The organism is Mycolicibacterium confluentis (assembly GCF_010729895.1).
Lineage (GTDB): Bacteria > Actinomycetota > Actinomycetes > Mycobacteriales > Mycobacteriaceae > Mycobacterium > Mycobacterium confluentis.
In genome coordinates, this window is record NZ_AP022612.1 from 2402492 (window position 1) to 2456797 (window position 54306).

General features: G+C 66.3%; 62 protein-coding genes and 1 pseudogene (1 of these 63 running past the window's edge). 27 read left to right on the forward strand and 36 right to left on the reverse strand.

What is annotated here, in order from left to right:
* Positions 1-576, forward strand: partial view of an FUSC family protein gene (locus G6N34_RS11095; RefSeq protein WP_085150983.1) — the 3' portion only. Its footprint begins 549 nt before the window's first position; only the last 576 of its 1125 coding nucleotides appear in the window; the start codon falls outside the window, past its left edge; it ends in the stop codon at positions 574-576.
* A gap of 170 nt (positions 577-746) precedes the next feature.
* Here G6N34_RS11095 and G6N34_RS28455 read toward each other — a convergent pair whose 3' ends face one another.
* The 3 genes from G6N34_RS28455 to G6N34_RS11110 all read right to left on the reverse strand — a co-directional run bounded on the left by G6N34_RS28455 (position 747) and on the right by G6N34_RS11110 (position 1775).
* On the reverse strand, positions 747-959 hold the full coding sequence (locus G6N34_RS28455; protein ID WP_085150984.1) for a class I SAM-dependent methyltransferase: 213 nt from the start codon (positions 957-959) through the stop codon (positions 747-749).
* A complete protein-coding gene (locus G6N34_RS11105; RefSeq protein WP_179965743.1) occupies positions 956-1576 on the reverse strand; it encodes an FKBP-type peptidyl-prolyl cis-trans isomerase in 621 nt (206 codons plus the stop codon). The genes G6N34_RS28455 and G6N34_RS11105 overlap by 4 nt, the downstream gene beginning before the upstream one ends.
* 61 nt (positions 1577-1637) lie before the next feature.
* On the reverse strand, positions 1638-1775 hold the full coding sequence (locus tag G6N34_RS11110; protein WP_234812824.1) for a hypothetical protein: 138 nt from the start codon (positions 1773-1775) through the stop codon (positions 1638-1640).
* Positions 1776-1857: 82 nt separating this feature from the next.
* On the opposite strand from G6N34_RS11110, the gene G6N34_RS11115 reads away from it, so the two are divergent.
* The gene (locus tag G6N34_RS11115) at positions 1858-2040 is read left to right on the forward strand and encodes a hypothetical protein (RefSeq protein ID WP_085150985.1); all 183 of its coding nucleotides are present in this window, start codon (positions 1858-1860) and stop codon (positions 2038-2040) included.
* A 75-nt stretch (positions 2041-2115) separates the two neighbouring features.
* Entirely contained in the window at positions 2116-2241 is a 126-nt protein-coding gene (locus tag G6N34_RS28275) for a hypothetical protein (protein WP_264016974.1), read from the forward strand.
* Positions 2242-2253: 12 nt separating this feature from the next.
* Here the strand turns inward: G6N34_RS28275 and G6N34_RS11120 are convergent, their stop codons facing one another.
* The 4 genes from G6N34_RS11120 to G6N34_RS11135 form a co-directional block, all read right to left on the reverse strand.
* Positions 2254-2856 (reverse strand): methyltransferase family protein, encoded by a 603-nt coding sequence (locus G6N34_RS11120; RefSeq protein WP_085150986.1) that lies wholly within the window; start codon positions 2854-2856, stop codon positions 2254-2256.
* Positions 2857-2905: 49 nt separating this feature from the next.
* Positions 2906-4606 (reverse strand): hydroxysqualene dehydroxylase, encoded by a 1701-nt coding sequence (locus G6N34_RS11125; RefSeq protein ID WP_085150987.1) that lies wholly within the window; start codon positions 4604-4606, stop codon positions 2906-2908.
* A gap of 2 nt (positions 4607-4608) precedes the next feature.
* Positions 4609-5106, reverse strand: coding sequence for an AbfB domain-containing protein (locus tag G6N34_RS11130; RefSeq protein ID WP_085150988.1), 498 nt, complete (start codon positions 5104-5106; stop codon positions 4609-4611).
* A 102-nt stretch (positions 5107-5208) separates the two neighbouring features.
* On the reverse strand, positions 5209-6159 hold the full coding sequence (locus G6N34_RS11135) for an alpha/beta fold hydrolase (protein ID WP_085150989.1): 951 nt from the start codon (positions 6157-6159) through the stop codon (positions 5209-5211).
* Positions 6160-6308: 149 nt separating this feature from the next.
* Here G6N34_RS11135 and G6N34_RS11140 point away from each other — a divergent pair, with 149 nt between their 5' ends.
* On the forward strand, positions 6309-7145 hold the full coding sequence (locus tag G6N34_RS11140; protein ID WP_085150990.1) for an enoyl-CoA hydratase/isomerase family protein: 837 nt from the start codon (positions 6309-6311) through the stop codon (positions 7143-7145).
* Positions 7146-7160: 15 nt separating this feature from the next.
* On the opposite strand, the gene G6N34_RS11145 is transcribed toward G6N34_RS11140, so the two are convergent.
* The 8 genes from G6N34_RS11145 to G6N34_RS11180 form a co-directional block, all read right to left on the reverse strand.
* Complete coding sequence (locus G6N34_RS11145; protein ID WP_085150991.1) at positions 7161-7598, reverse strand: hypothetical protein; 438 nt, start codon at positions 7596-7598, stop codon at positions 7161-7163.
* 31 nt (positions 7599-7629) lie between these two features.
* Positions 7630-8220, reverse strand: coding sequence for an ATPase (locus G6N34_RS11150; RefSeq protein ID WP_085150992.1), 591 nt, complete (start codon positions 8218-8220; stop codon positions 7630-7632).
* Positions 8221-8242: 22 nt separating this feature from the next.
* Positions 8243-8632, reverse strand: a complete 390-nt coding sequence (locus tag G6N34_RS11155; protein ID WP_085150993.1) for a TA system antitoxin ParD family protein — start codon at positions 8630-8632, stop codon at positions 8243-8245.
* Between the two features lie 75 nt (positions 8633-8707).
* Positions 8708-9487: a methanethiol S-methyltransferase gene (gene mddA / locus G6N34_RS11160; protein ID WP_085150994.1), complete on the reverse strand. Its 780-nt coding sequence runs from the start codon at positions 9485-9487 to the stop codon at positions 8708-8710.
* Between the two features lie 114 nt (positions 9488-9601).
* On the reverse strand, positions 9602-10072 hold the full coding sequence (locus G6N34_RS11165) for an SRPBCC domain-containing protein (protein WP_085150995.1): 471 nt from the start codon (positions 10070-10072) through the stop codon (positions 9602-9604).
* On the reverse strand, positions 10069-10410 hold the full coding sequence (locus G6N34_RS11170; RefSeq protein ID WP_085150996.1) for an ArsR/SmtB family transcription factor: 342 nt from the start codon (positions 10408-10410) through the stop codon (positions 10069-10071). Before G6N34_RS11170 ends, G6N34_RS11165 begins: the two co-directional genes overlap by 4 nt.
* A gap of 186 nt (positions 10411-10596) precedes the next feature.
* On the reverse strand, positions 10597-10896 hold the full coding sequence (locus G6N34_RS11175) for a thiamine-binding protein (RefSeq protein WP_085150997.1): 300 nt from the start codon (positions 10894-10896) through the stop codon (positions 10597-10599).
* Positions 10897-10902: 6 nt separating this feature from the next.
* The gene (locus G6N34_RS11180) at positions 10903-11292 is read right to left on the reverse strand and encodes a PPOX class F420-dependent oxidoreductase (RefSeq protein ID WP_085150998.1); all 390 of its coding nucleotides are present in this window, start codon (positions 11290-11292) and stop codon (positions 10903-10905) included.
* A 159-nt stretch (positions 11293-11451) separates the two neighbouring features.
* On the opposite strand from G6N34_RS11180, the gene G6N34_RS11185 reads away from it, so the two are divergent.
* The 3 genes from G6N34_RS11185 to G6N34_RS11195 all read left to right on the forward strand — a co-directional run bounded on the left by G6N34_RS11185 (position 11452) and on the right by G6N34_RS11195 (position 15646).
* Entirely contained in the window at positions 11452-13014 is a 1563-nt protein-coding gene (locus G6N34_RS11185) for an alpha/beta fold hydrolase (protein ID WP_085150999.1), read from the forward strand.
* Between the two features lie 78 nt (positions 13015-13092).
* On the forward strand, positions 13093-13236 hold the full coding sequence (locus tag G6N34_RS11190) for a hypothetical protein (RefSeq protein ID WP_163645368.1): 144 nt from the start codon (positions 13093-13095) through the stop codon (positions 13234-13236).
* 241 nt (positions 13237-13477) lie between these two features.
* Positions 13478-15646 carry a molybdopterin-containing oxidoreductase family protein gene (locus tag G6N34_RS11195; RefSeq protein ID WP_085151001.1) on the forward strand — a complete coding sequence of 723 codons (2169 nt, stop codon included), beginning with the start codon at positions 13478-13480 and terminating at the stop codon, positions 15644-15646.
* Between the two features lie 13 nt (positions 15647-15659).
* On the opposite strand, the gene G6N34_RS11200 is transcribed toward G6N34_RS11195, so the two are convergent.
* Entirely contained in the window at positions 15660-16097 is a 438-nt protein-coding gene (locus G6N34_RS11200; RefSeq protein ID WP_085151002.1) for an MOSC domain-containing protein, read from the reverse strand.
* Positions 16098-16203: 106 nt separating this feature from the next.
* On the opposite strand from G6N34_RS11200, the gene G6N34_RS11205 reads away from it, so the two are divergent.
* Positions 16204-17436 (forward strand): oxygenase MpaB family protein, encoded by a 1233-nt coding sequence (locus tag G6N34_RS11205; protein WP_085151003.1) that lies wholly within the window; start codon positions 16204-16206, stop codon positions 17434-17436.
* Positions 17433-18014, forward strand: a complete 582-nt coding sequence (locus tag G6N34_RS11210; RefSeq protein WP_085151004.1) for a TetR/AcrR family transcriptional regulator — start codon at positions 17433-17435, stop codon at positions 18012-18014. Before G6N34_RS11205 ends, G6N34_RS11210 begins: the two co-directional genes overlap by 4 nt.
* A 55-nt stretch (positions 18015-18069) precedes the next feature.
* Here the strand turns inward: G6N34_RS11210 and G6N34_RS11215 are convergent, their stop codons facing one another.
* The 4 genes from G6N34_RS11215 to G6N34_RS27605 form a co-directional block, all read right to left on the reverse strand.
* Positions 18070-18690 carry a TetR/AcrR family transcriptional regulator gene (locus G6N34_RS11215; protein WP_085151005.1) on the reverse strand — a complete coding sequence of 207 codons (621 nt, stop codon included), beginning with the start codon at positions 18688-18690 and terminating at the stop codon, positions 18070-18072.
* The gene (locus G6N34_RS11220; protein ID WP_085151006.1) at positions 18683-19936 is read right to left on the reverse strand and encodes a cytochrome P450; all 1254 of its coding nucleotides are present in this window, start codon (positions 19934-19936) and stop codon (positions 18683-18685) included. The genes G6N34_RS11215 and G6N34_RS11220 overlap by 8 nt, the downstream gene beginning before the upstream one ends.
* A gap of 187 nt (positions 19937-20123) precedes the next feature.
* Entirely contained in the window at positions 20124-20909 is a 786-nt protein-coding gene (locus G6N34_RS11225) for an SDR family NAD(P)-dependent oxidoreductase (RefSeq protein WP_085151007.1), read from the reverse strand.
* Between the two features lie 44 nt (positions 20910-20953).
* Positions 20954-21100, reverse strand: coding sequence for a hypothetical protein (locus G6N34_RS27605; RefSeq protein WP_109788391.1), 147 nt, complete (start codon positions 21098-21100; stop codon positions 20954-20956).
* 377 nt (positions 21101-21477) lie between these two features.
* Here G6N34_RS27605 and G6N34_RS11230 point away from each other — a divergent pair, with 377 nt between their 5' ends.
* Complete coding sequence (locus G6N34_RS11230) at positions 21478-22239, forward strand: magnesium transporter MgtE N-terminal domain-containing protein (protein WP_234812825.1); 762 nt, start codon at positions 21478-21480, stop codon at positions 22237-22239.
* On the forward strand, positions 22236-23480 hold the full coding sequence (locus G6N34_RS11235; protein ID WP_234812826.1) for an NRAMP family divalent metal transporter: 1245 nt from the start codon (positions 22236-22238) through the stop codon (positions 23478-23480). Before G6N34_RS11230 ends, G6N34_RS11235 begins: the two co-directional genes overlap by 4 nt.
* A gap of 29 nt (positions 23481-23509) precedes the next feature.
* Here G6N34_RS11235 and G6N34_RS11240 read toward each other — a convergent pair whose 3' ends face one another.
* From G6N34_RS11240 to G6N34_RS11260, 5 genes are all read right to left on the reverse strand, one after another.
* Positions 23510-24319, reverse strand: a complete 810-nt coding sequence (locus tag G6N34_RS11240; protein ID WP_085151009.1) for an LLM class F420-dependent oxidoreductase — start codon at positions 24317-24319, stop codon at positions 23510-23512.
* A gap of 159 nt (positions 24320-24478) precedes the next feature.
* The gene (locus tag G6N34_RS11245) at positions 24479-26149 is read right to left on the reverse strand and encodes a GMC family oxidoreductase (protein WP_109788392.1); all 1671 of its coding nucleotides are present in this window, start codon (positions 26147-26149) and stop codon (positions 24479-24481) included.
* Between the two features lie 138 nt (positions 26150-26287).
* Complete coding sequence (locus G6N34_RS11250) at positions 26288-27202, reverse strand: MBL fold metallo-hydrolase (RefSeq protein WP_085151011.1); 915 nt, start codon at positions 27200-27202, stop codon at positions 26288-26290.
* A gap of 252 nt (positions 27203-27454) precedes the next feature.
* Entirely contained in the window at positions 27455-28636 is a 1182-nt protein-coding gene (locus tag G6N34_RS11255; RefSeq protein WP_085151012.1) for a serine hydrolase domain-containing protein, read from the reverse strand.
* Positions 28633-30102, reverse strand: a complete 1470-nt coding sequence (locus G6N34_RS11260) for a biotin carboxylase (protein ID WP_085151013.1) — start codon at positions 30100-30102, stop codon at positions 28633-28635. Before G6N34_RS11260 ends, G6N34_RS11255 begins: the two co-directional genes overlap by 4 nt.
* A 498-nt stretch (positions 30103-30600) precedes the next feature.
* On the opposite strand from G6N34_RS11260, the gene G6N34_RS11265 reads away from it, so the two are divergent.
* Positions 30601-31341, forward strand: coding sequence for a hypothetical protein (locus tag G6N34_RS11265; protein ID WP_085151014.1), 741 nt, complete (start codon positions 30601-30603; stop codon positions 31339-31341).
* A 66-nt stretch (positions 31342-31407) separates the two neighbouring features.
* Here the strand turns inward: G6N34_RS11265 and G6N34_RS11270 are convergent, their stop codons facing one another.
* Genes G6N34_RS11270 through G6N34_RS11280 form a run of 3 tightly spaced genes read right to left on the reverse strand, consistent with a single transcriptional unit; the run spans position 31408 to position 33077 of the window.
* Complete coding sequence (locus tag G6N34_RS11270; protein WP_085151015.1) at positions 31408-31614, reverse strand: MBL fold metallo-hydrolase; 207 nt, start codon at positions 31612-31614, stop codon at positions 31408-31410.
* A 42-nt stretch (positions 31615-31656) separates the two neighbouring features.
* A complete protein-coding gene (locus tag G6N34_RS11275; RefSeq protein WP_085151016.1) occupies positions 31657-32292 on the reverse strand; it encodes a TetR/AcrR family transcriptional regulator in 636 nt (211 codons plus the stop codon).
* A 14-nt stretch (positions 32293-32306) separates the two neighbouring features.
* A complete protein-coding gene (locus tag G6N34_RS11280) occupies positions 32307-33077 on the reverse strand; it encodes an SDR family NAD(P)-dependent oxidoreductase (protein ID WP_085151017.1) in 771 nt (256 codons plus the stop codon).
* 90 nt (positions 33078-33167) lie between these two features.
* Here G6N34_RS11280 and G6N34_RS11285 point away from each other — a divergent pair, with 90 nt between their 5' ends.
* From G6N34_RS11285 to G6N34_RS11320, 8 genes are all read left to right on the forward strand, one after another.
* Positions 33168-34409 (forward strand): alkyl sulfatase dimerization domain-containing protein, encoded by a 1242-nt coding sequence (locus tag G6N34_RS11285; RefSeq protein ID WP_085151018.1) that lies wholly within the window; start codon positions 33168-33170, stop codon positions 34407-34409.
* The gene (locus tag G6N34_RS11290; protein WP_085151019.1) at positions 34410-35171 is read left to right on the forward strand and encodes an SDR family NAD(P)-dependent oxidoreductase; all 762 of its coding nucleotides are present in this window, start codon (positions 34410-34412) and stop codon (positions 35169-35171) included. It begins immediately after the preceding gene.
* A 13-nt stretch (positions 35172-35184) separates the two neighbouring features.
* Complete coding sequence (locus G6N34_RS11295; protein ID WP_085151020.1) at positions 35185-36369, forward strand: sulfotransferase family protein; 1185 nt, start codon at positions 35185-35187, stop codon at positions 36367-36369.
* A complete protein-coding gene (locus G6N34_RS11300; protein ID WP_085151021.1) occupies positions 36366-36818 on the forward strand; it encodes a VOC family protein in 453 nt (150 codons plus the stop codon). The genes G6N34_RS11295 and G6N34_RS11300 overlap by 4 nt, the downstream gene beginning before the upstream one ends.
* A 2-nt stretch (positions 36819-36820) precedes the next feature.
* Positions 36821-37573 (forward strand): SDR family NAD(P)-dependent oxidoreductase, encoded by a 753-nt coding sequence (locus G6N34_RS11305; RefSeq protein WP_085151022.1) that lies wholly within the window; start codon positions 36821-36823, stop codon positions 37571-37573.
* A 37-nt stretch (positions 37574-37610) separates the two neighbouring features.
* Positions 37611-38621 carry a zinc-dependent alcohol dehydrogenase gene (locus G6N34_RS11310; protein ID WP_085151023.1) on the forward strand — a complete coding sequence of 337 codons (1011 nt, stop codon included), beginning with the start codon at positions 37611-37613 and terminating at the stop codon, positions 38619-38621.
* A 76-nt stretch (positions 38622-38697) separates the two neighbouring features.
* Positions 38698-39351: a hypothetical protein gene (locus tag G6N34_RS11315; protein ID WP_085151024.1), complete on the forward strand. Its 654-nt coding sequence runs from the start codon at positions 38698-38700 to the stop codon at positions 39349-39351.
* The gene (locus tag G6N34_RS11320) at positions 39348-39950 is read left to right on the forward strand and encodes an RES family NAD+ phosphorylase (protein ID WP_085151025.1); all 603 of its coding nucleotides are present in this window, start codon (positions 39348-39350) and stop codon (positions 39948-39950) included. Before G6N34_RS11315 ends, G6N34_RS11320 begins: the two co-directional genes overlap by 4 nt.
* Before the next feature lie 103 nt (positions 39951-40053).
* Here G6N34_RS11320 and G6N34_RS11325 read toward each other — a convergent pair.
* Positions 40054-41046, reverse strand: a pseudogene (locus G6N34_RS11325) (alpha/beta hydrolase).
* A 231-nt stretch (positions 41047-41277) separates the two neighbouring features.
* Between G6N34_RS11325 and G6N34_RS11330 the strand changes: the two are divergent.
* Both G6N34_RS11330 and G6N34_RS11335 read left to right on the forward strand, forming a co-directional pair.
* Entirely contained in the window at positions 41278-41682 is a 405-nt protein-coding gene (locus G6N34_RS11330; RefSeq protein ID WP_085151026.1) for a nuclear transport factor 2 family protein, read from the forward strand.
* Between the two features lie 19 nt (positions 41683-41701).
* Positions 41702-42394 (forward strand): helix-turn-helix transcriptional regulator, encoded by a 693-nt coding sequence (locus G6N34_RS11335; protein WP_085151027.1) that lies wholly within the window; start codon positions 41702-41704, stop codon positions 42392-42394.
* 104 nt (positions 42395-42498) lie between these two features.
* On the opposite strand, the gene G6N34_RS11340 is transcribed toward G6N34_RS11335, so the two are convergent.
* The 3 genes from G6N34_RS11340 to G6N34_RS11350 form a co-directional block, all read right to left on the reverse strand.
* Positions 42499-42708: a hypothetical protein gene (locus G6N34_RS11340; RefSeq protein ID WP_085151028.1), complete on the reverse strand. Its 210-nt coding sequence runs from the start codon at positions 42706-42708 to the stop codon at positions 42499-42501.
* A 123-nt stretch (positions 42709-42831) separates the two neighbouring features.
* Complete coding sequence (locus tag G6N34_RS11345) at positions 42832-43383, reverse strand: YaeQ family protein (RefSeq protein ID WP_085151029.1); 552 nt, start codon at positions 43381-43383, stop codon at positions 42832-42834.
* A 1-nt stretch (position 43384) separates the two neighbouring features.
* On the reverse strand, positions 43385-44371 hold the full coding sequence (locus G6N34_RS11350; protein ID WP_085151030.1) for an SDR family NAD(P)-dependent oxidoreductase: 987 nt from the start codon (positions 44369-44371) through the stop codon (positions 43385-43387).
* Positions 44372-44422: 51 nt separating this feature from the next.
* On the opposite strand from G6N34_RS11350, the gene G6N34_RS11355 reads away from it, so the two are divergent.
* The 3 genes from G6N34_RS11355 (at position 44423) to G6N34_RS11365 (ending at position 45871) form a co-directional block, all read left to right on the forward strand.
* Positions 44423-45016, forward strand: a complete 594-nt coding sequence (locus G6N34_RS11355; RefSeq protein WP_085151031.1) for a TetR/AcrR family transcriptional regulator — start codon at positions 44423-44425, stop codon at positions 45014-45016.
* A gap of 199 nt (positions 45017-45215) precedes the next feature.
* Positions 45216-45452: a type II toxin-antitoxin system Phd/YefM family antitoxin gene (locus G6N34_RS11360; protein WP_085151032.1), complete on the forward strand. Its 237-nt coding sequence runs from the start codon at positions 45216-45218 to the stop codon at positions 45450-45452.
* A complete protein-coding gene (locus G6N34_RS11365; RefSeq protein ID WP_234812828.1) occupies positions 45449-45871 on the forward strand; it encodes a type II toxin-antitoxin system VapC family toxin in 423 nt (140 codons plus the stop codon). Before G6N34_RS11360 ends, G6N34_RS11365 begins: the two co-directional genes overlap by 4 nt.
* 759 nt (positions 45872-46630) lie before the next feature.
* Here the strand turns inward: G6N34_RS11365 and G6N34_RS11370 are convergent.
* From G6N34_RS11370 to G6N34_RS11385, 4 genes are all read right to left on the reverse strand, one after another.
* Positions 46631-47935 (reverse strand): TrpB-like pyridoxal phosphate-dependent enzyme, encoded by a 1305-nt coding sequence (locus G6N34_RS11370; protein WP_085151034.1) that lies wholly within the window; start codon positions 47933-47935, stop codon positions 46631-46633.
* A gap of 122 nt (positions 47936-48057) precedes the next feature.
* Positions 48058-48939, reverse strand: coding sequence for a metal ABC transporter permease (locus G6N34_RS11375; protein WP_085151035.1), 882 nt, complete (start codon positions 48937-48939; stop codon positions 48058-48060).
* Entirely contained in the window at positions 48936-49685 is a 750-nt protein-coding gene (locus G6N34_RS11380) for a metal ABC transporter ATP-binding protein (protein ID WP_179965744.1), read from the reverse strand. The genes G6N34_RS11375 and G6N34_RS11380 overlap by 4 nt, the downstream gene beginning before the upstream one ends.
* Complete coding sequence (locus tag G6N34_RS11385) at positions 49682-50575, reverse strand: metal ABC transporter substrate-binding protein (RefSeq protein ID WP_085151037.1); 894 nt, start codon at positions 50573-50575, stop codon at positions 49682-49684. The genes G6N34_RS11380 and G6N34_RS11385 overlap by 4 nt, the downstream gene beginning before the upstream one ends.
* Positions 50576-51277: 702 nt before the next feature.
* On the opposite strand from G6N34_RS11385, the gene G6N34_RS11390 reads away from it, so the two are divergent.
* Complete coding sequence (locus G6N34_RS11390; protein ID WP_163645370.1) at positions 51278-52990, forward strand: gluzincin family metallopeptidase; 1713 nt, start codon at positions 51278-51280, stop codon at positions 52988-52990.
* Positions 52987-54297, forward strand: a complete 1311-nt coding sequence (locus G6N34_RS11395) for a ComEC/Rec2 family competence protein (protein WP_133057732.1) — start codon at positions 52987-52989, stop codon at positions 54295-54297. Before G6N34_RS11390 ends, G6N34_RS11395 begins: the two co-directional genes overlap by 4 nt.
* The last annotated feature ends 9 nt before the right edge of the window (positions 54298-54306 follow it).

A 54306-nucleotide genomic window follows, 5' to 3' on the forward strand; every position in this document is an offset into this window, starting at 1 on the left:
TGGCGGGCAATCACCGGTGCGTCCGGATCAACGGAATCACCAGCGGTGCAACGTGAATCGATCTGGGTGACGCTTCGTCGAGCTCCTCATCGCAGCCTGGCGGCGCGGGCCGTGCGGGTCGGCCTCGCGGGTGCGGCGGGTGCCGCCATCGCGATCGGCCTCGGCTTGGACCATCCGATGTGGGCCGCCATGGGCGCCGTCGCCACGATGCAGGGAATCGGCTATCACGTCGCGATCCACCGAGGCATCCAGCGCCTGCTCGGCAATGTCGGCGGTGCGCTGCTGGCCGCCGCGCTGCTGGCGTTGCCGCTGGGTTACTGGGGCGCTGTGGTGGCGATCGTTGTCTTCCAGGTCGCGGCGGAGATCGCCTCGACGGTCAACTACGCGCTGACCTCAGTGGCGGTGACGCCGATGGCACTGCTGCTCACCGGGCTTGGGGCCGGACTGGCACCGCACGTCGCGCTCGACCGCGTCCTGGACACCGGCGTCGGGATCGTCACCGGCATCGTGACCGCCGCAGTCACGATCAGCGTGGCAGACGCCAAGCAGTTGCCGCAGGCGGCCCAGGCTCACTGAGGCCGGACCGCGCCGCGTGCGGCCCACGCAGTCGCGCGCAGAGTGGGCCTTCCTCCGACGGCGACAGGCAGTCCCGCAGCCGAGACTTGAGCGCTTCCCTCTGCGGGTCCGTCAGCGAAGCGGTGAAGGCCCCGGCAGGTCCCTGCCCGCCGAGGAATCCCTGCCAGTAGTCATCGAATGAGGTGAACGGCATCTCGATGTCCAGCGGCCGGGAAGGCCAGCGTCTGCGCGTCGGCGAGCACGAAGCGCACGCGTGCGTCATCGACGTGGTCACGCGCGTAGTCGATGTAGTGCGGCGCGGGGTCGACGCCGGTGACGCGGACGCCGGGAACATCGAGCGCCGCACGGGTCAGCGCACCGGTGCCCGAGCCGACGCGAGTCAGCTGGTGGCGTCGAGAATCTTGATCGCGAAGACCAGCGAGTCGCCCGGCTGGATTCCGGCACGCGGCTGACCCTCGGGGTAACCGTCGGCCGAGGTCATCGCGACCGCGACGGTCGACCCGACGTTCTGGCCGGCGATGGCCTTCTGGAAACCCGGCACAACGCCGGTGAGCGGGAAGTCGACCGGTGCGCCGCGGTCGTAACTGCTGTCGAACACCGACCCGTCACGGCCGTTGACACCCATGTAGCAGACCAGGACCGTGGCCGTATCGGCCACGACGGGACCGTCGCCGGGCTTGAGCGTCTGAACCTGGGTCTCGGTCACGCTGAACGGCCCGTCGACCGTGACCAGTGGTGCCGTGGTGTCGGTGGACCCGGTGACCGCGACGTTGCCGGTGGTGCCCGCCAGCGTCCACTCGGGTGTGCCGCCGCTCGCGGGCGCAGCCGTGGGGCAGGCGCTGGCGGCGGCGGGTGTCTCGGTGGAGACCAGCTCGGCGGCCGATGAGGACGTGGCCGATGCTGCGTTTTCCTTGTCGGATCCGCAGGCGGCGAGCGACATGGTCAATGCTGCGGCACAGGCCGCGAGCGCGACGGGCGAAGACACACGGGAGAAGTTCACGGCCGCCACGCTACAGGCGTGACGTCGCGCCGTTTCGGAGTCGCAGGGTTCGGCGTGTGTGTCAGGTACGCGAACTGGGGCTCGGCAGCCGTCGGTCGAGGTCGATCAGGCGCTGGGTGTCCTCGTAGAAGTCGCGCTGTTCGACGATCCTGCCCCAGCGGGTGCACACCCATAGCGCCTTCTGATTGGAGTAGACCACCTCGTCGGCACCCTGAGGGGCGGACGCTCCTAGCCGCCCGGCTATTGTTCGGAGTCGATCAACATCCCAGGGAGGGGCAGTAATGGCGCCAGAGCAGGAACTCACCGTCGGCCAGAAGATCAAAGTCGGCTTCCAGGCTGCAGGCGCCTTCGCCCGCAACCCGAAGGCTTTGGTCGCGCTGGTGAAGTATCAGCTCGCGCAGCGCAAGCAGGCCAAGGCCCAGCCCGAGGCCGGAACTCCGGAGGCCGGCGCCCCCGAGGTGTGATCGCCGCGCGTTGGCGCGGGTAGCCGATTACTCATGCGGAGTGCCGCAAGTCCCCACACTGATGGACTCGTCGAAGTGGTCTCGTCTGTGATGGGGGAGGGCTGGGATCAGCAGTCCGCCGGTCGCGTGGGCGGGTACTCGTTGGGCGCCTACTGTCCTGACCTGTTGGGCCAGTGGGCCAAGGCCGTCGACGAACTCTGACAGTCCCTGCCCTCAGTTGCGCCCCATGCCGGGAACGAAGCGCCCCACCGACGCGCGGTAGTCGCGGTAGGCCTGGCCGTGGGTGTGAAGCAGATACGGCTCTTCGACGACACGCACCTGAAGCTCGATCGTCGCCAGCAGCACGGCAAAACCAGTGAGCGCCAGTGGGTTTGGTGTCATCAGGGCGACGCCGGCGGCGAAGATCAGCATCGCCGTGAAGATCGGATTTCGTACCACGCCGAACACCCCGTGTCGGACCAATGTTGTGGTCTCGCCGGGATCGACGCCGATGCGCCAGGATTCACCCATATCCCGCTGGGCGTAGAGCGTCGCCGCGATTCCGGCAACGGCCAGTGCGGTACCGAAGCCCTGGAGCCACGGTGTGTGCAGGGCCGCGACGGGCGTGAGGACGCCGAGCAGCTGCAGCGCGGGGGCGGCGACTCCCACGACGATCGCGGCGATGAAGCCGGCGCCGGCGCACCACTCCAGCGATCCGGGTTTTCCGTAGATGCCGCGGAATCCCGTTGAGCCGGTGTGCCTGTACTGGGTCCAGCTGCGCCAGCCGAAGCCGAGTGCACCGAAGACCAGGTAGAGAATCAGGGCTGCGATGGCCATGAGGCCGACTATACATCGAAATATGTACTATTGGAACGGTGTGCGGCACTTAACGAATGCGCCGGGACGCCGCGAGCAGGCCGCGGGCAATCGGTCCACTCGGTTGCAGTTCGCCATCGGCGCTGACCCGCACTGGCGCCTTCGCCGCCCGCCGGCCCGCGCGCCACCGCAGCCGGTCCAGGGCGCGGAACGGTGCCAGCGCGGCCGGTTCCCGCAGCGTCCACAGCCGACACGGCGGCGAGTCCGAGCGGGTCGCGGCGAGGATGCCGTTGACTGCCCGCCGCGCCGCTTCGTTGGCACCCTCCATGGTCGCCAGATCCGTGTGTGTCCGAACGAAGTCGGCCGCCAGGAAGAAGTTCGGGATTCGCGTGACCGCCTCCGGGCGGTCCTGCCATGAGCCCGCGGTGTTGACGAGCAGCGGTTCGAGGTTGGTGGCCGCAGCCGGGTTCGGGAACTCGATCGCCGGATCCAGAAACCAGGTGACCACGTTGTCCTCGTCCAGCGAACCGTCATCGATGTGGTCGATCAGTTGGCCCCACACCTCGGCGCGGATCTCCTCTTTTGAACATGCCATCGCCACCTTTCCGGTCCGTCGGCCGGGCCGGTCCCACTCCGAGACATCCACCGAGAGAATGCCTTCCACACGTCCGTCGCCACGCTCGGTGAGGTCGACGTCGGGCCAGAACTGTGCCTGCGAGATCGCGGTCAGCGCCCACTCGGAGTCGATGAAGATCGCGTGCCCATGCTCAAGGGGTACATCTTGGTCGAGGTAGAACATCACGCCGTTCATCCAGCGCACGACCAGTCGCGGCAGCGCGGCCAGTCGAGGCTCAGCGCGGCGAAGGGCGGGGGAGAGCAGCAGCCGCAACCGCTCGACCGGCAGCGCCGCCACATAGTGATCGGCGATGATCCGTTCTGAGCCACCCGATCCCGAGATCGTCACGCCCGTGATCCGGCGGCCGTCGCAGTCGATTCCAGCCACCTCACGGTCGTTCCGGAAGACCACGCCGGAGCGTTTCAGATGGGCGATCCACGGGTCGATCCAGACCTCGCTCGTCGGGCCGTCCAGGACGCGGTCGACCCGCCCACCGACGCGCACGAGGTCGAAAAGCAGCTGGCAGAGGGTCAACCCACCCGTGCGGGCCGACATCTCACGGGCCCGCGCGGCGACGAGGGTACGCGTCAGGCCGTCGGCGAGGAACTTCTGGAACGCCGGCGAGCGCTGCTCGGCGCCGGTGTAGTCCCACCAACTCATCTTTTCCCACTGCTCGAGGCGCCGCTCGTCGCAGGAGGTGAGCAGCGTGAGGAGCCTTTCCGAGAACAGTGCCAATTCCGCTGGCGGAACGCCGACTTCAGCACCGAACTGGTGGAGGAATCGGATCATGACCGCGAGGTCGTCGAATGACGTGGGCGCCTGTGAGGCGCTGACCAGTTCGTTGCGGCCGTCCGCCTGCGCCAGCAGGATCCGCGTCGCGGACACCAGATGGTCAGCCACGTTCTGCGAACCATCCGGAATCCGTGACATCGTGTCGGGCAGATGCCGGTAGAAGCCGGGGAAGAAGCGGAATCCGTGTTCGGCGGGCAGATGCTCTCGGCCACCGGTGCCCGAGTCGGGCACCGGCATCGAGCGGGCCTTCCCGCCGAAATCCTCCCGCTTCTCGTACACGGTCACCGCGAAGCCGCGTTCGATGAGTTCGTGCGCGGCACTCAGTCCACCGACACCGCCGCCCAACACCGCCACCGATGTCATGTCTATTGATTCTGCGCGTTGAGCGGGTTGGTCATCCTGAAGGTCGCTGCCTGGAAGTCGTCGGGAGTCACCGCTCGCTGGGCGAACAGTTGGAAGTTCCTCTGCACGATGTAGATGTCGCTCGACTCCGCCCAACGGAAGGAGACCTGGTTCGGGTCGATGAGTCCCTTTTCGAGAATGAAGGTCGAATCTCGCAGAACTTCGGCTTTGCGCTCCGGGTCCACGATGCCGTCAAAGAACTTCTCGTGTATGCGGTTTCCGTCGAAGGTGGCGATCATCGTCAGGAACCCGGGAGGGGTGGAGCCGCGCCGCAGTTGGCCCTTCTGGCCGAATCCGCCGAACGTCCCGCCGGGGCCCAGCACCAGCCCTGAGCCCGTCCAGTTGATCGTCGCGTCCTCGCGGTCCTGATCGGTGGCGATAGTGGCGATGTCGGCGAAGCCGCCTCGCAGGACGACGAAGTGGTCTTGGAACTTGTTCGAGAACAGCGAGATCAATGTCATGGTGCACCTCCGTGCGTTGTGGTCAACCGCGTACCGGTCGAGTGTCAGTTCTGGACACTCTGCGACCGCGCGTAATCCACTACCCGAACGGATGGGGCGCGATCAGACGCCCGCGCGGAACTCCTCGACGACCCGCTCGATCGCGTCGACCACCAGGCTCGGGTTGTACAGGTAGATGTCGTGGCCGCTGTCGGTGGCGGTGATCAGTTCCACTCCAAGGGATGTCGCCAGGCGATCCTGGCCTGCCCGCCAGTCCTCGAAGGTGACCTGCTCGGAACTCAACGACTCCGGTGGCAGCAGGTCGGTGCGCCAGGGCTTGTCGACCGCCAGCGCCACAGCGGGTATCGCCGGCATCGCGGGCGCCGCGTCGATCTGCTGGAACGCATCGATGACCCGGACTCCTTCGGCGACCTGTGGTGAGGTCGCCGCATTGCTGGCGTCCCAGTTGTCGAGTTGGGCGGGGCTGATGACATCGGCCATGTGTTCGCTCAGCGCGTCCACCATCACCAGGCCTGCCACCTTCTCCGGTTGGGTTCGGGTGAACAGCGTGGCCACGACCCCCGAATAGGAGTGTGCGACGAGGACAGAGGGCCCCTCGGCCCCGACGGCGGTGAGCAGGGCATCGAGGTCTGCCACGTCCAGGTCCACGGAGTGCGGTTGGCTGCGGGGTGTGGTGAGGTCGGCGCCCTCGAAGCGGACGTCAGGCCGGTCGTAGGCGCAGACGCGGGTGAACCGCGCGGCCGACGGCAGCACGGCGTCCTGGCTGCGGATGAGTTCGCCGAATCCCCAGGGCAGGTCGTCGCCTGGGCTGTCGTGGGCGGGGTCGTCGGGGGCGAGCACCTGCAACCAGTCCTCGGCTCCGTTGCCTTTGCCGGACATCAGGATCACCGTCGGCGAGCCGGTCCCGCGGCACGCGACGAACATGCTGCGGCCCGCTCCGATGTCGACCGCCCCGGTGACGTCGCCGACGACAGCGTCAGCGGCGGGGGCCGGGTACAGACCTGCGACCACCAGCATTGCGCAGATCGCCGTCGTCAGGGATCGGCGGCTCATCCTGAATCGGCTCCCCGTCGTCGGCGGTCTCAGCGCGCAGCCTAGCCGCGATCCGCCCGCGCCGAACAGAATCCGCTCACACACTGTCAACCGTGTGAGGTGCGCGTACGTTCGAATCTGTCTCTGTCGTGGTCAGAGGGAGCGAGCGGATGAAAACGGATCAATGGAGCCATTTTTCAGTCACCGCGGACGATGAGCGACTCTGGCGGGTGACGTTCGACAACCCGCCGATCAACCTCGTGACCCCGGAGATGCTCGTCGAACTGCCCGAGCTGATCGATGAGATGACTGCGGCACGGGAGCTGCGGGTGGTGGTGTTCGACTCGGCCAATCCGCACTATTTCCTGAACCACTACGACACCTCGCGCGTCGCGGAGACCCCGAAGGATCTGGGGGTGACTGGTTATCCGCTGACGATCGACACCAGCACGCGACTGACGCACCTTCCTGTGGCGTCGATCGCCAAGATCCGGGGACGGGTGCGCGGAATCGGCAGCGAGCTGACCCTTGCGATGGACATGAGGTTCGCGAGCGAACGTGCGCTGTTCGGCCAACCCGAGACGGCCAGTGGAAACCTGCCCGGAGGTGGTGGGCTGGAGCATCTTCCGCGCCTGATGGGACGGGCTCGGGCGTTGGAGGTGGCGCTGTCGAGCGACGACTACCCGGGTCAACTGGCCGAGCGGTATGGGTGGGTGAACCGCGCCGTCGACGACAAGGACCTCGACACGTTCGTCGACACCCTCGCCCACCGGATCGCCTCCTATGACAAGGAATCCATCGCGGCGGTGAAGCAGCAGATCAACCGACACACCGCGCCGTCACCGGAGGACATGCTGTCCTCGCTGGAGATCTACATGTCGTCGTTCCAGTGGCCAGGCTCCAAGCGCCGAAGCGCAGCGGCACTGGCCGCCGGACGCAATCAACCCGGCGACTACGAGATGCGCATGGGCCACCACCTGGGTCGCCCGCTGGACACCGACACCTGAGCGCCGCCGCCGGTGCTACGCCGTGATCCGCATTTCGGCACCCGGGTGTGAACTCAGGGTGACGACGACCGTGCCACGGCCCGTATCGAAGGTGGAGTTGGCGTAGCCGATGAACCCGTAGTGCCCGTCGATCGTCGACACCGCGGTGATGTCCCCGCGTCCAGTGGCTCCCGTGTCCAGGTTCCGCCACTCGGCCGCGACGGTGAGCGAGCAGGAACCGTCGTAGACGCCGGCGTCGTAGTGGATCGCGACGCGGACACCGTCGTCGACCCGATTGCCGATCTGGACCGGCGTCGCCTGGGCCTCGGCGCTGACGGTGCCGCCGCACGTGGGGGAGGCGACCACCGGCACGGACTCGAGTTGCGCAAACGCGTCGGCCTGGGCTGTGGGCAGGGCCAACAAGGGCGCCGTCAGGGCGGCGGCGAGCACACCACCCACGCGGAACAAGGTCATGTTTCTGATATCGGTGGGCACCGTGGTGGCGTTAGCGGGCGCCGGCAGCAGGCCATCGACTGACCAGCTCCTCGGATGCCCACGTCGGCCACTTCGCAGCGCCGATGACCGCGCCCGCCGTGAACTGCGCGACGATGCGGGGCCCCTCGCGCCGGGAGTTGTCGTAGACAGTGGCGCTGTCCGCCATGGGAATCGCTTCGGCCACCAACTGCCACAGTCGGCGGTGTCGTTCGCGGATCTTGTCCTCGGGGACGTCGTGACCGCCGTGGAGGACTCGCCGCTTTACGCGCTCGACGGCGAGATCCTCCGGAATCAGCACCACATGCAGGGCGACGGTGTAGCCCGCATTGTGGGCCGAGCGGATCAGGTCCAGCTTTGACGGATGGGAGAAGACGGTCTCGGCGATGAACGACGCTCCGGCCTCGATGAGCTTGGCGCGGGTGTCTGCCGCGACGCGCGCCGCGTCGTAGGCGTGCCCGAGGGGGTCGTCGGGCCAACGCTGTTTTGCGATCTCGTCGGCGTTGACGAACACGCTGCGCGGCAACACCGGCGCCAAGGTGAACGCGATGAACGTCGACTTGCCAGCGCCGTTCGGGCCGACAACGAGGTCGAGCCGTTTCACCGGCGCCCCGCGAAGTCAGGAGTCATCGGTCGGAGTCGACCACCGCGGTGGTGCCGTCGGGACGGTACTCGACGATCTCGCCGTCGTCGTTGAGCGCCACCGTCGTGATGCCCCGCGCCGACAGGGTGTCCCCGTAGTTGGTGGTGGACAGGGACTCCTCGATGGCGGCCGAGATCTCCGCGTTGAACACCAGACCCTCGTCCTCGGACAGGTCGTTGGTGTCCAGGCGGCCGGCCAGCGCGGCCTCGACTCGATGGCGCGAAGCCGTCTGATGGCTTGACACTGCGCGGCCCACCCGGGCCCAATGATCGAGTTGCTGCTTGGCCGACCGGCTCTGGCGGGCCCCCTCGGCAGCGGCGCTGTCCATCAGGTCGGCGGCGACCCTGGTGACGCGATCGGCGACGTTCGTCATATCCGCACCTCCTGTTGTAGCAGTATGCTACGCCTTGTAGCAGGATGCTACAAGGCGTAGGCCAGCGACTGCCCGCTATCGGTGGCCGGCAGGGGTGATCGTGCCACCAGCCAGGGGCGCCTTCCGGCGACGCGCCGGTCGAGGAATGAGCATGGGCACCGTCTGCCGGTAGGCCGCATAGCGGGATCCCAACGACGCCAGCAGGTCACGCTCTTCAAGTTGCAACGCGATGAGGATGTAGCCCGTCGTGACCGAGGCGAACAGCAGGTGCCCGGCCGTCATGGTGGGGGCAGCCCAGAAGGCGATGAGAAATCCCAGCATCAGCGGGTGCCGCACCACGCGGTAGAACAGGGTGGCCTGGAATCCGGTCTCGGCCTCAGGCTGTGCCCGCCAGGCCGCCAGCACCTGACGCAGCCCAAAGAGCTCAAAGTGATTGATCATGAAGGTCGCGGCGAGCACGATCGCCCACCCGGCCCAGAACAGCACCCACACCGCGAGGCGGGCGGGTTGGTTCTGCACGTCCCAGACGACGTGGGGGATTGTCCGCCACTGCCAGAACAGCAGAGCGAGGACCAGGCTGGCCAGGAGCACGTAGGTGCTGCGTTCAATCGCCGGCGGTACGTAGCGCGTCCACCACCGTTTGAACGCCGGACGGGCCATCACGCTGTGCTGCACGGCGAACAGGGTCAGAAGGGCGAGGTTGACGAGCAGCGCCTGCAGAAGTGGCGCGTCGACGGCATTGTCGATGCTGCGCGGCACCGCCACATTGCCGACGAATCCAATGGCGTAGAGGAACACCACCAGGAAGAACAGGTAGCAGACGGCGCCGTAGCCGACGGCGAGAACGCGAGTCATAGTGGTCATGACTCATGGTTGAACGGTCCGGCGATCCGACACATGGGGCAAGTGCCTCAATTGTGTGCGCTCAGCGAGTGTGCAGCCGATGGCCGGGGGACTGCCGAGCCGGCCTCAATGCGAGTGTTCCGCGAATCGCGCGAGTTGGTCGGCGACGGTTCCCCAGCCCTCGGCGAAGCCGAGTTCTGCGTGTCTGGCTGCGGCGACGGGGTCCTTGTGGCGTGCGGTGATGCGGTAGTCGGTGCCGTCAGCGTGGTCACGCATGGTGATCTCGGCGGTCATCGCAATGGGAGCTGGGTTCGCCGGGCGCCACCTACTGTCGACGGCGTTGGTGAGCACCAAGCGTTGGAATTCCTCCACCAACAGGAAACACGCATCCATATGAGGGACGAACGCGATGCCGTCGTCACTCATCTGCGTCACAAAGGCGCCGCCCGGGCGGACCTCCAGACGATCGACGCGACACAGCGTGGGCGACGGTATCCACCACTGCGCCAGGTTGGCCGGTTCGGTCCACGCTTCCCATACGGCCTTGCGGGGCGCGCGGATGATCCGCTCGATGCTGAGGTCGAGTTCGGGGTTCACGGCTGTTCTCCTCCTTGGGTTTTGGTGACGAACTGCTCCAACCGGTCAGTGCGCTCCAGCCAGGTGCGACGCTGCTGCGACAGCCAGTCGTCGACGACCGTGAACCGGTCCCGGTTGAGGTTGCAGGTGCGTACCCGCCCGACCTTCGTCGTGTGAATCAAGCCGGTCGACTCCAGCATTCGCAGGTGCTTCATGAACGACGGCAGCGTCATCGTGGCCTCGCTGGCCAGGTCGCCGACACTCGCCGGCCCGCGACCGAGTTGGTCGATCACGGCCCGTCTGGTCGGATCCGCCAGTGCCAGAAACACCCCGTCCAGCTCAACTGAATACTGTGCCACATGGCTAAGTATCGGCCAGGACAATACTTAGCGCAAGGGCTAACTGTTGTTGCGGGGCGGTGGGGTCGGGGACGAGTCGACGAAACCGATACCCGTGGAGAAGAACTCGGGCAGGGCGATGATCCGTGCTCCCGCCCGACCCGCCTCGTCGGCGAGTCGTTCGCACGACGAGGCTACGAATCATCGCTACTCGCGCAGCGCGTCCTCGATGCGTTCGACCTTGGCAGTGAGCTGGTCGGTGTATCCCGGTCGGATGTCGGCCTTGAGCACCAGGCTGACTCGCGGCGAGGCGGCCGCGACGGCGTCCACGGCCTGTTTGACCACCGCCATCACCTCGTCCCAGTCGCCTTCGATGTTGGTGAACATGGCGTTGGTTTCGTTGGGCAGTCCGGATGCTCGGACTACGCGGATTGCCTCGGCGACCGCCGCGCCGACGCTGCCGTCGTGATCGCCGCCCGATGGGCTGACGCTGAATGCGACGAGCATGGTCGGCTACTGCTTGCTGAAAGCGGTCGGGCGCACCACGAGGATGACGCGGTCGGCCTTGTCGGCGGGCGGTTCGGTCAGCGGTCCGTCGTACCGGTCGTTGAGTTGAAGGTAGAACGCGCCCGTCGGGTCGGGCACGATGTCCTCCACAACGCCGCGCACCTCGAGGTAGCGGTACGGGTTGTCGGGGTCGATGACCGACATCGCCACTGTGGGATTGGCCGCGATGTTGCGGTACTTCTGTCGCTTGTTGGTGTGGGTGAACCGCAACACCTCGCCATCCCAGGCGAACCACATCGCGTTCACCTGAGGGGTGCTGTCGGGGCGGACGGTGGCGAGATGCCCGTACAGCGGGCGGTCGAGCAGGGATTCATAGCCCTCGGGTACGGCGACCATGGCGATCCTCTCGGTGAGTGACGGCGTCTACGCAGTTCTACCGGAGTTGCCCGGGAGAGGTCCTCGCGGGACTTTCGACGGGGTGAACTTGAGCGCTGATGGTGTTGCCCAATCATCGATACTGGTCTCTCGCACGTTGGAAATGGCTAGGGTGTCCGGATGAAATGGGCGTCCATGCCAGGCAATAGACCACTCAGCGTGCTCGCGGCACTGACCCTCGCGCTGGCCGGATGCTCACAGTCGCAGGGAACAACGCAGCCTCCGAATGCTGCCGAGCAGTCCGTTCCCGACGCCTCCTATGCGTCGTCACCGTGTCCGTCACCGGTGGTGCCGGGGGTGCCCGAGGCCGATTTCGGCTCCGACGTCGTGTGCGGGACCCTCACGGTTCCGGAGAATCGGTCGAAAGCCGACGGGCGCACCATCACCCTCACCGTCGCGAGATACCCGGCGCAGTCTGCTGATCCCGATCCCGAACCGATGGTCTATCTCCATGGCGGGCCCGGCGGCACGATCCTGCCGTACGGCGAAACCCTGCGGAAGCTGGGCATCAACCGCGACCGTGACGTGATCCTGGTCAGTGAGCGCGGCACGCTACTCGCCGACCCGCATTTGGGATGCCCGGAATTCGACGAGGTCACCGAGGAATCGAAGGGAGTGTCCTCGCTGGACCCCGCCTTGGCTGCGCGAAGCGTGGACGCGGTCCGCGTATGCCATGACCGACTGGCGGCCAAGGGGATTGATCTGACCGCCTACAACACCGTCGAGAACGCGGCCGACTTCGCCGACCTGCGCCGAGCGATGGGCATCGAGTCCTGGCACGTGTATGGCGTCTCCTACGGCACGTATGTGGCTCTGCAGTTGATCCGCGATCATCCCGAGGGGATCAGCAGTGTGGTCCTCGACTCCGTTGTCCCACCGCAGAAGAACCTGCTCACCAATCTGTGGAGCAGCACCGCCGGTGGCCTCAACGCCCTGTTCGACGCCTGTGCTGCGCAGTCGGCCTGTGCCACGGCCTATCCCGATCTCGCCGAGGAGTTCTCGGCCACGGTGAGCAGATTGTCGGAAGACCCTCTGACGGTTGACCTTCCGGCAACACCTGACAGGCCGGCGCAGACCGTCGTGCTCGACGGCTACAAACTGGCCAACGTTGCCGTGCTCGCGAGCATGGACGCCACGCGCTACGCGGGCCTACCTCAGATGATCCACGCGACGGCGCGTGGGGACGGACGCGCGCTCGCCGAGGCGGTGGCGGGAGGGGGTCAGATCCCAGGCCTGTTCAGCCATGGCCTCAAACTTGGCGTCCTGTGCGGTGAGTTCGCACCGTTCACTACGCGCGAGGACATCGCCGCCGCGGGGCGGAAGGCTTTCCCGGCATTCCCGGCCGAAGTCCTCGAGTTGCAGCCGCAGTTCGGTCGCCCGATGGACGACTGCGGGGTGTGGGACGTGAGCGCAAGTGACCCGAAGATCGCCGAACCGGTCCACAGCGATCTGCCCGTGCTCGTGATGGCGGGTACCTTTGATGCGATCACGCAGCCCAGCCTCGCCGATGTGGTCGCCGAGACGCTGCCCAACAGCACCGTGGTGCGGTTTCCCGCCATCGGTCACGATGTCTACGAGCAGTCGGAGTGTGGTCGTGCGGTGACGGCATCCTTCTTGAAGGACCCGAAATCGGTTGCGGTGGAATGTGTTGCACAGATGCAGATTCCGGAGTTCACCATCTGACCGGTGGTGAGGGGCGGGGAAGTGGTCGAATGCCGTAAGTGCACAGCGGGTGAGTGCAGCCACGAGGAGCTGTGCCCGATGATGATCCGCTGGTACGACGACCCCTGGGACGGAACCTTCTGGCGGCGCTGCGAGTGCACCGCGGGGATTCCTGGGCCCGTGTTCCCCGTGAAGGTCACGCGCGTCCCGAAGACGCTCTCCGAGGGTGGGGAACTGGCGTAGGAGGCACGCCTGGACGCCGAGGCAGAGGCCCGGCGCCGTCAGCGGAAACGACCCAGGATTTCCGCGCGAAAACATGGATATGTGGCCTACGCCACTATTATATTGTCCAGTTAATTAGTCAGTCAGCGGACGATCCTGGTCGCAGCCCGACCGGGCCGTCCGACGATCAGTGGGGCGCCGACTTGCTGCACCTTCTCTCGTTGCCCCAGTCGCTGCAGGCAGCCGAAAGGATTCACTGAGGATGGCTCACGAGACGACGGTCCATAAAACGCTGTGCGCGGTCTGCCACAACTGTTGTCCGATCGAGGTTGATGTCATCGACGGGCGGGCCGTCAAAGTTCGTGGGAACAAGGCCAATCGGCACTACGACGGGTTCTCCTGCGTCAAAGGCCGAGGCCAGCTCGAGTATCACTACTCGCCGGAGCGGCTTCTGCACTCGCTCAAACGCGGCCCCGACGGAAGCTATGCGCCGATTTCGTCGGCGCAGGCCATGGACGAGATCGCCAGCCGACTGCAGGACATGATCGGCGAGCACGGGCCGCGCTCGATTTCGGCGTACTTCGGGACCCAGGCCTTTCAGGCGGCAGGTGCCTCGATGCCAGTGGTCAAGGGATTCCTGGCCGGTATCGGAACTCCGATGGTGTTCGAATCGGTGACCATCGACCAGCCCGGCAAGGCCATTGCGCCCGCGCTGCACGGCACCTGGCTCGGCGGCCGCTACGGTCCCGACGAGGCCGACCTGCTGATGCTGATCGGCGCGAACCCGCTCGTCAGCATGCTGGGACTGCCGTTGGGCAATCACGGCAAATGGCTGACCAACAAGCTCGAATCCGGCGGCCAGCTCATCGTCATCGACCCCCGACGCACGGAAACTGCCCGTCGCGCACATCTTTTCCTTCAACCGCTGCCGGGACACGACATCGCCATCCTGGCAGTGATGATCAAGGTCATCCTCGCCGAGGAGCTCATCGACACCCAGTTTGTGGCCGACAATGTCGTGGGTGTCGCGGACCTACGCGCTGCGGTGGAACCCTTCGACCCGACCGCCGTCGCCGCGGCTGCCGATCTGGACGCAGCCGACCTCGTGACCGCGGCCCGCATGTATGCCACAGCGTCCCGCGGGTACATCGACGCCGGAACGGGGCCCAATATGGCCCAGTCCGGGACGCTGCTGGAGTACCTGATCCTCAACCTCGGTGCGCTGTGCGGGAATCGGCGCCGCGCCGGCGAGGTTGTGGCCGACCCGGTGTCGCTGTATCCACCGCTGCCCGCGGTGGCCCAGGCGCTTCCGCCGTACCCGCCGAACGGGCTGGGGGAGGCCATGCGGGTCCGGGGCCTGAGTCTGTCCGCGGCGGGAATGCCGGTGTCGGGCCTGGCCGAGGAGATCCTGACCCCCGGGGAGGGGCAGGTGCGTGCCCTGTTCAGCATCGGCGGCAACCCGATTGCCGCGTGGCCGGATCAGATCCGGACGGCCGAGGCGATGTCGGCACTGCAACTGCTGGTGCAGATCGACCCGTTCATGTCGCACACGGCCCGCTATGCCGACTACGTCATTGCCCCGCGGATGCCTTTGGAGACACCGCATGTCAGCCAGATTCTGGACTATCTGCAGGCGGCTGGCATCGGGCCGGGCGCACCGTACGCCTACTACGGGCCGGCCGTCCTCGACACCCCCGAAGGCAGTGACCTGCTGAGTGAGTGGGAGTTCTTCTATGGCCTCGCGCAGCGGATGGGCGTCACGATCGACGCTCCGCATCCGCTGGGATTGGTCGAGCCGATACCGCTGGACATGACGCATCCGCCCACTGAGGAGGAACTCCTCGACATCGTGTGCCAGGGTTCGCGGATCCCACTGGACGTGGTCCGCGACCACCCCGACGGCCTCGAAGGTGACCTTGCCGCCGAACCCGCCACGGTGGTCCTGCCGGGTGACCCGAACACACCGACGCACCTCGATGTCGCCAACGCACAGATGATGGCCGACCTTGCCGACACCGCTGAGGACATGGTGCGCACCGACACCGCGGACATGCTGCTGGTCTCGCGGCGCGAAATGCACACCACCAACTCGTCTTACAACGCGATGGCCGCCCGGGGCGGGCGGCGTCACAACCCCGCCTATCTCAACCCCGCCGACGCGGCCCGCCTTGGCGTTGAGCCCGACCAACTGGTCTGCATTACGTCGCCCCGGGCCAGCGTGATGGCCCTCGTGAGCCTCGACGACTCCGTCCGACCGGGAGTGGTGTCGATGAGCCACGCCTATGGCAACGCGTCCCCGGAATTGGACACACCCGCGCAGGACGGTTCCAGCACCGCGCGGTTGGCCGATGTCACCGTCGCCTTCGACCGCTACTCGGGGCAACCGCGGATGAGTGCGATTCCGGTGACGGTGACTCCGGCACCGCGCTGAGGAGGGGCGGGTATCAGTCGGCAGGCAGCAGTTCCACGTCGTCACCGACGCGGATCTGTCCCGAGGTCAGCACCCGGAACACCGACCCTCCCCGAGCGTGCATCGCTCTGGCGGCGCCAGGTGCGATCCAGTCGTCCAACAGCCGGCACGGTGCCGCAATCCGCACCACTTCGAGTTCGACGTCGCCGATCCTGAGCCGGTCTCCGGGTCTGGTGGGGATATCCCCGGCGTCGACGGTGACGTTGCGTCTGGTGGCACCCGGATCGATGGGATGGCCGAGTTCGGCTGCCGCGTGTTCCAGCAGTTCGCGGGACTGCAGGGTGACGTGTCGGTGTTTGGCGCCGTGGTAGCGGTCGCCCACCAATCCTTTGCCTGCCTCGGCGTCGACGGCGGGGACTGAGCGCGTCGGAATCTTGCGTCCAGGCGCGATGTGGATGTCGACGATGCGCATGATTGGCCAGTATAGGAAGCCTCGCGTTTCGCATCCGGAGCAACATATGCGACAGTTTCAGTAGATAGTGTCGCATTTGTTGCGGGAGTCACAGGTGGGAGCGGGTATGAAGGTCGAGCAGGGCGCCGGTAGGCCGTGGCAGCACTTCGCGGACTACTACTACGCGGGAACGCCGAGCAAGCGCCGCGTTGACGCCGACCGGGAGTGGTACGCGAAGAAGTGGGGCCACCTGACGACGATGGGCGATGACGCGGCGGATCGGTTGGCCGTGGCGATCATCGACAAGCGTGTCGCCCGGGCGGATTTCGAAGCCGCGTTGACCAACGGCGTGTCCGACGCAGTGGACTTCGCACCGGAGATCGTCGAGTTCATCGCGCCGCGTCAGACTCTGCCGGCCTGCCTGGACGCCGAAGCCATCGCCCGGGGCGCGAAGGCGTACCGCCGGTTGCCGATGCCGGCGTGGGTGGCCCACGGCGCCATCGCGGGGTTCATATTCGGTGCCATCTCACCGAACTCGTCGATGACGTTGTCGCTCAACGAAGCCATTGTCGAATCGACGCACAAACGCTATGTGGAGACCGCCAAGTACGTCCACGACCTGTTGGTGGACCCAGCGGGCAGCAGTGCGTTCCAGACCGGTTGCCGGGTGCGGCTCGTGCATGGCTTCGTCCGCACGGAGATCAGCCGGCACGTGCAGTGGAACACCGAGGCCTACGGCACCCCGATCAATCTGGCCCCGATGCTTGTTGCCGCGGCGGTCGAAGGGCCTTGGGCAGTACCGCTTCTGGAGAAGCAGGGCTATCGCCTGACCGCGCAGGAGAAGGACGACATCGCCATGTTCAGCGCCTACCAGTCGTTCCTGCAGGGTGTGCCCGAAGAGGAGCTGCTGACCACGCACGACGACTACAGCGACTTTCTCTACTTCTACCTGAGCAGCGACTCCGTCCCACTGCCGGAGGACCGGCCCGCTGCCGAGAAGGTGCTGCGACCGCTGATCGCCAACGGGTATCCGATCAGTTCCTCGCAAGCGGTGACGGACCTGTTCAACGCCTTCATCCTGGCCGAGACCCGGCGCAGTTTCGGTCCCGAGATCAGTCGCGAGTGGGGGATTGACGTCCCAGCAGCAGGTCTTGTCGTAGCTCCCATCGCAGGGGTGCTCAACCGTGCACTGGGCTTCGCCCGTCGCATGCCGTTGACCCGGCCGCTGTGTGACAAACTTGCCGACAACATGGTGTATTCGACGATGCCCCAGATGGTCAAGCGGGTCACAGGATCCAGCGACGTCAAGTTCGACTCGGCCGCCAAGGAGGAGCGAACCCCGGTCGGTGGCGCGGTATGAGAGTCGGAGCGCGTGAGCTGATCGTCGAATCGGCGGCGGCGAAGTTCGCCGAGTTCGGCATCGACCGGGTGTCTTTGGATGAGATTGCCCAAGCCGCTCATGTGCACCGCAGCACCCTGCACCGACACTTCCCCGACGGTCGCGACGCCCTGGTCATCGCGACCCTCGATCACGAGGCGGAACGAGCTGCCGCCCGTCTGGTCGCGGCGGCCGATGCCGCCCCCAACGCCATCGACGGTCTCTCGGACGAGTTCACCGAGTTGGTCATGTTGTCCCGAAACAACCAGGTCGTGCGACACCTGGCGGCGCAGGACGTCGGCAAGCGGGCCGTCCTCAGCAACGGCGCCACCCGGATGCGGGCCTTGGCGGCGGAGCACTGGGAGCGCCTTGCCGAGCGTGCCCGTGCTGAGGGCTATAACGTCAGCTCCGCACCCGCTGAGGCCGTGGCCGGGCACGTGCTGCGGATGTCGGTGAGCCTGGTGGCCGACCCCGGTGACATCCAGACGCCGGCGGACGTGCGGCGCTACGCCGAGTTGTTCGTCACGCCGGCCCTCATCTGGGCTTCCGCCGCCGAATAACCGCGCCATCTCGCCATGTGACTTCTCGGCGAGAGCTCGGCGCTCCCAATGCATCTCAGTAGCTGGACAGCGATGACGTCCGCGGATAGAGGATCGCGGGTCCCAACCATCGAGCAATGAAGCGGCGCAATACGATGCCTTCGCGTGGTGTCTGACCGGGGTCGGTCAACAAGGACTGCACTGTGCGCAGGGTCATTTCGGCGAGTTCTTCCAACGCGGCGCTGTTGAATCCGTGAAGCTGCCAATCGACATCGAGGCGGCGGAACAGCGACAGGCAGAATGCGGTCGCTGTGGGGGAGGTCAGCGAGGTGACGATCTCGCCCTCTTGTCGCCGGGACAGCAGGTTCTCCAGCTGGGGATCGCCGGAGAGGCGTTCGACGGCGAACGCAACGCAATCGACGACAGCAGTGATCGGATCGTTGACTCCGCTGACGTGTCCCACCACCTGATCGATGAACCCGTCGACCGCACGCATCGCACTGGCGATCAGCAGCGCGTCGGCATTGGGGAAGTATCGGTACACCGTCTGACGCGTGACCCCGAGTCTGCGGGCGACGTCGGCGAGGCGAATCCCTGCTCCGTGTTCGGCGACCACCTCGTCCACGGCATCCAGGATTCGAGCGACGGCCTCCTCGTCGGAGTCGGGTGTCATACCTGCCCATCCGCGACTACGCATCCGCTCTCACCAGCCTTTCGCTGGTGAATTCGATCGGAAGTGTTGTCGGACCGGTCATTCCCAACACGGACTTCCACGGAGCCGGCCCGATGCGACGCGGAGCAGGCAGTCGGCGGGTGAGGACTACGAGCGCTTCCGCCAACTCGCGACGTGCGAGGTTGGCACCCAGGCAGTAGTGCGCACCACCGCCGAAGGTCAGAATCGGGGGCACATCCCTGCGCGCGATGTCGAAGCGGTCGGCTTCGCCGTAGATCGCTGGGTCACGGTTGGCGGCAAAGGTGTTCGCGAAGACGAAGGTCCCCTTCGGGAACATATAGCCGCCGAATTCGATGTCCTCGGTGGCGGCGCGCGGCACGATGCAGGCCGCCGGTGAGTGGCGCATGCTCTCCTCGACCGCCTGCATCGCAAGCTCGGGTTGGTCGCGAAGCCTCATCCATTGATCCGGATGCTCGCAGAGCACCTGCACCGACGCGGCCAGTTGGTTCCGCGTCGTATCCGTGCCCGCCATCAGGAAGCCGGCCACCAGCCCGCGGAGTTCGTCGAGAGTCAGGCGGTCGCCGTCGCTCTCAGCGCGAATGAGCTCGGACAGCAGGTCATCGGCCAGAGAGTCTCGTCGCGCGGCGACCATGTCGTCGACGTAGGCGTCGAGTTCGCCCCACGCCCGCATGACCGCGGCCTCGTCGAAGGTGACGTCCGTCTGAAAGTTGAAGGCCTTGAAGATCTCTTCGGTCCAATCCGCGAACAGCTGCCAATCCTCGGGGGGTGCACCGAGCAGCGCGCAGATGATCGGGGTGGGGTAGGGGCGCGCGATGTCGGTCACGACGTCGCACCGGCCGGCGTCCATCACCCGATCGACCAGTCCGTTGACCACCTCTTGGATTGTGGCCTGCAGTCGTGATGTTGCCCGTGGAGTGAACGCCTTGGAGACCAGTTTGCGCAAGCGAATGTGTGGTGCGCCGTCGAGACCCAGCAGGCTGTTGGCCAGCTTGTCGAACAGTGGACCCGACGTGATGCCCTGTGCTGCCAGCGTGATACCAGGGGGAAGTCGAAATCTGTTGTCGCGGAGGAAGTCCCGAGACATCTCGTAAGACAGGATCTCCGGTCCGAGGGGCCCGATGGCGACGGGGGCACATGACTGCGCTCCTCGGAGGTCCGCGAGGATGTCGTGCGGGGTGGCGGTGAGGCTGTAGTCCAGCGTCGGGAGGCCGGCGTCGAAGACGTTGGTGGCGGTGCTGGTCGCGGTCATCGACGTCAACCTCCGTTGCGCTCAAGTGGGCGTCTTGGTGGACAAGTATGAATAAAGTGTATGACCATCTGACTGGGGCGGTCAACGGCCCTGGGCAGGAAGCGTTGATTCTGAACGTAAAGCACGCGGTGGTCATACACCCACAGTAAGAACGTATCGTCCACGTCGATCGGCTCTGGGCCGCGCGTCAGAACTTGAGGTAGCCGCCGTCGATACGCAGAACGTCGCCGGTGTGGTAGCGGCTCGCCGCGCTGGCCAGGTACACCGCCACCCCGCCGATGTCGTCAGGGGAGCCCCAGCGGCGTACCGGAACGCGAGGCAACACGCGCTCGCGGAACCGTTCGTCGTGCAGCCCCTCCGAGGTCATCTCGGTGTCGAACCAGCCGGGAGCCACCGTGTTGGCGCGGATCCCGTAGCGGGCCAACTCGACGGCCATGCTGTCGGTCAGTGAGGTGACGCCGGCCTTGGAGGCCGCGTAGGCGGGTTGGCGCGGCATGCCCTGGAAAGCCCCGAGGCTGGACACTGCCACCAGGCTGCCGCCGCGGCCCGCCTCGACCATCTGGCGGGCGGCTTCGCGCAGCGTGAGGAAGACGCCGTCGAGATCGACGCGAGTGACTTCCCGGAACGCCTCCAGCGACGTCTCCAGTACCGGGATGAACGACCCACGCACCCCGGCGTTGGCGAAACATGAGTCCAGATAACCGAACTCGCCGCGAACCCGGGCCATCGCTGCCGTGGTGGCGTCCTCGTCGGCGACGTCGCAGACCAGCGGCAGCACCGCTCGACCGTGTCGGCGGAGTTGTTCGGCGGCGCTGTCCAACCGGGAGGCGGTGCGGCCGAGGATGGCTACCGAGGCACCTGCGCGGGCCAAGCCCTCGGCCATGCCGAAACCGATGCCGGAACCGCCGCCGGTGACGACCGCCACGTGGCCGGTGAGGTCGAAGGGATTGTCAATGGGTGCTGCGTCGGTCACGGGCCGACTCTACGCAGACGCTCGACGCCAGGAACGCGGGCGCCCTATTCGTCTTCTTCCTCTCGACGGCGCGCGGCCTCGATCACCTCAGGCGGGGCAGGTTTCCGCAGCCAGGCCCGCATCCGCAACAGCCCGCCGGCGATCGTGCCGATGGCCAGCACGGCAATGATGATCCAGAATGCGGTGGACATAGGTCCAGTGTCCGCCTTTCGGCATCGGGTGTGGGCATCAATGTCCGAGTCGGATGAACGCACGGTCGGGCACCTCAGCGTGGAGGGCGAAAGTCCCTGGATGTGGGTCGTTGGACTGACCGCGCCGGCCACTCGTTGGTCGTACCGTTATGCCGTGGGACGAGGGGCCTGAAAACGGTGAGAGGGAGACGGTCCGATGAGTGAAGTGTTGTCGGATGTGTCGGCGGGGCGTGTCGGGAGTCCGTGTGCCCGGCCGACCCACGGGTCACGCTGCCGGACTGTCCCCATGACTTCCTGCTGACGTGCTGCTGCTCAGCAGGCTTGTGCACCGAGCGGTTGTGGGCGCAACCGGCAACACAGTGGGTCGCGTCGCCGATGTGAGTGCTCGCCCCGTCGGCAGTGCGGGCTTGCCCGTGGTGGACCACATGGTGCTGTCCCGACGCGGCGAGCCCGCAGTACGGGTGCCGTTCGAGGCCATCAACCTTGTCCATCCCCAACACATTCGGCTGGAGGACAGTGCAGGCGACCTCCCTTTCGTCACGGCGGGGCCACTGGGGGACGACGAGATTCTGCTGGTACGCGACGTTCTCGACACGCAGGTGGTCGACGTGACTGGTCAGCGTCTCACCCGAGTGGCTGACGTCGTGCTCGCCCGCAGAACTGACGGCCGCATCGAAGTCGTCGGTGTGGAGGTGGGCTTTGATGCTGTGCTGCGTCGTCTCGGCTGGGGCGGGCTGGCGAATCGATTCTCCAGCGACGCCATCGAATGGACTGACCTGCACCTGACCTCGGAGCGAGGACACGCTGTTCAGCTCGCGTCACCACGTTCGGCAATCCACCGGTTGGATGCGCGCGCCTTGGCAGCACTGGTTGCACGACTCAGTACAGGGCCCGCCGCCGAGGTGCTCGCGGCCAAGGACGCTGCGATGGTCGCAGATGTCATCCGAGCCAGTCACCCGGACGATGCGGAACGGATACTCAGGGCGTTGGCCGAAAGCACCGCCGCCGATGTGGTCGCCGCGATGCCGGCCGAGTACGTCGGTCACTGGAGAGAAAGGCTGTCGACGGCACGTCCGCGGCAGAGGCATCTTCTTCGTTCGGGCGTCTGGCCCCGACGTCGGCACAAGGTGTCGCGGTGACTGCGGCGGTGACGAAGCGCCGCGGGTTGGCGATCAGCGCCTTGGTGGTGGTCGTGGGCCCTGGACTGCTCGCCGGCCTGTCTGACGATGATCCGGCTGGTATCACCACGTACTCGGTGCTCGGCGCTGACTACGGATATCAGCTCCTGTGGGTCCTGCTGCTGTCGACGCTCGCTTTGGTGATGTTCCACACCCTGGCGGCTCGCATGGGCGTGGTCACCGGCCAGGGAATGATCGGCCTGGTGCGCCAGCGGTACGGGGTGCGCATCGGCGGCACCGTCCTGCTGGCGCTCACGATCGCCAACATCGGTACCACATGTGCCGAGTTCGCCGGCATTGCAGCCGGTTTCGAACTCTTCGGGGTCAGCCGCTACGTCAGCGTCCCCGCGGCAGCGCTGTTGGTGTCAGCAGTCGTTCTGCGCGGGAGCTTCCATCGGATTGAACACTTCCTGCTGCTGTTGTCGACGGTCTTCCTGGCCTACATCGCTTCAGGCATCCTGGCTGATCCCGATTGGGGAGCGGCAGCCCACGGACTGTTGATTCCGACGATGCCTACCGATCGCGAGGCATTGGCGATAGTCACCGCCACCGTTGGAACGACGTTGGCACCGTGGGGGCTGTCGTTCATCCAGTCCTACGCCGTTGACAAGAAGCTGCGAATCGAAGACCTGCGTTTCGAGCGCATTGATGTGGTGACCGGCGCCCTGCTGACGGGGGTCATCGGTTTCTTTGTTGTGGTCGCCTGCGCCGCGACACTCCACCGCGACGGCCGCACCATCACCGATGCGGCCGACGCCGCGCTCGCGTTGCAGCCGCTGGCCGGCGACCTCGCGTCGACGATGTTTGGGATCGGATTGGTGGGCGCGGCGGTACTGGCCGCAGCTATTCTGCCGCTGTCGACCGCCTACTCGGTGTGCGAGTACACGGGAGTCGAAGCGGCCCTGAATGACCCGTTCCGAGAAGCGAAGACGTTCTACGTGACGTTTGGGTGCGTCACCGCACTCGGCGCACTCATCGTCCTGGTTCCGGGTGCACCTCTGGTGACGATCTTGGTTGCCACGCAGGTCCTCAACGCCGTCCTGCTGCTCCCTCTGCTGGCCGTGATCATCGGTGTCGCACGTGACGCCGACCTGATGGGTCAGTACCGGTTGAGCAGGGCGGGCACGGCCGCCTACGGGGTGACAGCGGCAGTGGTGCTGATGTGCGTGGTTGCGCTCGCGGTGACCACGGGTTGGGGCTGAGGCAGAGGGGAGTGCGGGGTTTGTCGTGGTCAGCCGTTGTCCCGCCAGATGAGCACCTGCTTGAGGGACGTGAGGTCGTAGCCGTTGTCGGCGGTGAGTTCGGTCTGGAACAGCGTGACGCCTGCCTCGCGGAAGGCATCGGCACTGTCGGCGTCCTGCCAGAGAGTCGAGCGTTCGATATCGGCGCCGTTGCGGCCGAACGTCGCCGCCAGCTCGTCGACGCGGTCGCTGGACCGACGGAACGCGTCGAGGTCTTGAAACGCGTGCCAGATGTCGGCGTGCCTGGCGACGGCGGGCAGCGAGCGCTTGGGCCCCGTGCCGCCGATGAGGATCGGTATCCTGCGCACGGGCGGCGGAATCAGTGCGGCGAGCCGGTTCTCGATGCGGATCAGGCTCTCGTCGAACAGGTCGAAGCGAGACCCGAAGGTGCCGAAGTCGTAACCGTATGTGGTGTAGTCCTTTTCGTACCATCCTGCGCCGAGGCCCAGGATGACCCGGCCGCCGCTGATGTGGTCGACGGTGCGCGCCATGTCAGCGAGCAGGTCTGGGTTGCGGTAGCCGACACCGGTGACCAGGAGACCGATCTCGGCGTGTGAGGTGATCTCGCCCCACGACGCGAGCGCGGTCCAGCCCTCGAAGTTGGCGACGTCGGGCTGCTCGTCGAACATGACGGGCTTGCCGTCGACGATAGCTTCCATCGCCGGGCGGTGGAAGTGGTCATAGCCGAAGATGACGTCGACGCCGAGGTCGTCGGCGGCCAGGACGGCGTCGCGCCATGTGGCGTAGTCGGGCGTTCCGCCGGGCTGGATCTGCACGGCGATGCGGATGGGACGGGTCATGAATGCTCCTGAGCCGGGGGACTGGCGACTCTTGAGGCAAGTCAGCGGGTGCGGGGTTTATTCCGGGTCAGACGTCGTAGTCGGTGGAGAACTGTTCTACACGACCGGCTGTGTGAGCGAGTACAGGCGGAAAAGTGCTGCGCTACAGGTGAAAACGAGTCATTCCAAGATTGCCCGCGCTGCGCGCTCGGCGATCAGCATGACCGGCGCGTTGGTGTTCCCAGAAGTGATGGTGGGCATCGCCGATGCGTCGACCACTCGAAGGCCGGCGACTCGGAATACGCGGCAGTCGGTGTCGAGCACTGTGGCGGTCGACCGCGGCAGACCGCGTGTGTCGAAGGCACCCATCGCGCAGGTGCCCACCGGGTGGAAGATCGTGGTTCCCAGTTCACGGGCCGCGGTCTGCAGGTCGTCGTCGCTCACCAGTTGTGGGCCGGGAAGCATCTCTTCCGGGGCGTAGCGGGCCAGTGCCGGCGCCGACATGATCTGCCGGGTCATCCGGAGTCCGCGCACGGCGACGTCGAGGTCGGCGTCAGTGGACAGGTAGTTGCAGAGGATCCTCGGGCTGGTCAGCGGATCCGCGGTGGCCATGCGGACATGGCCGCGCGAAGTGGGGCGCAGGTTGCAGACCGAGGGTGTGATCGCGCCGAAGGGGTGCAGGGCCTCGCCGAACTTCGGCAGGGACAAAGGTTGCACATGCCATTCCATGTCGGGGCTGGCCAGGTTCGGATCGCTCTTGGCGAATGCCCCGAGCGTGGACGGCGGCATGGTCAGAGGACCTGAGCGCAGCAGCGCATACTGAATTCCCATGGCAGCCCGGGTGATCCAGTTCCGGTAGAGCGTGTTGACGGTTCGTGCGCCCTTCACCCGGTAGACGGATCGAATCTGCAGGTGATCCTGCAGGTTCTCGCCGACTCCGGGCAGATCGACGGCCACCGGCACCTGATGTTCGGTGAGCAACCCGGCCGGGCCCAGGCCCGAGACCTGCATCAGATGCGGCGAGCCGACGGCACCGGCACTCAGAATCACCTCCCGGCGCGCGCGGACGTCGATGGTCTGGCCGTCTTTGACCAGGCGTAGGCCGGTGACGCGGTGCTGGGCGGTGGTCCAGGCGCCGTGACGCTGATGCTCCGAGACCTGGTCGTCCATCAACAGCTTCAGGGCCTGGGTGTGGGTGTAGACGGTGAGGTTGGGGCGGTGGGAGATCGGGTGCAGGAAGGCGTCGGCCATCGACCAGCGCCGGCCGCGTTTCTGGTTGACGTGGAAATAGGCGCTGCCGGAGTTGTCGCCCCGGTTGAACTCTTCCTTCGGCTCGATGCCCGACTCGGCGGCAGCGGCCTGCCAGGCGTCCAGGATCTTCCAGCGGACGCGGGGCCGCTCGACTCGGATCTCACCGTCGGCGCCGTGCCAGTCGTCGGCGCCGCCGAAGTAGTTCTCCAACTCCTTGTAGATGTCCAGGGTCTGGCCGTCGGGGCCACCCCACAGCCATCGGTCGTCGCCGGTGGCCTGCGCCCACAGTTCGTAATCGCTGGCCTGCCCGCGCATGTGGATCATGGCGTTGATCGAGGAGCAGCCGCCGATCACACGGCCCCGCGCGTAGATGATGCTGCGCCCGGCCAGACCGGGATCGGGCTCGGTGGTGAAGCACCAGTCGGTGCGGGGGTTGGCGATGGTGTACAGATAGCCCACCGGCACCTTGATCCAGAACCAGTTGTCCTTGCCGCCGGCCTCAACCAGGAGTACCCGGTGGTCGGGGTTGGCGCTGAGCCGATTTGCGAGAAGGCAGCCCGCGCTGCCTGCGCCCACGATGATGTAGTCGTATTCGGCCACAGGGCTGATATCCGGCACCGTTCCTCCATTGCGCTTCGTTGCGCGTCCCAGTCTGCGCGAGACCATTCTGCGGGTCGCGGTGCTCGCACGGTCACCAGGTCCACTGTGGGCGGAGCGGCTGCCGGACGCCGCAGCGGTCTACCGGGCACCCAACTCGAGCCAGTCATCGATCGCGAACGCGTCGCCGCGCGCCACCACGGTGGCACCGCCATGTCCTGGATAGTGCGCGGGGATGACGGCGGCGCGCCGCCTGGTCGCCTCGGTGAGCACCCGCCGACGCGTGGCCGCGGCCTCCGCGAAGTCCTCGTCGAGCACGCACGAATCCGTGGGCCTGTGCAACTGCATGGGGCTGTGGGTGAGGTCACCGACGAACACCGCGGGAGTGCCCGCATCCAGCCAGAGCACAGACGAGCCGGGAGTGTGGCCGGGGGCGGGCCGCAACCGCAGCGAGTCGCTCACCATGTAGTCTTCGGACCACAGTTCGATCTGACCCGCCTCAGCAACCGGAATAATGCTGTCGGAGAAAAGGATTCGGCTGGCGTCCAGCCGGGCCTGGTGTTCCTCGGACCGGCCGGGGCCACGCGCGTCGGCGTTGTCGGGGTGGTAGTAGCGGTAGTCGGCTTCTGGCACCAGGTAACGCGCATTGGGAAATGTCGGCACCCATTCGCCGTTGTCGCGAGTGGTGTTCCAGCCGACGTGGTCGGTGTGGATGTGGGTGTTCACCACGACGTCCACCGAGTCGGGGGAGATGCCTGCGGCGCCAAGTGATTCCAGGAAATCGGTGTCGAGATCGGCCAGGAACGGCATCGCTGGGCGGTCGCGGCCATTGCCGACGCCGGTGTCGACCAGCACCGTGAGCCCGTCCACCTCGATGGCCCACGTCTGCACCACCGCATGCCAGCTGCTGTGGTCCCAGAACGTGGGGCTCAGCTCGGGTGCCAGCTCCCGCCACACCTCCGGCGGCGTCTCGGGAAACATGGTGAGCGGCAGGTCGAGCCGCCACTCGACCACCCGCGTAACGGTCGCGGCGCCCAGCTGTATGCGGTCGGACATCCCCGAACCCTACGACCGGGCCGACACGATGGCGGCGGATGACGGACTTTCGGCTGTGCACGGTGAAGCAGTTGACCGGCTGAGGAACTGCGCGAGCCCGGCCTGTACACCGGTGATGGCGGCCTCGACAATCACCGAGTCGAGCCGTTCGTCTCGAGGCCGTCCTCGTCGCTGCGTTGGACGGGCGCGGGCCAGTCGGCGGTCATCGAGGTGGCCTCGCTCGCCGATCGCCAAGCGGGACAAGGCTTCGCTTCAAGTGGTGGTCCCGGTGAGTTCGAGTGCCACCGCATCGAATGCCCGCAGCGTGTCCAACGACATCTGAGGGTCCTCGGTGTCAGCCTGGGTGGACACCTTGGCGGCGACCATCTCGGCGGCGCGGTCGACGTAGATCATCTGGCCGCGCATCCCCTGGCACAGCACGACGTTGTTGCCGGGGTAGGGAAACCATGTCTGGTTGCGGTACATCCCACCGGGCATCGAGTTCTCGCCGGGGCTGGCGTCGAACGCCTGTCGCGAGTCGGGACCGCCCTGGAGAGTGTCGGCGATCCAGGCCGCCGGCACCACCTGCCGGCCCGTCAACGAGACACCCTCGCACAGGAACAGCGAGCCGAACCGGATCAGGTCGGTCAGACACGCGCTGACACCGCCGTCGAAGAAGCCGGTGCCGTCGGCGTCCACCCCGATGGTGGCGTCGCATTGGGCACCGATGCGGCGCCACAGCAGATCCGACATCAACCGGGGCATCCGCTGGCCGCCTGCGACCTCACAGATCCAGCCGAGCACATCGGTTTCACACGACCGGTATTCGAACGGACCGCCGTGAGCCGACTTCTGCCGCAGGCTGAGCAGGAACTCACGCAGCGTGGGCGGGACGTCCGGGCCGCTTCGCGGTGCCCACCCGACCGCCTGGTCAAGCAGGTGCACCTCAGCGGTCGGGTGGAAATAGTTGTCCGAGAAGGCGATACCTGACCGCATGTCCAGCAGGTGGCGCACTGTCGCACCGGCGTAGCCGCAGTTCGCCAAGGCGGGAACATAGGTCGTGACTGGCGCGTCCACATCGATCGCGCCTTCGCCGACCAGTGCACCCACCACGGCGCCCACCAACGATTTGCTCACTGAGAACAGCAGATGCCTGGTATGGGCGGTGAACCCGTCGATGTACTCCTCGGCGATCATCGAGCCGCGGTGGCTGACGGCCCATCCGTCGGTCGCGGTCGCGGCCAGCACCTCGCCGACGGTGGTGGCCACGCCGACACTGCTGGTCACTCGAACGTCGGCGATCGGTGTGCTGACCGCGGGCAGCGTCGCGATCTGCCCGGTTCCACGGGTGATCACTGCGGTCGGCACAAACTCCTCGACGTGCTGGAAGGACCAGTGCGCGTACGGCTCCGACAGCCAGTTCGCCAGTGAGATACCGGCAGGGGCGTGGCTCACGCTCGCGCGACGAGTCGCGACACCATCGGCGTCGTCGGAGTCAGGGGAGTTGAGGCGAACTGTGTCTTGAAGCCGTTGATCCAGCGCCGACAGCGCTCGGTCAGCTGGTAGTCGTCCGTCTGCAGGTGAGCGCGGGTGACGAGTACGCCGAGTTGAGCGCCCAGGCAACGCAGCTCCCCGGGGGCGGCGACCCGCATGTAGAACGCCTCGGACTCATCGAGCAGCGTCGACGAATCGTCGCTGGGTCGTGCGAAGGCGACGTGTCCGTCGTCGTGGAGCTGCCACACACCCGTGCGCGGGGTCGCGGTGAATATCTGCACGTCCGGCGAGGTCTCCGAGATGATCAGCTGGCCCCAGACCTCGGTCTCGCCATAGCCCCGTTCCCATCGCGTGTTGATCTCGTCGATGTCGAGTTCGTACTCGACGTCCATGTACTCGAGCAGATGGAAGAGGAACAGCGGAATGTCGGCGTAGGCCTCGGTGGTCAGGTTCGTCATCGGGCTCACCCCACTGAGGCGCGGGTTGACCTCGCCGAGGTACAGCTCGTCGGTGTCCAGGTCATGCAGCAGGTCGACCTCGAAGTAGCCGCGGTACCCCTCGCGGTGCAGGACGTCGCCCAATCTCCCGACCATCTGGCGCGCGGTGTGTGTCTGGGCGGCCGGCAGCACGTCGCGCCAGATGTCGTTGCCGCACCAGCTGCCCTTACCGGGAGTCACCTCCGGGTAGCCGACCAGACTGGTCATCGGGGGACCGATGACGGTGCCGTGCCGGGTCACGGTGCCCTCGAGGCACACCTCGACATTGCGGATGCGCTTCATGACTTTGATGTCCTGCCCGGTGAGGGCGCCGGCGCACCGGTCCCAGTCGCCTGGGCCCCGCACGAAGAACGTTCCGCTGCCGGCGTTGCCGTAGGCGATCTCGATGACGAGGTCGTCGCCGAGGCCGGCGTTGCGGCTCAGTGTGGCCAACTCGTCGTAGGAGCTCACTCGGCCCATCGCGTGCGGCACGCTCGGCACGCCGGCCTCATCGGCCAGCCGCGTCATCACCAGTTTGGAGTCCAGGCGGTGGCGTAACTCCGCCCGCGGGTGCATGACGTCGAGTCCGGCCGCATGCGCCACGTCCTGAGTCTCCTCGTCCACCATCACGAAGCACGCCTTGCCGCCCGCACCGCGCTGGGAGACGAAGTCGAGCGTCTCGGGATCGCGCAGCAGGTGTTTGCACACATCCCCCATGGAGTCGAAGTCGATGCGGTCCCGTCGCCGCGGCACGAACACCCGTGAATGCTCACCTTCGAAGGAGTCGAAGTAGTTCAGGTAGAAGAAGTTCCGCACCCAGCGGTCGATGCCCAGCAGGTTGAACGGTGTGGGGGAGACGAAGTACAGCGGGGTGGTGTTGGTGTGGAAGAACGCGCGGATGTCGGACAGACCGTTGAGCACGCGCGCCGGCTGTCCCCCCAGTGGCTGCATGGAACCAGTGTGCGCCCGGGCCGAAGTCCATGTCGACACCTCGCACCATCCGGCCAGGCGCGACGTGGTTCTGCGAACCCCGGCCGCCCCGACCTCTCGGCAAACTGGCGTGCGGCGCTGGTCGAGTGTGTGGACGTAGATCACAGCCCCGCCGGGGTGCTTTCCTTGCCGGAGTTTGCATTTTCAAATACAGTGGTGGCAACGTGTTACCGGGCAGTATCGCCTGGTGAATGGCATAAATCACAGCAGGGCAACAAGTGAGTTCGTTGCCACACAGATGATGTGTCAGCGGTGGGCCACGTCCTCGCCGCTGCGTCGGTGATACATACAGCAAACCTCTCTCTGGCGTGTGTCCGGTCGGGTCAACGCTCAGTCGCTGCAGTGCGCCCATGGGTAGTCCGATGCTGCCCTCGTCCGGGCCGAGAGGGGACCGGATCCGAGTGGGATCCAGACAGTTCAACCCCCCAGAAATTCAACACCCCAGAAGTGAGCAGGACCATGCCGAACGTCGGCCCCATCATCAAGATGTTCCGTGATCAGAAGCGCGGCACCAAGTTCATCAGCACCCTTCTCGTCGTCTCCGGCCTCGGCGGTGCGACGGTGCTGATTCCGTCCACGGATCGGCATGCCGAGGTCGGCGTTGAGCAGCGGGCCGAAGGCGAGGCCGCCAGCCCCGCTCCGGCCGCCGCCCCCGACGGTCCCGCGGTCGTGGCCAGCTCGCCCCCGGCCGTGCAGCCGGCGCTGGTGGTCGTGCCCGAACCACCCCTGGTCGTCACCAAGGACTCCGGCGCGCAGGACATCGTCAAGGCCATCGTGGGTCACGGCCGGGCCGCCGGGCTGAACGAAGAACAGATCAAGACGGTCATCGCCACCGCGAAGATCGAGTCCAGCTTCCGGCCGACGGTGTCCGGCGGGGTGCAGGCCTACGGTGGGCCGGGGACGGCCGCCGACGAGGTCATCGGCCTGTTCCAGGAGAAGGCCAGCTTCGGCACCGTCGCCGAGCGCCAGGACCCGAACGCCGCGATCACCCGCTTCATCGCCCGGTTCACCGACGCGTATCACCGGCACGGTATCGCCGGCGACCACGTCCAGGCGGCCACGCTCGCCCAGAACCCGCAGCTGCGCAAGAACAACCGCGGGATCGGAACGCACTACTACAACACCGTCGCAGCCGCGATGGACGAGGCCGCCCACCTGTACCGGCAGGCGGTGGACGGCCCCGTTCCGCCGGTCATCTGACGGCTCGCGGCGGTCAGGGGAGAGAACAGGCCCCGGCTGGGGGAGTGGATGCGCTGGACCCGAGCCTCACTGACACACCGCACGAGTGTGGCCTGGGGCGGGCCGCAACCTCAACGAGTCGCTGATCCGGTGATCCTCGGACCACGGTTCGATCTGACCCGCCTCAGCAACCGGGATGATGCTGTCGGAGAACAGAATTCGGCTGGCGTCCAGTCGTGCCTGATGTTCCTCGGTCGGGAGAGATGCGGCACCCAGCTGCGTGCGCTCGGCCATCCCCGTACTCCACGACCGGACATGCTCTGTAGTGGGGGCGAGTCAGCCGCCTTCCGGGGCAGCGGTGCGATGCTCCTGAGCGATGGCGGCGGCGATGGCCTCCAGTTGGCGCGCGAGTTGGCCGGGATCGTTGAACGTCTGGTCACCGGCGACCAGACGGGTGAACACTCCGGTGATGAAGGTGGTGACCGCGTTGGTCTGAGCATTCAGCAGTTCGGCGTCGGCGGTTCCGGGTTGCAGGTGTGCGAGGGAATCTCGAGCGAGCTCGATCGTTCGGCTGACGACCTTTGTCGATGCTTCGGCAAGCTCGGGGTCGCGCGTGGTGTGCAGGAGGAGCTCGTGGCGTGCCCGGTTCAGCATGAGCCCGGGGCCGCGGGACTGCAGGAGCGTGAGCTGCGCGAGGTGCGTGAATGGTGCCCGCGGATCGAGTGGGCGCTCGGTGACCGAACGCAGGTTGGCGAGATCGATTTCTGCGACCCGTTTCCCGACTGCACGCAGCAGAGCGGCGCGGGTGCGGAAGTAGTACGACGTGGTGCCCTCGGGTACGTCGGCGCAGCGGTCGACCTGTCCGTGAGTCAGGCCCCGTGAGCCGTGCTCTGCCAGAACCTGGATTCCTGCGTCGCACAGTTCGCGGCGGCGCTGCTCACCGTCGCGTTTACGGGGCGCGTGGGTGTCCATGATTGTGTCCGATCTCAGCGCAACACGGTGCCGCCGTCGATGTTGACGACCTGACCGTTGATCCATTCTCCCTCATCGGAGAGCAGAAACGCCACGAGTGCGGCCACGTCGGCCGGTTGGCCGACGCGGGTGCCCCGGATGCGCCGCAACGCGGCGGCCTCCAGTTCGGGCCACTGTGGTGCGTTACGGATCGTTTCGGTTGCGGTGAACCCCGGAGCGACAGCGTTGCAACGGATTCCGTCCTTTCCCCAGCGAGATGCCACGTGTCGGGTGAGTGCGCCGATACCGGCCTTGGCGGTGGCATAGGCGGGCCGGGCGGGTTCTCCCTGAAACGCCGCGGCTGACGACATGTTGACGATCGCACCGCCACCCTGCTGCAGCATCGCCGGAATCGCATGCTTCATCGCCGCGAGGTAGCCACGCAGGCTGACCGTCATCACCCGGTCCCAGACGTCGAGGTCGATGTCCACCACGTCGGTGTCGGCGCGGAGGGTGGACATATCGGCGCCCACGTTGAAGAGCAGATGCAGCGCGCCGAAGGTGTCGACCGCGACCCCGATGAGGTCGGCGACCGACGAGGGATCGGCGAGATCGAAGACGACCGGCACCGCGGTTCCGCCGGTGTCGCTGATGCGCTGCACGATCTCGACGGACGCTTCCTCGGCGACGTCTCCGACCAGAACGCGGCAGCCCTCCTGCGCCAACCGCATGGCGGTCGCAGCACCGAGGCCGCTGCCGCCGCCCGCCACGACCGCGACCTTTCCCGACAAACCCCGCAACCCCATACCCGTCGTCCTCACTGTCGCCATTTCGGCTATTGACTTTACCTCTATGGGTCTAGAGGATCAGCCTCTATAAACATAGAGGAGGTAGTGATGGCCGGCATTCATCGCCGACGGCCCGGCGCCGATGACCTCGAATCCGCAACTGACACAACGGCGATTCCGCTCGGCGACGACATCTGGATGTCGCCCGGGGTTTCCAACGCCTACGCGGTCGGCACCGACGCCGGGCGGGTGATCGTCAACGCCGGATTGGTGTTCGAGGGGCACCTGCGCAAGAAGGCGTTCGCGGGGATCGGCGGGCCCACCCGAAGCATCGTCGTCACCCAGGGGCATGCCGACCACTGGGGAGCCGTCAACGCGCTGCGTGATCCCGAGACCGATGTGGTGATGCATCGCAACTACCGCTACTGGCGCGAAGACAATGCCCAGTTGATGGGCTATCGGGTGCCCAAGACGTCGTTCGCCTTCCAGACGTTCTCCGACGCCGTCATCGAACATCTGAAGACCGTCGATGCGGCATCCATCGACTTCTCCTTCCCCGAGCCCACCACCACCTTCGACCGTGAGCACCGGTTCGACGTGGGCGGTCGACGCTTCGAACTGGCCTGGACGCCCGGCGGTGAGACCACGGACGCGCTGGTCATGTGGCTTCCCGAGGATCGAATCCTCTTCACCGGCAATCTGTTCGGACCGCTGTTCGGGCACGTGCCGAATCTGATGACCATCCGCGGCGACCGCTATCGCGATCCGATTCTCTACATCGAATCCTTGAACACGGTGCTGGACTACCGACCCGAAAAGCTGATCACCGGGCACTTCGACCCGGTCGTCGGAGCCGATCTGATCACCGAAGAGGTGACGGCGATGCGTGATGCCATGCAGGCCGTACACGACCGCACCGTCGAACTGATGAACTCCGGAGCCGATCTGCACACCGCCATGAGAGAGGTGAAGGTTCCCGAGCACCTCGATATCGGCGAGGGCTACGGCAAGACCTCCTGGAACGTGCGGGCGATCTGGGAGATGTACACCGGATGGTTCCGGCACAAGTCGACCACCGAGTTGTACGGCGAGCCAACCGAATCCGTCGCACCCGATGTGGTCGGGGCCGCCGGAGCGGATTCGCTGGTGGCGGCGGCGCGCACCCAGCTCGACGCCGGCCGCCCCGTGCGGGCGATCCACCTGACCGATCTGGTGCTGGCCGTCGAGCCGACACACTCCGGGGCGCGCGCTGCGGCCGTGGAGGCGCACGAGGCGCTGCTCGAGGGCACCGAGAACTTCTGGGAAAAGGCTTGGCTCACAAAATCGATCAACGACTTGAGGAAAGACTGAATGACTGCGATCACGAACGACGTCTCCTACGACTTCACCGGCTGTCATGTGCTGGTGACCGGTGGGACCAGCGGCATCGGTCACGCCGTTGCCCGCGACTTCGCCCGTGCCGGGGCCAGCGTCACGGTCACCGGGACCAGGGCGTCGGCCGCTGACTATCCCGAGGTCGACCTGACCGGGTTGCAGTTCCGGCAGTGCCAGATGTCGGACAAGGCTGCCATCGACGAACTCGCGGCCTCCCTGGGGAATCTCGACGTGCTGGTCAACAACGCCGGTGGCCCGTACGCCGGCCATGCCGACGAGTGGGACGCCGACGGCTATGCCGGATCGGTGGAGGTCAACCTGTTCGCCCATGTGCGACTCACCCTCGCCTGCCACGAGCTGTTGAAGGCCAGCACAGTGCCGGGTGGCGCCAGTGTGGTCACCACGGTGTCGATGTCGGCGTTCGTCTCGGCGGTCAACGTTCCTGCCTACAGCTCGTCCAAGGCAGGGATGGTGGCGTTCACGAAGAACCTCGCGCGCCGTTGGGTCGATGACGGGATCCGGGTCAACGCCGTGGCACCCGGACTGATCGACACCCGGTTGACGCACCCGGTACTCGACATCCCGGAGATGCTCGACTCCGAGTTGCGGCATATCCCGATGAACCGGATGGGTATGTCCGACGAGGTCTCCCCGGCGGTGCTGTTCTTGTCCAGCAATGCCGCCCGCTACATCACCGGAACCACGATCGCCGTTGACGGCGGCTACCTGACCGTCTGAAAGAGACTGTGCCATGAGTGAATTCGACGAAGTACGCACACCCGACGACGTTCTCAAGCTGGCCGCACAACGCTGCGGCCTGGTCGACATCGACTCCGATTCCTGGCGTGAAGGCCTCGCCATCATGCTCGACGAACTCAACTCCTCTCCAGCCTTCACCGCGGCTGGTCGAGAACGAATCATCGACGACGCGGCCAAGGCGCTGGAGCGCCGGCTGCAGATCCACGACTACATCCAGCACCATCCCGAGGTTCTCGACACTCCCGTGCAGCGACCGATCTTCACCATCGGTATGCCCCGTACCGGGACCACGGTGATCAGCTACCTCCTCGATCAGGATCCCCACCGGCGCTCCCTGCTGCACTGGGAGTGCATGACCCCGGTACCGCCACCCACCGCAGATGCGTTGCGCACCGACCCGCGCTGTCTGGCCCAACTCGAACAACAGCGGCAGATCCTGGAGATGGTCAAGGCGGCCAATATGTCGCTGCCACACTGGGAGGACGCGGACGGACCCACCGAATGCATGTTCATCCACAACCAAGATTTCAAGGGGCTGTCCTGGGACGCCTTCCTGTTCACCCCGCGCTACGCCCGGTGGCTGCTCAACGAGGCTGACATGACCAGCACCTACGAGTACCAGAAGCGTTACCTGCAAGTGCTGCAATCGAAGGCGCCCGGCACCTGGAGCCTGAAGATGCCGTCGCATTCGGTGCACATCGACGCCCTGCTGCAGGTGTTCCCCGACGCCCGGTTCATCTGGGCCCACCGTGATCCGTACAGGGCCACCGGATCGTTGGGCAATCTGCTGAAACTTCCCAAGAGCATGGTCCTGCACCCCGAAGCTCACGCCGAGGTCGACTGGGCGACCAACCTCAAAGAACAGATGAGCCAACACGTCACGCGCCCCCTGCGGACTCGCGCGCGGATCGGTGACGATCGGTTCTTCGATATGTACTACCACGAGATGATGGCCGACCCGATGGGCGTCATGCACCGCATCTACGAGTGGACCGGCGATCCACTCGACGCGGACACCGAAGCGAGCATGCAGAACTGGCTGGCCGATCACCCCCAGGACCGGTACGGCAAGAACGCCTACACGCTCGACGAGTACGGCCTCACCGTGGAGGAGCTGGCCCCGATCTTCGCCGACTATCTCGAGGCATTCGACATCGAACTGGAGGGCGCACAGTGAATCCGGACGATCTCTATCACGTCGGACTGATCGTCGACGATGTGGAGGCAGCCGCGGCGCGGCTGACCGCGGCCGCCGGATATGAATGGACCCAGCCGGTGCAGGCCACCCTGTCGGTGACCGCCGACGGGAGCGAGATGGATGTGCCGTTCACCTTCGTCTATTCGGTGCAGGCCCCGCATCTGGAACTGGTCCAAGCGGTGCCCGGGTCGGTGTGGACCGCCGCACCGGGACAGGCGGCCCATCACCTCGGATACTGGGTGGACGATCTCGCGTCGGCCGCCGCTCAACTGGAATCCTCGGGCTTTCGGTTGGAAGCCCGACCCAGCGGTGACGAACTCTCTCAGTTCGCCTACTACATCGATCCCGCCGGGGCGCGGATCGAGATCGTCGACCGGGCGCTGTTCCCGGATTGGCCGGGATTCCTGATGGCGATGCGTCGGGGCTGATCATGGCCGACGCATTGGAGGGTCGCCGCGTCGTGGTGACCGGCGCGGCCACCGGTATCGGTGCTGCCGCGGTGAGTGCCCTGACGGCGGCGGGCGCGCAGGTCTTGGCCACCTTCCACCAGTCCCCGCCGGTCGAGGCCGGTGGGGAATGGGTGTCGTGCGATGTCACCGATCCGGAAAGTGTCGCGCAGCTGTTTGCCACCGCTGAGAACCGTTGGGGCGGAATCGATGTCCTCATTCACGCTGCCGGTGCCTGGAAGCCGGGCATTCCCGGCCAGATCGACCTGGCCGATCTGGATGCGGTGCTGGCCACCAACTTCACCTCGACGGTGTTGACCAACCAGGCGGCGTACCGGCTCATGAAGAGCTCCGGGGGCGGGCAGATCATCAACTTCGGCTCGGCAGAAGCCGTGATGGGCAGCCCACTGGCCGCCGGTTACGCCGCCGCCAAGGCGGCTGTGGCGGCCTGGACGCGCTCGGCGGCCAGGGCATGGGCCTCCGAGCAGATCACCGTCAATGCGCTGGCGCCCGCCGTGGACACCCCCGGCGCGGAGCGGCTGCGCGAGTTCCTCGGTCCCGAGGCCGTGCCGTTCCTGGAGCAACAACTGCAACAGTCGATTCCACTCGGAGGCGCCCTGGGCGACCCACTTCGCGACATCGGCCCGGTTCTGGTGTTTCTCAGCAGCCCCGGCGCCCGGTTCATCACGGGTCAGCTGATCGCCGTCGACGGCGGTCTGGTGATGCTCGGTACGTGATGGTGACAGCACGCACCCACTCCGGAAGGATCAGAACGTGAAGGTTTCGACGGTCACCGGTCCCGGCACGACCGAACTGCTCGACGTCGACCGGCCGCAGCCGGGACCGGCAGACGTCCTGGTGCGGATGCGCGCCTGCGGAATCTGCGGCTCAGACGCCTTCTACATCACCATCGGTGGAATATCGCCGCGCCAGGGATGTACACCCCTCGGCCATGAACCCGCCGGGGAAGTGGTGCAGGTCGGTGCGGCGGTGACCGGTGTCAGCGTGGGTGACCACGTGGTCATCAACCCGATGGCCGCACCGAGCGGAATCATCGGCAACGGGGGAGCCGCCGGTGCGTTGGCCGACTTCCTGTTGATCGAGAACGCGGTCCGCGGGGTGTCTCTGGAGGTCATTCCCGATCACATTCCCTGGGAAGTCGCCGCACTCAACGAACCGATGGCGGTGGCCAGGCATGGTGCCAACCAATGCAGTCCGAAGCCGGGGGACAAGGTCGTGGTGTTCGGAGCCGGCCCGGTGGGGTTGGGAGCGGCCTTGGCGTTCAAGTCCCTCGGCGCCAGCCATGTGGCTGTGGTCGACATTCTCCCGGGACGGCTGGACAAGGCTCTGCAGATCGGGGCCGATGCCGTCATCAACTCCGCGGAAGAAGACGTCGTCCAGCGCCTGATCGATCTGCACGGTGAGGGCGAAGCGATGTTTCCCGGCAAGCCGGGGACTGACATCTACTTGGATGCGGCCGGTGTACCCGCCGTTGTGACCACCGCGCTGTCGGCGGCGAAAAGGCGTGCGACCCTGGGCATCGTCGCCGTCCACAAGGAGCAGGTGCCCGTCGATCTCGTCAACATCATGAGCAATGAGATCACCATCGTCGGATCCATGGGCTATCCCGATGAGATCTTCGAAGTCACCGAGGATCTCGTCGCGAACTGGGAGAAATACGCGTTGATCGTCAGCCACACCGTCCCGTTCGATGAGGTCGAGCGTGCGCTGCAGCTGGCCAGCACTCCGGGAGCGGCCGACAAGGTGGTGGTCACCTTCCCGTAGCGCGTCAGGGCGTCATGGGGTCACCCTCAGCCCGAAGGCGGCCGCCTCTGTCGTAAATCCGTCGTAGAATGGCGACATGTTGACGACGACGGTGGTGGACCTGCGGGAACTGCTGGCCGAGGTCGACGCTGCGACCAAACTGCTGCAGCGGTCGAGGACCGTCCCCGACGACGTGGCCAGCGTCATCGACGGTGTCGGTGTTGCCCTGGACGCGGCCCACGTCCAACAGGAGGCGGACCCGTATCTCACCGCCGCGCTGTGGAAGGCGGCCTATCGCGCCGAGAAGGCGCTGCGGGACGAAGACCCCGCGCAGCGGCGGCGCGCCGTCCGTATCGCGCTCGAACAGTTCCGGCAGGCGCTGCGCGATATCACCGACGATCGTCCCTATTCCGCTGAGGTGCCCGTCGGCGAAGTTCTGGCCGGCACAGTGCAGACGCTCGGCGTCCCGCAGAAGGATGTGGCTGATCTTCTCGGTGTGTCGGTGCGCCAACTGCAGCGGTGGCTGTCCGAAGGAGGTTCCGAGCCGTCGGCCGACGATGCCGGACGCGTCCGTGCCGTGGGGCGGATCGTCAACCAGCTGCGTCACACGTTCACCGGACACGGGGTGCTCGCGTGGTTTCAGCGCGACCACCCGGCGCTGGGTCTGCCGCCGATCAAACTGCTCGATGATCCACTCCGGTACCCGGAGGTGCTTCGCCTCGCCAGGTCCGCGCGTGCGATGGCTGCATGAGATTCACCGCATACCGGCACGCCGCGTATGACACACCATGGTGGGCATTCCCGAGCTCCCGCGACGGACGTTTTCACCGGGCGGAGCAGGACACCGTTCAGTATCTGAGTCTGCATCCGCTGGGGCCGGCCGCGGAGATGCTGCGCCACCACGTCGGCCCACTCGGTGATCCCGACCAGGTGCGGCTCAACCTGTGGACCGCGGTCATCGATATCGACGCGGTGACCGCGGTGGACTTCGATGACTGTGCGGCTTATGGACTCAGCGCCGACCAACTCGTCGGTGCCGACTACGCACCGACACAGGCATTGGCTGATGCTGTCCGTGGCGGGGGAGCAGAGGCGATGGTGGTGCCGTCGGCAGCGCTGCCCGGTACCCACAATCTGATCCTGTTCGGTGTCAGGGTTCTGCACCCATACCTGTGGGAGCCGATCGATGCCGAAGAGGTGCGCACCGGACATCTCACGGACTGGGCACGCCCGGCCGCCGAAGTCGCCGGCCGAGTGCGATGGCACGGGGCGCCGCACTCCGCGGTCGAACAGTGGAAGCTGACGGGCACCTACGACCCCTTCGACGATCCACCACCCACCCGCCGGTGACGGACACGCCGGGGGAGTCCGGTGGATAGTGCTGCGCGCCAACCCATAACGGCGGGCAGGGTGTCCGCGGCGAGGCGCGCTGATCCCAGCGTCTCGCAGCGGCTCAACCGCTGCTCAGAGCCTCACGCAGGAAGTCGATCGTCAGCTTGCGGGCGACGTTGGCCGCCTTGGTGTTTCGGAGACTGTCGAGCATGAGGAAGTCGTGCACCATGCCCGCAACCCGGACCGAGGTGACGTCGTTCCCGGCTTCCCTGAGCTTGTTCGCAAACTGCTCGCCCTCGTCCCGCAGCACGTCGGCTTCGTCGGTGATGACGAGCGTGGGCGGAAGGCCCTCGAGCTCATCGATGCTCGCCTGCAGCGGTGCCGCGTACTTCTGCGTGCGCTGCGCCGGATCCGAGGTGTAGGCGTCCCAGAACCACTGCATGCCCTCGCGGGTCAGGTAGTACCCCTCGGCGAACTGAAGGTAGGAGGGAGTGTCGAAGTCGGCGTTGGTGACCGGTTACAGCAGCGCCTGGGCTCTCAGGTCGATGCCGCCGCGGTCCTTGTTCATCAGGGCGAAGACTGCGGACATACACCCGCCGACCGAATCGCCGCTGACGGCAATGCGACTCGTGTCCATGCCGTGATCCGAACCGTTCTGCACGATCCACTGGCCCACGGCATAGTTCTGTTCGATCTGGCTGGGGAACTGATGCTCGGGTGCGCGGTCGTACAGCGGGAACACGCCGATCGCGCCCGCTCCCACGGTCAGTTCACGGAAGAGCCGGTCGTGGGTCACGTCGTCGCCGAAGACCCATCCCGCGCCGTGGATATAGATCAGCACGGGCAGTGGGCCGCTGGTTCCGCGCGGCCGGATGATGCGAGTACGGACAGTGCCCCACTCGCCGGCATCGATGTCCACCCATTCCTCGTCGACGTCGGGCCGCGGGACGCTCGCATCGGTCTGCAACTCGGCGAGGATCGAGCGCCCCTGTTGCGGCGGGACCTCGTAGATTCGCGGGTGTGGAGAGGTCGCGTCCGCGAGGGCCTGCGCTTCGGGTTCGAGATGGGGAGCGATCGGTGGTGGCAGTGCCGAGGAGGACGGTGTGTGCGGCATGGCATTCCCATTCTGCGCGTTAGGGTTCCGAGCGTCCGGCGGTTGCAGTATAGAAGTGGTCGTCAGGATGTGCAGCGCGAATGAGCGTCGTCGGTGGCATCGGGCGCCAGCGGCCGAGAACGGGTTGGGGTGTGGGGCCCGATGCGGCGAACTCTCAGCGTTGTGTCGTGCCCTGGCTTTGCACTCAAACACCGACATACCGTTGTCGCAGCCGTGTCTGATGCTGGCGTCATGAACGAGAACGTGAACATGGTGCATACGAACTGGGCTGCTGCGGATGCGGCGCTCGCGGTGTGGCTGGAGATGTGGAACGCCGACAGTGAGATCGCGCGTCGAATCTGCAGTGAGGATTTCCGGATTCACTTCCTGATCTCCGAGGCGGATGGGTCGAACCCGGGCGACGACGTGCTCGGCGCGGAGAGTTTCGCTTGGTTCCTGGATCGGTACCGGCAGCGGCATCCCGATGTGGTGTTCACCGAGGTCGCGCGGTCCGTGGACGGCGCGCACGGGCGGATGCTGTGGAACCTGCACGCCGGGGAGGTTGTTGCGGGCGGGATCGATGTCTTCGACTTCACCGAGGATGGGCTGATCCGCGAGGTGTGGTCAGTGAACGGGACGCGCCCGCACCAAACCTGAGACCGGGAGACTTGCTTTCATGAGGAGAGCCGAGCGGTTGTACGCCCTGGTGGATCTGCTGCGGGGAGCACGCCGGCCGTTGTCGGCCGCTCGGCTCTCCGAGGAGTTCGAGGTGTCCAAGCGCACGATCGAGCGGGACATCCAGTCGCTCCAGCTGGCGGGCGTCCCGATCTATGCCGACCACGGGGTGTCCGGCGGGTATTCGATACTGCGGGAACATTCCCTGCCACCGCTGAATCTCACGGTGCCGGAGTCGCTGGCGGTGCTGGCGGGACTTGGTCTGCTGGAGAACTCGCCCTATGGTGCGGCGGCGCGTCGGGCGCGGGCGAAGGTGCTGGCGATCAGCCGCGAGGATCAGCTCGCGCCGGTCGATGAGGCGTTGGCGTCGATGTTCGTCATCGACGCCGACTCGCCGTCGGAAGCGGCGATCTCGCTGATACCGGAGGCGATCGCCGCGCGCCGTGTCCTGCGGTTGGACTACACCGGCGAGGATGGCGAGACCCACACCACCCGTGACGTGGAGGCGATGGGCCTGCTGCGCGGGGGTGATTCGTGGATGTTCGTGGGGTGGTGTCGGCTGCGCCAAGGCATCCGCGGATTTCACCTCGAGCGCATCCGGCACCTGGAGATCACCGGCGAGGTGTTTCCCGAACGCGATCCTGCGGTGCTGGACGCGGATCTATCGCGATGGCGTACTCGGCGGCTCGGGTGAGGCATCTGCTGAATCAGGTGGACTGTGACAGGGGAGAGGTGCTGACTGCTGACCTGATCGCCACACCAACCGTCCGCTGTTCACGTTCACCGCGTTGTGAGGATTCACACGACGCTGCTGACAATCGCGATAACCAGCCCGACCAGGGTCAGCACCCCAACCATCACCGTGGCGGCGATCGCCTGGCGTCGTCGGTGCCGGCGGGCACCGTGGATCGCCACCGCGATGCCGGCAAGGATCAACGCTGCATAGGCCGCCAGCCCCACCGTCAGCGTCGCCGTTGCCGAGGCGCTGGCCAGAGTCACGTTGTGCATGCGGTGAGCCTACGGCGCGAACGGATGCACCTTGCCGTCGGACAGGAAGCGACTGCCGTTCTGCGGCTGCGCGTGGAAAAGGCTTGGGCGGCTGCCGGAATCAACCGCCTCGGGCTCCGACGTTCACTCCAACGGCTCGGGCGTGAAGGTGACGTCGACACCACCGACCGTCATCGTCACCTGACCTTCCATCACCATGACCTGTGCCGAGACCCGTCGATCGACATTCTGGGCCAGTTCCTGCACCGCTGCGTGCGGTATCTGGACCACGGACAGATTGGGCAGCCTCGCCACTTTGGGTCCCACGGTGCGCCACCAGGTGGCCACGCCGGCGGCGAATGGGAACAGCAGCACCTGGTCGGCCTGGCTGACCGCTTTGCCCAAGGCTCGCTCATCGGGCTGGCCAACGATGATCCACTCCAGGATCCGGCCCGTGTAGTCCGCGAGACCCAAGTCCGGTACGCCGGGGGTCGACAGGCCCGCCCCGAACGTCAACTCACCGTCGACTTCGCTGAGCCGGTGTGCGCGCAACCCAAACGCCAACAACCGCACCACCATCCGCTCATCGGTCTCACTGGGATGACGGGCGAGGGTCAGTGCGTGATCAGCGTAGTAACCGTGATCGACATCGGACACGCTGAGTTCGACTTTGAACACTGTTGCAGAAAGGGCCACGTCATAGTGTCCACCCCGGTGAGGCCTCCCGAGTAGTCGGGTCGCTTCGGTTGGTCAGGCCGCCGCGCGCTGGCGGTCGGATCGAGCGGCCGAATGGACCGTGCGGTGAGCCGGGCCGGTTGTGTTCTTCTTTCGGCATGTACGGTCGCAGAGCGGCCGCGAAGATGCGGTCGAGGAGCCGGTCGGGCAGCAGTCGTGTCACCGAGAGCAGCGCCGCTTCGCGGCCCACGGTGTACCGCGTGCGTGGCTTACGGGCGGTGATTGCTTTGGCGATCACCGCGGCCGCGGCCTCGGCGGGTAGTCCAGACCTGGTTGACGCTTCGGCTTGAGCATTCACCGCCTGAACCAGCCCGCCATATCGGCGACGCTGCTCGGACGTCATTGCCGCGAGCGGATCGTGGGCGCTGGCGATGGCTCTGCCGAGCATCTCTGTGCGCACAGCGCCAGGTTCGATCACGACCACCTGGACCCCATGGGGGGCGACCTCGCGGCGCAGAGAGTCGCTCACGGCTTCGAGCGCGAACTTTGTGCCCGCGTACGGACCGTAGGTGGCCATCGCGATCTTTCCTCCCACCGAGCTGATGTTGACCACCCGCCCCCTGCTGTCGATCAGCGACTGCAGCAGGGCTTGGATCACCGCGACGTGGCCGAAGAGGTTGACTTCGAACATGTCTCGCCACTGGTCAATGGCGAAGGCTTCGACCGGAACGTTGGCCTGCACAGCAGCGTTGTTCACCACCGCCCGAAGAGCCCGACCTTGCGGGTCCTCGCGCACCCTCTCGGCGAGCGCGCGGATGTGTTCAGGGTTGGTGATGTCGAGAATCAGAGGTTCGATATTCGGCCTTCGGATGACGTCGGCGTCGCGTTCCCGCCGGACCCCGGCGAGCACATGAAACCCTCGTTGCGCCAACTCTCGGGCAGTGGCCGCGCCGATACCGGTTGAAGCGCCGGTGATTACGACCAACCTATTTTCAGTTGACAACGTCATCCTTTCGACCATACGGTATAAGTTGACGTTGTCAACTAAACTGGCCGGGCTATGAACCGCAAGGAATCGGCTGCCGCTACCCGCCGCGCCCTGATCGATCAGGCCGCCCAGCTGCTGGACGGCGGGGGTCTCGATGCGGTTACGTTGCGCGAGGTCGGTGCCCGCGCGGGCGTGAGTCGGGGTGCTCCGTATCGGCACTTCGCCGACAAAGAGGGTCTACTCACCGCGGTGGCCGCCGACGGCTGGAGCCGTCTCGAAGATGAGATGCGTGAGTTGAACGCCGATCCCGGGCTTTCGCCCCTCGAGAAGGTGCGGAAGGCGCTGACTACGGTCGTCACCCTCAGCCGACAACAGCCTCACCTGTATCGCCTGATGTTCCGCCCGCCCGAGGGGGATGGGGACGCGTCTGCCGTGTCCCTGGCCGCGCAACGGATGTGTGACGAGTTCCGCGGCATCGTCGTCGGCATTGCCGACCATGAGGACGCTGAGCGCTACGCCGCCATGCTCCTGACTGGTGTACATGGTGCCGCGGGCCTGGAAATGAGCGGCCTTCTGCGCACCGACAAATGGCAGACCACGGCCGAAGAACTCACCGAGAGCCTGCTTGCCCTCATAGACGACGCCGCCCGCCGAGGCCACGATTAGGCCGGTCAGCACGCGCCGGCCTAAGCCGGATCGCCGTGGTTCGTTCCGGGCGCGGCACATCTGTGGCAGCTCAACGAGAGCCGTTGGGCAGTAGGGCAATGCGGCAATGCATTGCTGGTCACCCTGCGTATTCGCCTTCTGCATCTTCGCGCGCAAGTAAGTGTCGCTACGGCTGTATCACCGGTGATACACTGGGTATATGGATACGGTCACGGTGCGCGATCTTCGGAACAACGGGGGAGAAGTTCTGCGTCGCGTCGAGCATGGCGAGCGCATCGTCGTTACTCGCGACGGCGCGCCGGTGGCCGAACTCCGCCCCCTTCCTCGGTCCAGCGCCGGACCGGCCGAACTCATTCGTCGCCGCAAGAACCTGCCGCAGGTAAACCCAAATGCGCTCCGGCGCGATATCGACGACCTGATGGACCCGTCGCTGTGACAGAAGATTCGCCCCAGGGAATGCTGGACACCTCCACGGTGATCCTCCTCGGCCAGATATCCGACCCAACCGAGCTTCCCGATGAATCGGTGATTAGCGCGATAACGCTGGCCGAACTTTCCGTAGGACCGCATGTAGCGCGCGACGATGCCGAGCGCAGCGCCCGTCAGCAGCACCTGCAGCAGGCCGAGGCGGACTTTGATGTTCTTCCATTCGATGGTGATTGTGCGCGGGCGTTTGGCGCCGTGGCGGCGGCACTGCGCGCATCGGGACGCAAGCCAGCGGCGCGCGCGTATGACGCGCTCATCGCGGCGAGCGCGATCGCGCATGGGTTGCCGCTCTATACATGTAATCCAACCGACTTCGCAGGAATCCCGCGGCTTGAGCTCCGGCCGGTCACCCATCCTCATCACCAGTAGGGGAAGCGGCTACTCGGCTGGGCCGGCCGTATCGAAAAGCGTTGGGCAGCAGAACATCCTGCAATGGTTTACTTGACATAATGTGGCTTATCGGTACTTTGGTGACCTGGGGTCGTGATGCGAAAGGGCCTCGGCGGTCTATGTCGCAATGTCCATACCGGGCACCGTCGGCCACTGTCATCCACTCGGTGGCCGCAGTTCCGCGCGTCTGACCAGCTTGCCCCGGTGATTGCTCGCCGTACGCGGTGTATGCGTGGACTGCGTGGGCGCCGGCGGCCGTCGGGTCACTGACACCTTTGTGGTGCAGCTTGCGTGCCGCCGAGTGGTCTCAGCGCCCCGTCGGGCGATGCACGCCTGCGCCACCCAGTTCCGTCACTGTGACGTAACATACTGTGGTGCAGCAGGTTTGGGCTGTGGCGGCAGCGTGCCCCCGTGGAACTTCGGCCTGCGGGAGTTTGGCAGCCGCCGGTGTCCGACCGCCGGGCGCCGGGGATGGCGATGGGGTGTGACCCCCGCGGATTCATCCGACTCGGGCTGGTGTTCTCAGGTGTGCGCCGGCGTCCCTCCCCTGTGGATGGGCTCAATGTCCCCATAACGTCACAGTGACGAAACGTACACGACTAACGTGGTGATCAATTCTCCACTGGCATAGTGAGTTTCGACGGACCGCCGCCGGTCGATTCGATGCTGCCGTCGGGTGTGTCGTCGCGCGAGAGGCGATGACCCTGATCGGCCGGTCGCCCACGGCCTGTCAGCGGCTCACTGAAGATTCCCGTCGAGGTACTCCGCGTAGGCCGGCAGATCGAGCTGGCCGTGCCCGGACAGTCCGATGACCACGACCTGCTCCCGCGGATCGTCGGCGACGTGCCTGGCCGCAGCCGCGATGGCGTGCGTCGCCTCCGGGGCGGGCACGATGCCCTGGGACCGTGCGAACTGCACACCCGCGGCAAAGGCGTCGCGCTGCGAGATCGCCACCCCCTCAACCAGACCGAGCTCAACGGTGTGGCTGAGCGCCGGCGCCATCCCGTGGTAGCGCAGCCCGCCGGCGTGGATCGGGTCGGGCACGAACTCCATGCCGAGGGTGTGCATCTTGAGCAGCGGGGTCAGCCCCGCCACGTCGCCGTGATCGTAGCGGTATTCGCCCTCGGTGATCGACGGGCACGCGGACGGCTCGGCGGCCACGATCCGTGGGTTCGACCGCCCGTGGATCTTCTCCCGCAGGAACGGGAAGGACAGCCCGGCAAGATTGGAACCTCCTCCGGCGCAACCGAAGACAACATCGGCGCCGTCGGATTCGACAAGCGCCAGCTGCGCGACGGCCTCCTGGCCGATGACGGTCTGGTGCAGCACCACGTGGTTCAGCACGCTGCCCAGCGCATACCGGGTGTCCGGTTCGGACGCGGCAACCTCGACCGCCTCGCTGACTGCCATACCGAGGCTGCCGGTGGTGTTCGGATCCTTGGCGAGGATCGCGCGCCCGGCCTGCGTGAGCGTCGACGGGCTCGAATGCACCGTGCCGCCGTAGGTCCGGATGAGGTGACCGCGATACGGCTTGGACTCGTACGAGGCGCGGACCTGCCACACCTCGACGTCCAGGCCGAACTGTGCGCCGGCGAACGACAGCGCACTGCCCCACTGCCCGGCGCCGGTCTCGGTGGTCAGCTTCCGCACGCCGTCGATGTGGTTGTAGTAGGCCTGCGCGACCGCGGAGTTGGTCTTGTGGCTGCCCACCGGGCTGACACCTTCGTACTTGACGTAGATGCGCGCTCCGGTGTTCAGGGCCTGTTCGAAGCGTCGGGCGCGGATCAACGGGGACGGGCGCCACATCGCGTAGATGTCCCGCACCGTCTCCGGGATCTCGATGTAGGTCTCGGTGGACGCCTCCTGCGCGATCAGCCCGCTGGCGAACAGCGGCGCGAGGTCATCTGGCCCGACCGGTTCCCTGGTGCCGGGATGCAGGTGCGGCGGGATCGGCTGGTCAAGCTCGGCCGCCAGGTTGTACCAGTGCGTCGGAACCTCGACGGTGACCAGGTCTGGATGGGTGGCGCCGAGCTGTTGAGTCATGCCGGACACTGTAGTGGTCGTGTTTCGTGGGGCCAGCTGCGCTGGTCAGGACCGCTGGCGCCGACCCGCCTCCGGGCGCGATCCCGGCTTCTGTGCTGGAGTCGGGTGATGCGGCCGTGTCATCAGCCCGCGCGGGCACGCGATCGCAGCCTCCGTGGTGATGTGGGATTCCGCCGCGTCGTGCCTCGCGTGTGCCCGAGCCTGAACAGGTAGGCCAGGGTGAACGCCGCCCCGTTCGCGAGGACCACCATGGGCCCGGACGCGGTGTCGAGGTGGTAGCTGGCATAGAGGCCGATCAACGCGCACGCGGCCGCCAGCGTAGGTGCGATCAGCAGCATCCGACCGAAGCGGTTGGTCAGCAGGTGGGCGGTGGCACCGGGAGTGATGAGCAGGGCGACGACGAGGACGACGCCGACGGCTTGCAGTGCTACGACGGCGGTCAATGCGAGCAGGCCGAGCAGAGCAGCGCCGAGGAGTCTCGGGTTGAGTCCGAGGGCGTGCGCGTGGTTGGGATCGAAGGCGTAGAGCGTGAAGTCGCGACGTTTGTAGACCAGGACTGCCAAGGTGACGATCCCGAGGACGGCGACTTGGGTCAGGTCCGAGCGAGAGACGCCGAGGACGCTGCCGAAGATGATGTGGTGCAGGTCGACATGGCTGGGCGTGACCGAGATCAGGACCAGACCGAGCGCGAACAGCGTAGTGAAGACGACGCCGATCGCGGCGTCCTCCTTGGTCGGTCCGGTGTCGCGGACGACGCCGACGAGCGCGACGGCGGCGAACCCGAACAGGATGGCGCCCAGGGCGAATGGGGCTCCGGCTATGTGGGCGAGTACGACGCCGGGCAGCACGGCGTGCGAGACCGCGTCGCCCATCAGCGACCAGCCGATGAGCACCAGCCAGCAGGACAGGGTGGCGCACACCACTGACGCGATGACGGTGATGGCGATCGCGCGGACCATGAACTCCAGCCGCAGCGGTTCGACGAGGAACTCGACGAGGTTCACCGCGGTCCTGGAGTGTCGTCGAGAATGTCGAGGCCGAAGGCGCGGGCCAGATTACGCGGTTGCAGCACGGTCTCGGGGCTGTCGTGCAGCAGCACCGTGCGCATCAGCAGAATCGCCTCGTCGGCGAGTTCGGGCAGCGCGCGCAGGTCGTGAGTGGAGACGAGGATCGTCGTGCCGCCGCCCGCCAGATCACGCAGCAGGCCGCTGATCGTGGCCTCGCTGCGCTTGTCGACGCCGGCGAAGGGTTCGTCGAGCAGCAGCAGGTCGGCACCCTGGGCGATGCACCGCGCCAGGAACGCGCGCTTGCGCTGCCCGCCGGAGAGCTGCCCGATCTGGCGGTGCTGCTGATCGACGAGTTCGACGCGCTCCAGCGCGTTGTCGACCGCTCGGTGGTCGCAGCGGCGGGCCCGCCGGGCAGGCCCCATATGGCCGTAACGGCCGGTGAGGACCACGTCGCGGACCGACAGCGGGAATCCCCAGTCGATGGCTTCGCTCTGCGGCATGTAGCCGACGCGCCCGGCTCGGCGCGCGTGCGCGGGATCCGCCCCGTGAATGCGCACCGTGCCACAGTGGGTGCGCAACAATCCCATCACCGCCTTGAACAGGGTGGATTTCCCCGACCCGTTCATTCCGACCAGTCCGCAGACCCGGCCGGGGTGCAGTGCCAACGAAACATCCTGCAGGGCGAGCACGGGTCCGTACTGCACGGTGACCGAATCGACCTGCAGCGCCGGGACAGTCGTCACGATGTGTGGTCGGCGGTCAGCGCCGCCGCGATGGTTCCGGCGTCGTGGCGGATCAGGTCGAGGTAAGTCGGCACCGGTCCGTCAGCCTCGGAGAGCGAGTCGACGAACAGCACCCCGCCAAAGCGGGCTCCGGTGGCTTCGGCGACGCGCTGCATCGGTGCATCAGAGACCGTGGACTCACAGAACACGGCGGGTACGTCATGGGCTTTGACGAATTCGATGGTCGAGGCGATCTGCTGTGGCGTGGCCTGTTGCTCGGCGTTGACGGGCCAGATGTACTTCTCGGTCAACCCGGCATCACGCGCCAGATAGGAGAACGCCCCCTCACAGGTCACCAGGGCACGCTGCGAGGCCGGCAGGTCTTCCAATGCGGCGACGAGCTCGTCGTGGACCTGCCGGATCTGGGCGCGGTAGGCCGTGGCGTTGTCGCGATAGTCCTGGGCATGCTCGGGGTCGAGTTCGGCGAAGGCCTCCGCCATGTTGTCGGCGTAGATCTGGACGTTCAGCGGTGACATCCAGGCGTGTGGGTTCGGCAGACCGGCGTAGGCGTCTCCGGTGATGTCCAAGGGTTGCACCCCGTCACTGACCACCACATGGGGTACATCGAGGCCCTCCACGAACCGACCGAACCAGGCCTCGAGGTTCAGGCCGTTGTCGAGGATCAGATCAGCGCCGGCGGCCTTCCTGATGTCTCCGGGTGTCGGTTCGTAGCCATGAATCTCCGCCCCCGGCTTGGTGATCGACTCCACCCTCAGGTGCTCCCCCGCGACGTGGGAGGCGATGTCGGCCAACACGGTGAACGTCGTCAACACCGTCGGTCGCTCTGCGTCGCCCGCGCCGCTGCCAGAGGAACAGGCCGTCAACGTCGCCGCGACACCGATGATGGCCATGGCCGTGGCCTTCCCGGTCCTGCACCGCCAACCGCCCAATCTCACCTGTCGCCTCCGAAGGGTCGTCACTTCGTCCAATGGTTTCGGATGACCGAAACTACAGTATCGGACACTCGAATCAATTCCGGGTAGGTTCCAACTTCGGCCGACCTGCTCCTCCCCTGTCCATCGCCGTCCTGTTCACACCTGCCAGCGCTACACAGCCCCCCACACCCCTGGAGGTCCGATGACTGGCAGCGTCGACACCCGCACGCAGATCATGAACGCGTTCAGCGATCAGCTCGCCGCGAGCGGCTACACCGGCATCTCGCTGATCGAGATTGCGCCGAGCAGGGCAGCGACAGGACGGGTAGTCGGCTACTCATGTGCTCCCGCACCTACGGGCGCACAGTGGGAACACGGGCACACCGCCGTGGTGGGAGGCATCCCGGTGCGGATCAGGTGCAGCGTCGAAACGAGTACGCATCGCGCTTCGACAGCACTGAGACAGCCGCGCACCACGGCGGTGGGCTCTACGCTGGCGGCTCGGTCAGCGCAACTGGCGGGTTGAGGGTGGCGATGGCCGAACAGCTCACTGCCAACGGAGCTCGTGCACAGGAAATCTCCGAAAGCACCGGCCCCCGTGCGCGAACGCGTCAAGCACGTCCAGCATCGAAATTCGGGACCCGCCGCGCACTGCGGATCATCGCGCAGGACCCCAGCGTGCGGGGGCCGGACGGCAAGGTCGTCACCGCGCAGGTCAGCCTGCCCTGGGAGGACCTGATCGACGGCCCGATGGGATGCGCGGTCTACGTGATCGACTACGACGCTTCCGCCCGCGCCATGTACCGGCCCGCACAGCCTCCCGAGGACCTCACCACCGCGCCCACGTTCAGCGCCGACCTGCTCGACGACCCGAACTTCCACGCCGTCAATGCGTACGCCATCGTGATGCGCACGCTGTTGCGTTTCGAGTCCGCACTCGGCAGGCGCATTCCCTGGGGCATCCACGGTCATCAGATCAAGGTGGTGCCGCACGCCTTCGAAGTGGCCAACGCCTACTATTCGCCGGATCTCGAGGCGATCGTGCTCGGCTACGTGCGTGGCGAGGATCCGGTGTACCTGTGTCTGTCACACGACGTGGTGGCCCACGAAACCGCTCACGCACTTCTCGACGGGCTTCGCGACAAGTTCATGGCGCCCTCTTCGGCTGACCAGGCCGCTCTGCATGAGGCGTTCGCCGATATTGTCGCTCTGCTCTCGGTCTACTCCCTGCCCGAACTCGTCTGCCACCTCCTGACGCCCATCGTCGACTCGTCCTCGCCACCGTCGACGGCGCCCGAAGTGCCCGAAGGTTTCGTCGCCCGATCAGCACTGTCCTGGGACAATCTCGCTGGCAGTGCGCTGTTCGGCCTGGCCGAACAGATGCGGGCCAACGCCGGCGATGCGCGGGTCAACGCACTTCGTCGCTCGATTGCCATCCCTCCGTCCAAACGGATCCTGGCAGACCCGGAATTCGAAGAGGAGCACAGGCGCGGCGAGGTGTTCGTTGCCGGCGCGATGCGCGGCTTCCTCGCGGCCTGGGTCGCCCGAATCGAGCGGATGGCCGTGGGCGATCACGGTTTGGTGAGCATAGCGATGGCAGCCGAGCAGGGCGCCGACATCGCCGCGACCCTCCTGTCGATGGTGATCCGGGCCATCGACTACACGCCACCGATCCACATCAGCTTCGGGGATCTGCTGTCGGCCCTTCTCACCGCCGACGCCGAGGTGCGCACCGACGACAGCCGATACGAACTGCGGCGTCATCTGCGCACCGCGATGGCCGACTACGGGATCACCCCGGCTTCCACGACACGTACTGGGCTGTGGCGGCCACCGGCGAAGAAGTTGCAGCGCTCCGGGGTACACCTGGGTGCGCTGCAGACCGATCCCACTGAGATGTTCCGCCACATCTGGAACAACCGCGACGTGCTGAACCTCAACCCCGAGGCCTACACCCGGGTCGCCAGCGTGCGGCCCTGCCTGCGCATCTCCCCCGATGACGGCGCCCAGATCCACGAGACGGTCGTCGAATGCACCCAGTACCTGCGGCTCACGGGTGAGGAACTGCAGACCTACCACCTTCGGCCGCCGCCGGGGATGGGAGCAGACCAGACTGTGGCACTTGAGGGCGGCTCCACGTTGATTCTCGATGAGTACGGGGACCTGAAGTTCGAGGTGTCCAACCGAGTGCTGAGCCGCGACGCCCACGAGCGCGATATCGAGAAGTGGCAGCATCGCCTGGACTACATGTGGGAACGCGGTTACCTCGACGGCGCCAACCGCTCCTCGCAGCTGGCCTCCTTCCACTTGGAACGCACTCTGTTCGCAAGCGCAGAGTCCGCCGATGAGGCACGCCGCCAGCTGCGCTCGTCCGAGGAGGCGTGGACATGACCGAGGTCGCCTCGGCCCGGTTGCGGGCCTACAACGTCGGATTCGGTGACTGCCTCCTGCTGACTTTGACCTACACCGACAATGATCGCCGCAGCATTCTGATCGACTTCGGCAGCACCCAGATGCCGCGCAGCGCCCCTCCGAGCCGGATGGCCGATGTCGCCGCCGACATCAGGACCCAGACCGATGGACACCTGGACATGGTGGTGGCCACCCACCGGCACGCCGACCACATCAGCGGGTTCGGCTCCGGACCGTCCGGCGACATCATCGAGGCACTGCGCCCCGGGGTCGTCGTGCAGCCCTGGACGGAGGCCCCGGATCTGGCGACCAACGCCACCGCTCCGCGGGGCACCCGGACACGCGACGCCATGCTGGCCGCCACGATGAACGAGATGCACTCCTTCGCGGCGGGCGCGCGCGCCGAAGGGCGTCGGCTCAAGCAGGGCAACGATTTTCCCGCGGTGGTGGCCGACAAGCTGGCGTTCCTCGGTGAGACCAACCTGAAGAACAAGGCGGCCGTCACCCGGCTGATGAAGATGGGTGCACGCGACGCGATCTACACGAAGTTCGGTGACGACCTCACCGACCCGACGCTGATCCCCGGCGTCAAGATCAGCGTCCTCGGGCCACCCACCCTGGCGCAGGCGCCATCGATCGCCCGTCAGGCCCGCACCGATGCCGATGAATTCTGGCATCTGGCCGGCGCCTGGGGTATGGCCGCGGCAACCGGTGACGCCTCCGGACTGGACCTGAACGCCGTTGTGGCGCCGCTCTTCCCGGATGCGGTCGTGGACCTGCCGAAAGAAGCCGAATGGCTGGTGCCCCGGATCAACCGTGCCTACGTCAGCGGCATGATGTCGCTGCTGCGGGTGATGGACGGAGTGCTCAACAACACCAGCGTCATCCTGCTGATACAGATCGCGGGCACCCGGCTTCTGTTCCCCGGTGACGCTCAGATCGAAAACTGGTCCTACGCACTGTTCGACGCCCCCAACAGCGAGGCCATTCGCGCCGAACTGGCCGACACCCACCTCTACAAGGTCGGCCACCACGGCAGCCTGAACGCCACTCCCAAGACACTGTGGAATCACTTCGAGCACCGCAGCACCAACGGGCGAGATCCCCGGCGATTGATCTCCGTGGTCTCGACGCTGGCCGGCAAACACGGCACCCCACAGAGTCGCACCGAGGTGCCGCGAAAGACGCTGCTGGCCGAACTCGAGGCGAAATCCGAGTTCCACTCCACCCAGGACCACAGTGCGGCGAAGCGACCGTGGGTGGATGTCGACGTTCCCATCTACTGACCCCGTCGC

Excerpts from the sequence above, each read along its gene's own strand:
- G6N34_RS11115 (WP_085150985.1), top strand. The coding sequence starts at position 1,858 with ATGGCGCCAGAGCAGGAACTCACCGTCGGCCAGAAGATCAAAGTCGGC.
- G6N34_RS11120 (WP_085150986.1), bottom strand. The coding sequence starts at position 2,856 with ATGGCCATCGCAGCCCTGATTCTCTACCTGGTCTTCGGTGCACTCGGC.
- G6N34_RS11125 (WP_085150987.1), bottom strand. The coding sequence starts at position 4,606 with ATGACATCGGTGGCGGTGTTGGGCGGCGGTGTCGGTGGACTGAGTGCC.
- G6N34_RS11130 (WP_085150988.1), bottom strand. The coding sequence starts at position 5,106 with ATGACATTGATCTCGCTGTTCTCGAACAAGTTCCAAGACCACTTCGTC.
- G6N34_RS11135 (WP_085150989.1), bottom strand. The coding sequence starts at position 6,159 with ATGAGCCGCCGATCCCTGACGACGGCGATCTGCGCAATGCTGGTGGTC.
- G6N34_RS11140 (WP_085150990.1), top strand. The coding sequence starts at position 6,309 with ATGAAAACGGATCAATGGAGCCATTTTTCAGTCACCGCGGACGATGAG.
- G6N34_RS11145 (WP_085150991.1), bottom strand. The coding sequence starts at position 7,598 with ATGACCTTGTTCCGCGTGGGTGGTGTGCTCGCCGCCGCCCTGACGGCG.
- G6N34_RS11155 (WP_085150993.1), bottom strand. The coding sequence starts at position 8,632 with ATGACGAACGTCGCCGATCGCGTCACCAGGGTCGCCGCCGACCTGATG.
- mddA (WP_085150994.1), bottom strand. The coding sequence starts at position 9,487 with ATGACTCGCGTTCTCGCCGTCGGCTACGGCGCCGTCTGCTACCTGTTC.
- G6N34_RS11175 (WP_085150997.1), bottom strand. The coding sequence starts at position 10,896 with ATGCTCGTCGCATTCAGCGTCAGCCCATCGGGCGGCGATCACGACGGC.
- G6N34_RS11180 (WP_085150998.1), bottom strand. The coding sequence starts at position 11,292 with ATGGTCGCCGTACCCGAGGGCTATGAATCCCTGCTCGACCGCCCGCTG.
- G6N34_RS11185 (WP_085150999.1), top strand. The coding sequence starts at position 11,452 with ATGAAATGGGCGTCCATGCCAGGCAATAGACCACTCAGCGTGCTCGCG.
- G6N34_RS11190 (WP_163645368.1), top strand. The coding sequence starts at position 13,093 with ATGATGATCCGCTGGTACGACGACCCCTGGGACGGAACCTTCTGGCGG.
- G6N34_RS11195 (WP_085151001.1), top strand. The coding sequence starts at position 13,478 with ATGGCTCACGAGACGACGGTCCATAAAACGCTGTGCGCGGTCTGCCAC.
- G6N34_RS11200 (WP_085151002.1), bottom strand. The coding sequence starts at position 16,097 with ATGCGCATCGTCGACATCCACATCGCGCCTGGACGCAAGATTCCGACG.
- G6N34_RS11205 (WP_085151003.1), top strand. The coding sequence starts at position 16,204 with ATGAAGGTCGAGCAGGGCGCCGGTAGGCCGTGGCAGCACTTCGCGGAC.
- G6N34_RS11210 (WP_085151004.1), top strand. The coding sequence starts at position 17,433 with ATGAGAGTCGGAGCGCGTGAGCTGATCGTCGAATCGGCGGCGGCGAAG.
- G6N34_RS11215 (WP_085151005.1), bottom strand. The coding sequence starts at position 18,690 with ATGCGTAGTCGCGGATGGGCAGGTATGACACCCGACTCCGACGAGGAG.
- G6N34_RS11220 (WP_085151006.1), bottom strand. The coding sequence starts at position 19,936 with ATGACCGCGACCAGCACCGCCACCAACGTCTTCGACGCCGGCCTCCCG.
- G6N34_RS27605 (WP_109788391.1), bottom strand. The coding sequence starts at position 21,100 with ATGTCCACCGCATTCTGGATCATCATTGCCGTGCTGGCCATCGGCACG.
- G6N34_RS11240 (WP_085151009.1), bottom strand. The coding sequence starts at position 24,319 with ATGACCCGTCCCATCCGCATCGCCGTGCAGATCCAGCCCGGCGGAACG.
- G6N34_RS11250 (WP_085151011.1), bottom strand. The coding sequence starts at position 27,202 with ATGTCCGACCGCATACAGCTGGGCGCCGCGACCGTTACGCGGGTGGTC.
- G6N34_RS11260 (WP_085151013.1), bottom strand. The coding sequence starts at position 30,102 with ATGCAGCCACTGGGGGGACAGCCGGCGCGCGTGCTCAACGGTCTGTCC.
- G6N34_RS11265 (WP_085151014.1), top strand. The coding sequence starts at position 30,601 with ATGCCGAACGTCGGCCCCATCATCAAGATGTTCCGTGATCAGAAGCGC.
- G6N34_RS11270 (WP_085151015.1), bottom strand. The coding sequence starts at position 31,614 with ATGGCCGAGCGCACGCAGCTGGGTGCCGCATCTCTCCCGACCGAGGAA.
- G6N34_RS11275 (WP_085151016.1), bottom strand. The coding sequence starts at position 32,292 with ATGGACACCCACGCGCCCCGTAAACGCGACGGTGAGCAGCGCCGCCGC.
- G6N34_RS11280 (WP_085151017.1), bottom strand. The coding sequence starts at position 33,077 with ATGGGGTTGCGGGGTTTGTCGGGAAAGGTCGCGGTCGTGGCGGGCGGC.
- G6N34_RS11285 (WP_085151018.1), top strand. The coding sequence starts at position 33,168 with ATGGCCGGCATTCATCGCCGACGGCCCGGCGCCGATGACCTCGAATCC.
- G6N34_RS11290 (WP_085151019.1), top strand. The coding sequence starts at position 34,410 with ATGACTGCGATCACGAACGACGTCTCCTACGACTTCACCGGCTGTCAT.
- G6N34_RS11295 (WP_085151020.1), top strand. The coding sequence starts at position 35,185 with ATGAGTGAATTCGACGAAGTACGCACACCCGACGACGTTCTCAAGCTG.
- G6N34_RS11305 (WP_085151022.1), top strand. The coding sequence starts at position 36,821 with ATGGCCGACGCATTGGAGGGTCGCCGCGTCGTGGTGACCGGCGCGGCC.
- G6N34_RS11315 (WP_085151024.1), top strand. The coding sequence starts at position 38,698 with ATGTTGACGACGACGGTGGTGGACCTGCGGGAACTGCTGGCCGAGGTC.
- G6N34_RS11320 (WP_085151025.1), top strand. The coding sequence starts at position 39,348 with ATGAGATTCACCGCATACCGGCACGCCGCGTATGACACACCATGGTGG.
- G6N34_RS11330 (WP_085151026.1), top strand. The coding sequence starts at position 41,278 with ATGAACGAGAACGTGAACATGGTGCATACGAACTGGGCTGCTGCGGAT.
- G6N34_RS11335 (WP_085151027.1), top strand. The coding sequence starts at position 41,702 with ATGAGGAGAGCCGAGCGGTTGTACGCCCTGGTGGATCTGCTGCGGGGA.
- G6N34_RS11340 (WP_085151028.1), bottom strand. The coding sequence starts at position 42,708 with ATGCACAACGTGACTCTGGCCAGCGCCTCGGCAACGGCGACGCTGACG.
- G6N34_RS11350 (WP_085151030.1), bottom strand. The coding sequence starts at position 44,371 with ATGACGTTGTCAACTGAAAATAGGTTGGTCGTAATCACCGGCGCTTCA.
- G6N34_RS11355 (WP_085151031.1), top strand. The coding sequence starts at position 44,423 with ATGAACCGCAAGGAATCGGCTGCCGCTACCCGCCGCGCCCTGATCGAT.
- G6N34_RS11360 (WP_085151032.1), top strand. The coding sequence starts at position 45,216 with ATGGATACGGTCACGGTGCGCGATCTTCGGAACAACGGGGGAGAAGTT.
- G6N34_RS11370 (WP_085151034.1), bottom strand. The coding sequence starts at position 47,935 with ATGACTCAACAGCTCGGCGCCACCCATCCAGACCTGGTCACCGTCGAG.
- G6N34_RS11385 (WP_085151037.1), bottom strand. The coding sequence starts at position 50,575 with ATGGCCATCATCGGTGTCGCGGCGACGTTGACGGCCTGTTCCTCTGGC.
- G6N34_RS11395 (WP_133057732.1), top strand. The coding sequence starts at position 52,987 with ATGACCGAGGTCGCCTCGGCCCGGTTGCGGGCCTACAACGTCGGATTC.